The sequence below is a fragment of the Paenibacillus eucommiae genome (assembly GCF_017874215.1).
GTDB lineage: Bacteria > Bacillota > Bacilli > Paenibacillales > NBRC-103111 > Paenibacillus_AI > Paenibacillus_AI eucommiae.
Genome location: NZ_JAGGLB010000016.1, coordinates 1 through 57,671 on the forward strand (window position 1 = coordinate 1; position 57,671 = coordinate 57,671).

The 57,671-nt window shown below is 43.3% G+C and carries 50 protein-coding genes (1 of these 50 running past the window's edge); 35 read left to right on the forward strand and 15 right to left on the reverse strand.

Annotated elements, in window-relative coordinates; all coding sequences use genetic code 11:
- Positions 1-325: 325 nt before the first annotated feature.
- A complete protein-coding gene (locus J2Z66_RS21795) occupies positions 326-1,075 on the reverse strand; it encodes an SDR family NAD(P)-dependent oxidoreductase (protein WP_209974339.1) in 750 nt (249 codons plus the stop codon).
- Positions 1,076-1,758: 683 nt separating this feature from the next.
- Between J2Z66_RS21795 and J2Z66_RS21800 the strand changes: the two genes are divergently transcribed.
- On the forward strand, positions 1,759-2,919 hold the full coding sequence (locus J2Z66_RS21800; RefSeq protein WP_209974635.1) for an ROK family transcriptional regulator: 1,161 nt from the start codon (positions 1,759-1,761) through the stop codon (positions 2,917-2,919).
- Positions 2,920-3,131: 212 nt separating this feature from the next.
- Here the strand turns inward: J2Z66_RS21800 and J2Z66_RS21805 are convergent, their stop codons facing one another.
- The 3 genes from J2Z66_RS21805 to J2Z66_RS21815 form a co-directional block, all read right to left on the reverse strand.
- Entirely contained in the window at positions 3,132-3,929 is a 798-nt protein-coding gene (locus J2Z66_RS21805) for an alpha/beta fold hydrolase (RefSeq protein ID WP_209974341.1), read from the reverse strand.
- A gap of 149 nt (positions 3,930-4,078) precedes the next feature.
- A complete protein-coding gene (locus J2Z66_RS21810; RefSeq protein ID WP_209974343.1) occupies positions 4,079-5,089 on the reverse strand; it encodes a LacI family DNA-binding transcriptional regulator in 1,011 nt (336 codons plus the stop codon).
- Between the two features lie 395 nt (positions 5,090-5,484).
- Positions 5,485-5,673, reverse strand: a complete 189-nt coding sequence (locus tag J2Z66_RS21815) for a hypothetical protein (protein ID WP_209974344.1) — start codon at positions 5,671-5,673, stop codon at positions 5,485-5,487.
- Positions 5,674-5,745: 72 nt separating this feature from the next.
- Between J2Z66_RS21815 and J2Z66_RS21820 the strand changes: the two genes are divergently transcribed.
- Entirely contained in the window at positions 5,746-8,070 is a 2,325-nt protein-coding gene (locus tag J2Z66_RS21820; RefSeq protein ID WP_209974346.1) for an ATP-binding protein, read from the forward strand.
- Between the two features lie 555 nt (positions 8,071-8,625).
- On the opposite strand, the gene J2Z66_RS21825 is transcribed toward J2Z66_RS21820, so the two are convergent.
- Positions 8,626-8,829 (reverse strand): hypothetical protein, encoded by a 204-nt coding sequence (locus J2Z66_RS21825; protein WP_209974348.1) that lies wholly within the window; start codon positions 8,827-8,829, stop codon positions 8,626-8,628.
- 967 nt (positions 8,830-9,796) lie between these two features.
- Between J2Z66_RS21825 and J2Z66_RS21830 the strand changes: the two genes are divergently transcribed.
- The 7 genes from J2Z66_RS21830 to J2Z66_RS21860 all read left to right on the forward strand — a co-directional run bounded on the left by J2Z66_RS21830 (position 9,797) and on the right by J2Z66_RS21860 (position 21,744).
- Entirely contained in the window at positions 9,797-11,224 is a 1,428-nt protein-coding gene (locus tag J2Z66_RS21830) for a sensor histidine kinase (protein WP_209974350.1), read from the forward strand.
- Positions 11,221-11,853: a response regulator transcription factor gene (locus J2Z66_RS21835; protein WP_209974353.1), complete on the forward strand. Its 633-nt coding sequence runs from the start codon at positions 11,221-11,223 to the stop codon at positions 11,851-11,853. The genes J2Z66_RS21830 and J2Z66_RS21835 overlap by 4 nt, the downstream gene beginning before the upstream one ends.
- A gap of 60 nt (positions 11,854-11,913) precedes the next feature.
- Entirely contained in the window at positions 11,914-12,876 is a 963-nt protein-coding gene (locus tag J2Z66_RS21840; RefSeq protein WP_209974355.1) for a polyprenyl synthetase family protein, read from the forward strand.
- 171 nt (positions 12,877-13,047) lie between these two features.
- Complete coding sequence (locus J2Z66_RS21845; protein ID WP_209974357.1) at positions 13,048-16,161, forward strand: S8 family peptidase; 3,114 nt, start codon at positions 13,048-13,050, stop codon at positions 16,159-16,161.
- 13 nt (positions 16,162-16,174) lie between these two features.
- Complete coding sequence (locus tag J2Z66_RS21850) at positions 16,175-21,013, forward strand: RHS repeat-associated core domain-containing protein (protein ID WP_209974359.1); 4,839 nt, start codon at positions 16,175-16,177, stop codon at positions 21,011-21,013.
- Positions 21,010-21,375 carry a hypothetical protein gene (locus J2Z66_RS21855; protein ID WP_209974361.1) on the forward strand — a complete coding sequence of 122 codons (366 nt, stop codon included), beginning with the start codon at positions 21,010-21,012 and terminating at the stop codon, positions 21,373-21,375. The genes J2Z66_RS21850 and J2Z66_RS21855 overlap by 4 nt, the downstream gene beginning before the upstream one ends.
- A gap of 183 nt (positions 21,376-21,558) precedes the next feature.
- A complete protein-coding gene (locus J2Z66_RS21860; protein ID WP_209974363.1) occupies positions 21,559-21,744 on the forward strand; it encodes a hypothetical protein in 186 nt (61 codons plus the stop codon).
- Between the two features lie 215 nt (positions 21,745-21,959).
- On the opposite strand, the gene J2Z66_RS21865 is transcribed toward J2Z66_RS21860, so the two are convergent.
- Positions 21,960-22,514, reverse strand: coding sequence for a GbsR/MarR family transcriptional regulator (locus J2Z66_RS21865; RefSeq protein ID WP_209974365.1), 555 nt, complete (start codon positions 22,512-22,514; stop codon positions 21,960-21,962).
- 237 nt (positions 22,515-22,751) lie between these two features.
- Between J2Z66_RS21865 and J2Z66_RS21870 the strand changes: the two genes are divergently transcribed.
- From J2Z66_RS21870 to J2Z66_RS21910, 9 genes are all read left to right on the forward strand, one after another.
- Entirely contained in the window at positions 22,752-23,840 is a 1,089-nt protein-coding gene (locus J2Z66_RS21870; protein ID WP_209974366.1) for an ABC transporter ATP-binding protein, read from the forward strand.
- Positions 23,837-25,132 (forward strand): alkaline phosphatase family protein, encoded by a 1,296-nt coding sequence (locus tag J2Z66_RS21875; protein WP_209974368.1) that lies wholly within the window; start codon positions 23,837-23,839, stop codon positions 25,130-25,132. The genes J2Z66_RS21870 and J2Z66_RS21875 overlap by 4 nt, the downstream gene beginning before the upstream one ends.
- Entirely contained in the window at positions 25,133-26,020 is an 888-nt protein-coding gene (locus J2Z66_RS21880) for a carbohydrate ABC transporter permease (RefSeq protein WP_209974370.1), read from the forward strand.
- Position 26,021: 1 nt separating this feature from the next.
- Entirely contained in the window at positions 26,022-26,858 is an 837-nt protein-coding gene (locus J2Z66_RS21885; protein WP_312894715.1) for a carbohydrate ABC transporter permease, read from the forward strand.
- 103 nt (positions 26,859-26,961) lie between these two features.
- Positions 26,962-28,293, forward strand: a complete 1,332-nt coding sequence (locus J2Z66_RS21890; protein WP_312894698.1) for an ABC transporter substrate-binding protein — start codon at positions 26,962-26,964, stop codon at positions 28,291-28,293.
- Between the two features lie 56 nt (positions 28,294-28,349).
- On the forward strand, positions 28,350-29,084 hold the full coding sequence (locus J2Z66_RS21895; protein ID WP_209974374.1) for an HAD hydrolase-like protein: 735 nt from the start codon (positions 28,350-28,352) through the stop codon (positions 29,082-29,084).
- Positions 29,081-30,013, forward strand: a complete 933-nt coding sequence (locus J2Z66_RS21900) for a sugar phosphate isomerase/epimerase family protein (RefSeq protein ID WP_209974376.1) — start codon at positions 29,081-29,083, stop codon at positions 30,011-30,013. The genes J2Z66_RS21895 and J2Z66_RS21900 overlap by 4 nt, the downstream gene beginning before the upstream one ends.
- A 60-nt stretch (positions 30,014-30,073) precedes the next feature.
- Entirely contained in the window at positions 30,074-31,123 is a 1,050-nt protein-coding gene (locus tag J2Z66_RS21905) for an NAD(P)-dependent oxidoreductase (RefSeq protein ID WP_209974378.1), read from the forward strand.
- A 519-nt stretch (positions 31,124-31,642) separates the two neighbouring features.
- Positions 31,643-32,122 carry a hypothetical protein gene (locus tag J2Z66_RS21910; RefSeq protein ID WP_209974380.1) on the forward strand — a complete coding sequence of 160 codons (480 nt, stop codon included), beginning with the start codon at positions 31,643-31,645 and terminating at the stop codon, positions 32,120-32,122.
- A 625-nt stretch (positions 32,123-32,747) separates the two neighbouring features.
- On the opposite strand, the gene J2Z66_RS21915 is transcribed toward J2Z66_RS21910, so the two are convergent.
- Both J2Z66_RS21915 and J2Z66_RS21920 read right to left on the reverse strand, forming a co-directional pair.
- Positions 32,748-34,412, reverse strand: coding sequence for an AraC family transcriptional regulator (locus tag J2Z66_RS21915; protein WP_209974382.1), 1,665 nt, complete (start codon positions 34,410-34,412; stop codon positions 32,748-32,750).
- Positions 34,413-34,564: 152 nt separating this feature from the next.
- A complete protein-coding gene (locus J2Z66_RS21920) occupies positions 34,565-35,515 on the reverse strand; it encodes an ABC transporter substrate-binding protein (protein WP_312894702.1) in 951 nt (316 codons plus the stop codon).
- Positions 35,516-36,116: 601 nt separating this feature from the next.
- Here J2Z66_RS21920 and J2Z66_RS21925 point away from each other — a divergent pair.
- Positions 36,117-36,743: a DUF6630 family protein gene (locus J2Z66_RS21925; protein ID WP_209974386.1), complete on the forward strand. Its 627-nt coding sequence runs from the start codon at positions 36,117-36,119 to the stop codon at positions 36,741-36,743.
- A gap of 12 nt (positions 36,744-36,755) precedes the next feature.
- Here J2Z66_RS21925 and J2Z66_RS21930 read toward each other — a convergent pair whose 3' ends face one another.
- On the reverse strand, positions 36,756-37,478 hold the full coding sequence (locus J2Z66_RS21930) for a DUF421 domain-containing protein (protein WP_209974388.1): 723 nt from the start codon (positions 37,476-37,478) through the stop codon (positions 36,756-36,758).
- A gap of 142 nt (positions 37,479-37,620) precedes the next feature.
- Here J2Z66_RS21930 and J2Z66_RS21935 point away from each other — a divergent pair, with 142 nt between their 5' ends.
- Positions 37,621-39,216: an alkaline phosphatase family protein gene (locus J2Z66_RS21935; RefSeq protein WP_209974390.1), complete on the forward strand. Its 1,596-nt coding sequence runs from the start codon at positions 37,621-37,623 to the stop codon at positions 39,214-39,216.
- 34 nt (positions 39,217-39,250) lie between these two features.
- On the opposite strand, the gene J2Z66_RS21940 is transcribed toward J2Z66_RS21935, so the two are convergent.
- From J2Z66_RS21940 to J2Z66_RS21960, 5 genes are all read right to left on the reverse strand, one after another.
- On the reverse strand, positions 39,251-40,153 hold the full coding sequence (locus tag J2Z66_RS21940) for a hypothetical protein (protein ID WP_209974392.1): 903 nt from the start codon (positions 40,151-40,153) through the stop codon (positions 39,251-39,253).
- A 135-nt stretch (positions 40,154-40,288) separates the two neighbouring features.
- Positions 40,289-41,500 carry a CynX/NimT family MFS transporter gene (locus J2Z66_RS21945; RefSeq protein WP_209974394.1) on the reverse strand — a complete coding sequence of 404 codons (1,212 nt, stop codon included), beginning with the start codon at positions 41,498-41,500 and terminating at the stop codon, positions 40,289-40,291.
- The gene (locus tag J2Z66_RS21950) at positions 41,501-42,187 is read right to left on the reverse strand and encodes a FadR/GntR family transcriptional regulator (RefSeq protein WP_209974396.1); all 687 of its coding nucleotides are present in this window, start codon (positions 42,185-42,187) and stop codon (positions 41,501-41,503) included.
- Positions 42,188-42,320: 133 nt separating this feature from the next.
- Positions 42,321-42,656, reverse strand: coding sequence for a PIN domain-containing protein (locus J2Z66_RS42850; protein ID WP_312894703.1), 336 nt, complete (start codon positions 42,654-42,656; stop codon positions 42,321-42,323).
- Between the two features lie 61 nt (positions 42,657-42,717).
- On the reverse strand, positions 42,718-42,885 hold the full coding sequence (locus J2Z66_RS21960; RefSeq protein ID WP_209974398.1) for a hypothetical protein: 168 nt from the start codon (positions 42,883-42,885) through the stop codon (positions 42,718-42,720).
- Between the two features lie 395 nt (positions 42,886-43,280).
- Here J2Z66_RS21960 and J2Z66_RS21965 point away from each other — a divergent pair, with 395 nt between their 5' ends.
- Positions 43,281-43,433, forward strand: coding sequence for a DUF1540 domain-containing protein (locus J2Z66_RS21965; protein WP_209974400.1), 153 nt, complete (start codon positions 43,281-43,283; stop codon positions 43,431-43,433).
- Between the two features lie 494 nt (positions 43,434-43,927).
- On the forward strand, positions 43,928-44,305 hold the full coding sequence (locus J2Z66_RS21970) for a hypothetical protein (RefSeq protein ID WP_209974402.1): 378 nt from the start codon (positions 43,928-43,930) through the stop codon (positions 44,303-44,305).
- 105 nt (positions 44,306-44,410) lie between these two features.
- On the opposite strand, the gene J2Z66_RS21975 is transcribed toward J2Z66_RS21970, so the two are convergent.
- Positions 44,411-45,862, reverse strand: coding sequence for a SulP family inorganic anion transporter (locus J2Z66_RS21975; protein ID WP_209974405.1), 1,452 nt, complete (start codon positions 45,860-45,862; stop codon positions 44,411-44,413).
- Positions 45,863-46,155: 293 nt separating this feature from the next.
- Between J2Z66_RS21975 and J2Z66_RS21980 the strand changes: the two genes are divergently transcribed.
- From J2Z66_RS21980 to J2Z66_RS22040, 13 genes are all read left to right on the forward strand, one after another.
- Entirely contained in the window at positions 46,156-47,565 is a 1,410-nt protein-coding gene (locus J2Z66_RS21980; RefSeq protein ID WP_209974407.1) for a molybdopterin-dependent oxidoreductase, read from the forward strand.
- Between the two features lie 60 nt (positions 47,566-47,625).
- Positions 47,626-48,282, forward strand: a complete 657-nt coding sequence (locus J2Z66_RS21985) for an MOSC domain-containing protein (protein ID WP_245375738.1) — start codon at positions 47,626-47,628, stop codon at positions 48,280-48,282.
- Positions 48,279-49,115 (forward strand): molybdenum cofactor guanylyltransferase, encoded by an 837-nt coding sequence (locus J2Z66_RS21990; protein ID WP_209974409.1) that lies wholly within the window; start codon positions 48,279-48,281, stop codon positions 49,113-49,115. Before J2Z66_RS21985 ends, J2Z66_RS21990 begins: the two co-directional genes overlap by 4 nt.
- Positions 49,116-49,193: 78 nt before the next feature.
- The gene (gene moaA, locus J2Z66_RS21995) at positions 49,194-50,198 is read left to right on the forward strand and encodes a GTP 3',8-cyclase MoaA (RefSeq protein WP_209974411.1); all 1,005 of its coding nucleotides are present in this window, start codon (positions 49,194-49,196) and stop codon (positions 50,196-50,198) included.
- 16 nt (positions 50,199-50,214) lie between these two features.
- Complete coding sequence (locus J2Z66_RS22000) at positions 50,215-51,510, forward strand: molybdopterin molybdotransferase MoeA (RefSeq protein ID WP_312894704.1); 1,296 nt, start codon at positions 50,215-50,217, stop codon at positions 51,508-51,510.
- A 108-nt stretch (positions 51,511-51,618) separates the two neighbouring features.
- Entirely contained in the window at positions 51,619-52,197 is a 579-nt protein-coding gene (locus J2Z66_RS22005) for an RNA polymerase sigma factor (RefSeq protein WP_209974414.1), read from the forward strand.
- Positions 52,194-52,982: an anti-sigma factor gene (locus tag J2Z66_RS22010; RefSeq protein WP_209974416.1), complete on the forward strand. Its 789-nt coding sequence runs from the start codon at positions 52,194-52,196 to the stop codon at positions 52,980-52,982. Before J2Z66_RS22005 ends, J2Z66_RS22010 begins: the two co-directional genes overlap by 4 nt.
- 46 nt (positions 52,983-53,028) lie before the next feature.
- Complete coding sequence (locus tag J2Z66_RS22015; RefSeq protein WP_209974418.1) at positions 53,029-54,309, forward strand: GNAT family N-acetyltransferase; 1,281 nt, start codon at positions 53,029-53,031, stop codon at positions 54,307-54,309.
- Positions 54,310-54,439: 130 nt separating this feature from the next.
- Complete coding sequence (locus J2Z66_RS22020; RefSeq protein ID WP_209974420.1) at positions 54,440-54,745, forward strand: LiaF transmembrane domain-containing protein; 306 nt, start codon at positions 54,440-54,442, stop codon at positions 54,743-54,745.
- 40 nt (positions 54,746-54,785) lie between these two features.
- Positions 54,786-55,433: a PspA/IM30 family protein gene (locus tag J2Z66_RS22025; RefSeq protein WP_209974422.1), complete on the forward strand. Its 648-nt coding sequence runs from the start codon at positions 54,786-54,788 to the stop codon at positions 55,431-55,433.
- Between the two features lie 183 nt (positions 55,434-55,616).
- Positions 55,617-56,279, forward strand: coding sequence for a cell wall-active antibiotics response protein LiaF (gene liaF, locus J2Z66_RS22030; protein ID WP_209974424.1), 663 nt, complete (start codon positions 55,617-55,619; stop codon positions 56,277-56,279).
- Positions 56,280-56,303: 24 nt separating this feature from the next.
- Positions 56,304-57,377 (forward strand): sensor histidine kinase, encoded by a 1,074-nt coding sequence (locus J2Z66_RS22035; protein ID WP_209974426.1) that lies wholly within the window; start codon positions 56,304-56,306, stop codon positions 57,375-57,377.
- Positions 57,358-57,671 carry the 5' end (the start) of a response regulator transcription factor gene (locus J2Z66_RS22040; RefSeq protein WP_209974428.1) on the forward strand. The gene runs 334 nt beyond the window's last position, so only the first 314 of its 648 coding nucleotides appear in the window; it begins with the start codon at positions 57,358-57,360; its stop codon lies off the right edge, out of view. The genes J2Z66_RS22035 and J2Z66_RS22040 overlap by 20 nt, the downstream gene beginning before the upstream one ends.

The window sequence follows — 57,671 nt, forward strand, 5'->3', positions numbered from 1 at the left end:
TTTTCCGCTCTTGAACAACGCTCATATGGAGCTAATATGAAATCCCATTTTTCTGGAAGCGTTGTGGGTCAAGTTTAGGCAACCATGTCCGTTAGGAATCCGTCCGCTCTCCGCGTGCCGTTGCTCGGGCTGCTCGGCGTATCGTCTGAGAAGTTGCTTAACCTGACAACATTGGCCCACATCTCTTTCCTCCCCCCAACGAACCCACATCACGAACAAGCTCCTCAAAGGACGCCCAAGAAGGGCATCTTTCTTATTAACACGTGCTAACTTTCGGCTTCCGCTTACCTTTTGCCCATGCACTGAGTTTTAATAGTAATAAGTCTTACTCCTCGTAAATCATCCTGCGCGTCATTCCGCCATCAACTACCAAATTCGTTCCTGTTACGAAATCGTTATCCGCATCGGTTAAATAGAAGCAGGCCTTCACAATATCGCTCACTCTACCCACCCTTCCAGCAGGATGCTGTTCATGGTCAACCACACGAAGCGCTTCATAGTCTCCTGTCTCGATCCAACCTGGACTTATACAGTTCACCCGAATCGAATCACTGCCCAAGGAAACTGCAAGCGCATGAGTGAGCGCCACGATTCCACCTTTAGCGGCTGCGTAAGCTTCCGAGTTTGGTTCCGACATGATTGCACGGGTGGAAGCTATGTTAATGATACTGCCGCCATGCTTGTGTGCCTTCATAACCTTGGCTGCTTCACGGGCACAGAGGAAGGTTCCTGTCAGATTTGTAGCGATAACGTCGGACCAATCCTCCATAGAAAGCTCATAAGGGGATTTCCAGCGCCCGATTCCTGCATTGTTGATCATAATATCAACTGTGCCGAACGCTTCGGTTGCTTGTTGAATCAAATTTTCGATAGCCTGAATTTGTCTAACATCGGTTGCTACGGATACAGCTTGTCCGCCGTCTCTGCATATAGCATCAGCGACCACCTCGCAGGCTTCTATGTGAAGATCCGCCACTACAACTCGGGCTTCCTGCTCTCCATAAGCTAGAGCCAGCGCTTTACCTATACCTTGAGCTGCTCCTGTAACTATGACTACTTTATTTTTCCATTTCATAATCGCACCAGCTTTCTTTTTTACTTTTTTTCAACAAATTTGACAGATAAAGCACCTCATTGGGTGCGTGTTTGAGGGGGTGGGTTACTTTAAGAATGAAAAACATCGTTAAAGTGCCAGGTTTCTGAGGATTCCATCACCAAACGATGAAAAACATCGTTAAAAAGGGGGGAATAAGCTTCGGTCACGGTTCAAAGGGGCATTTAGTGATGAAAATATCGTTAAAGTCCATATTGTTGGGAATTGCATCAACTTAACGATGAAAAACATCGTTAAATCCTCATCGTTAAATCCTCATTTTTTATAGCAACATGGAATAGTTTGCAACATTCTAGATTTGCTAACATTTGAGTAGATTAGTTTGCTTTAGTTTGCTTTAGTTTGCTTTAGTTTGCTTTAGTTTGCTTTAGTTTGCTTTTAGTTTACATTAGATCGCTTTGGCTAACTTTGGTTAGCTTTGCTTTCCTTTGGGTTGCATTAGATTGCATCATTTTGTACCAAATTATATCATGATAAAGGAATTGGTACCCGCGGCGGCGAAAAAGAAATGATAATCGCTCTCATGTGGTGGGATAGGGTCAGCATTTATTGTTCATTATTCAAGCTTGAGAAGCTTGTGGAGGTTGCTTGATTTGGATTTTTCTAGTGTTACGGAACGAATAACGAATCGCAGAGCTAAGGAAATGTATGAATTTATCCGCAGGAACGGAACTGTGTCCAAAATCGATTTGCTCGACCATAGCGGAATGACGGTTAGTACGCTAACTCGTCTGGTGGAAGAGCTCACGGCTCAAGGGCTTATCCTGGAATCGGGATTTGGAGTTTCTACAGGCGGACGGAGACCGACCCTTTATGAAATGAATAGCACCTATGCTTACGTGTTCGGGCTGGAAATATCACGTACGATGTCGAGGTTGGTGCTGGTTGATCTTAGCTTGAACAAGCTGGAGGACTGCAGCTGGAAGATGAGCAGCGAGATGACTCCGCAGCGGTTGACGGCTTTGATCGTGGAAGAAGCACGGCTGATGATGAACAGGCATGCGCTAGATAGCTCCAAGATACTTGGAATGGGCATAGGGGCTGTTGGTCCATTGGACCGATTATCCGGCGTCATTCTTGAGCCGCTTTACTTTCCGGCGCCGGGTTGGCGTGATGTAGACATTTGCAGCCTTATAGGGGAGCCGCTTGGCATTCCCGTTCTGCTCGATAATGGTGCCAACACTGCCATTCTTGCGGAATCCTGGATGGACCGGGCGCGAAGCTACCGGCATCTGCTTTACATCCATGCGGGCATTGGTCTGCGTTCCGCTATTGTCTCCGAAGGCAAGGTGATTTATGGAGCCGTCGATATGGAGGGCTCAGTCGGGCAAATGATTATACAGACTGATGGAATTCCTTATCGCAATAAAAGCGGTAATTATGGCGCACTGGAATCCTATGCATCCTTATATGCCATAGAAAGAGCTGCGCAATCCGCGGTGAAGAAAGGAAGAAGCACCTTTCTTACTCAGCTTGTGTCGGATCCGGAGACTATTGAGTTCCATCATATCCGGGAAGCATTGGAAAAGAACGATCCCCTGGCTGTGGAGATCGTTACGGAAGCTGCAACTTATTTTGGTATTGGTCTTGCTAATTTACTGAACATTTTACATCCTGAGAAGGTGATACTCGGAGGTCCGTTAATTGCCGGAGATAAGCATTTCTTCCGCATAGCTACTCAAGTTGCGGTTCAGAAGGCTTACTACTATCCCACCTATCAGGTTGTTTTCAGCAGGGGGAGCCTGGGTGAAGAAGCGCTCGCCATCGGGGCAGCTGTTATGGTAATGGGTTATTTAACCTCTTAGCCCATTACTCTTTCAGCTTTCAGAGAAATCTGCCATATGCTGTTAGCCCTTGCCCTTCAGCCCTCAGCACATGGCCCCTCAGCTCCCAGCCTTTCGGCTCATTAGTCCTTCCGCTCACAGCACTCTGCCATCAGCTATTAGGCCTCGCTCTTCAGCCCTCAGCCCTCATCCCATCAGATCTCAGTCCCATCAGCTCTCAGTCCCATCAGCTCTCAGTCCCCCAGCCCCTGTAAAAACTCCAGCAGCGCTTTATTAAAGGCTTCGGGGTTTTCCATGGGGGTAAGATGGGCCGATTCTGGGATTTTCACAAACTGTGACTGATAAATCTGATCGGCCATTTGCTTCATTACCTCTATTGGAGTAACTTGATCCTCCTCACCGACAATAACAAGCGTAGGCACTGTGATTTGCGTTAACAATGCGGTGGCATCTTGTCGGAAGGCCATAGCTATACTGGCATGCACCAAGCTTAGCGGATTGGTTGATTCAATGATGGAATGAAGCTTGACCTCCAGGTGTGGGTTTTCATTTCGAGTTTTTTCTGTAAGCATTTTGGGAATCATGGCATCGCTAGCTGCTATGGAGCCCTTTTCGAATAGCGCTGCTGCCAGGTTCATTCTGTTCTTCTGGGCTTCCGGAGAGTCAGCTTCCGGCTTTGTATCAGCCAGTACCAGAGCTGTGAAGCGGTCCGGTGCTTTGCGCAGCATGGAGAAGGCGATATAGCCGCCCATGGAAAATCCGCCCAGAACGGCTTTGGGAATATCCAGGTGATCCAGCAGCGCCAGCACATCGTCGGCATAATTTTCCAATGAGATCGTATCTGTCGGTACCTCGGATCCACCCATTCCCCGCATATCCGGAGTTATGACGCGAAAGCCGCCTTCTTTCAGAGCGGTAGTCTGATGCTTCCACATATGATGATCCAGTGGGAAACCGTGCAGCAAAATAACTGGCAAGCCTTGACCTTCATCCTCGTAAGCGATTGTCACACCATGAACAGAAGCTTTCATTCGAATCTCCTCCTTAGGTAATGCTTATCCCCTTTATTACACTGTATCGAGCTTTCTGACTCTTTTCATCTTTTCATACTACACCACACGCAAGGCTCATTCCAATTTTGCCCGGTTTCCCTGTGTAACTATGCAATGTAAGTATACAATTATCGAACCGGGGGAGCTGATGAGCTGCGGACCCGAATGTCGGAAGGAAATATGAGGGTGCGCGGATTAGTCCCGGCATTGCCCTGGATTCGCTCCACAAGCAGCTGCATTCCCATCGATCCGAATTGATAAGCAGGCTGGGCCGCAACAGTGAGGAACGGATTCATCTCTGAGGCAAAGCCCAAATCATCATAGCAAACAAGCGAAATATCCTCAGGAACACTAAGACCAATACCTCTCAAAATCTTAATGATACCAAGAGCAAGAAGATTATTAGCGGCAAAAATAGCGGTAGGCGGATTTGGCAAAGTAAGCAGGGTGGACAAGACGGCTTCGTCCTCAAGGCCACGATAAGTAACTTCTTGCACTAATGCTTCATCAAAAGGAAGATCGCGCAGCTTCAAAGCTTCCCTGTACCCGAGATAACGGTAGCGGGCCGTTGAGGTGTCGCTGGAGCCATTGATTAATGCGATACGTGTATGCCCTAGATCAATTAAATGATCGATCAGCTTGCGCGCCCCTTCCTTGCTGTCGCCTTGAACTATATCGCTTTTAATGCCTGGGACTTCACGGTCCAAAAGAACAAAGGGGATGCCGCGCTTCTCCAAAAGCCGCAGGTGCTCCAAGGAAGTATCCCCGGTAGGTGCGAATAACACCCCATCAACCCTGGTGGAGAGGATCATGTCGACATAATCCTTTTCCTTAGCCATGCTTTCATCACTGTTGCCAAACAACAGCTTGTAGCCTAAGCGCTTGGCGGCATCCTCGGCACCTCTGGCTAGAGTTGTATAGAATGGATTCGTTATATCTGCGATAAGAAGAGACAGCATGTGGGTTTGCTGCAGCACAAGGCTTCTGGCCACCGTGTTAGGCACATAGCCAAGCTCCTCCATGACCTTACGAACCTTAATGCGGGTTGCCTCACTAATTCGTCCTTTGTTATTGATAACTCTAGAAACCGTCATCGCAGAGACATTAGCTTCTTTGGCAATATCATAGATAGTAACCAATGTCTACACACCCTTTTCTCTCATATATGAAGTTCATTGTATAGAAAAATACAAGGGACAGCAAGCAGAGAAGCGGCTAATTTCGTTCAATTAGAGTTTTCGATAACTCAGCATTTTATATGGTCAGGGAAATTGAAAAAAAGGAATAAAATGGATAATTATATGATGAGGAGGAAAAATGGTTCATTGTACCTAAATTTGTATGTCAATACCTGTGTCGAGCTTCTTCATAGATGAGGGACTAAATTCCGCTTTAATAGGGGTGAAATTACTTACCAGTAAAAAAAGCTATTATTATATAGGGAAAAAGCGGTATAATAAAAGAGATTGTATAATTAGCGACTGCTAAATATACAATCTCTTAATTATGGTGAGAGATTGGAATATTGCTTTGGTTAATCCCATGCGGTGGGCGGAGCTTTTGAAGTAGATTGCTGACTGTTAAAAGTTTTCGTAATCACTTCCGACTCCATATCCGATAAAGTGGGATGATAAATGAAGGGTTCTGCTGATTTTTGCTGTTTCGCACTTTTCATGCTTCTAATGATATTTTTTAGTTGCGGGGACAGTTCAATAGTGTGCATATAGTCTCACCTCCCTTTGCTTCGAAAGTACTATTAGCATATCAAATAAACTTCGCTTTGGGGAGTCTAATTATGAAAAAAAAAGTCGCAATATCGATCTTTGTGTCCATATTAATTTTTGTTCAAATATGGTGTTTTTTTATCTCATTTAAATATCCATACATAGGTTTGTATTTGGAAACAAATCCAAATCAGGAATGGATTGTTAGGGAGATTGACAAGAAAAGCTTAAGCTCAGAATTGGATATCAAATTAGGTGATAGGATTACAGAAATTGATGGCGGAGCTCCAGAGGATTTTTGGACTGTAGCCAAGTGGAGAGCTATTGAACAAGCTCATTCGGTGACGGTTTCCCGCGATGGGCAGGAGCCCAAGCTGCTGCTTACCAATCATGCTTCAACTAATTATGGCATATTCTCTCTTTTTTCGGGACTCGTTACGTTGTTTCTGGCCCTGCTTCTGTATCTGAAAATACCTAATTCACCTTCTGCGCGGCTGCTAGCCTTTGTTTTTCTAGCTATTGGTTTGACATGGACTGGCATAGGCGCATCATCAAGAGGCGATATTATTGGTAAAATTCTGGTCACTTCTTTAATGATGGCCATCCCTTTTATCTTTTATCATTTTCTGGTCATCTTTTTTCAGGAAAAGGGGAAAATATCCCTTCCTAAAAAAGCGCTGAAATATGTATATGTGCTCATAGGGTTAGGCTTCGGCATACGACTGCTTTACTTTATTCCCGCACTGGCTTACCCTATTTATCTTTACAATGGGAAAATAAGCTTGCTGTTCTTCATCATTGGTTTTTTGCTTAATATTTATATGCTTACCTATATTTACTTTAAGCACCGTAAGCCGAAGTCCTATTTATCTTCTATTATTAAAAGTGTCTGGATTTCTTTAATTATCTCTTTTTTACCTTCTATTATCCTATCATTCATTCCTCGTCTAAAGACAGGAAGCTTTTTCTTGGATGAGGAATTTACCAGCTTATTTATTCTGTTTCTTCCGATTTCATTCACCTATCTGATTGCTGCCGACCGGCTGTATGACATCGGTCTTGTCGTGAGGCGGTTCGTGTCTGCCGGAATGATTTCCTTATTGCCAAGCGCAATGCTTACAGGAGCGTATGTGGTGCTTTTTTCTGAGGATGTAGAAGTGAAGCATTTACTTTTTATTTTTTTCGCGCCATTGATTCTGATTTCACTGATTCTTTATTCTATGGAATATGTGACAACCAAATTTGAAAGCTTTTTGTTCCCTAGGAAATCTATGCTGCATACGACTCTAAAGAAAATATCCAAAAATCTTGGTGCGATTTCAAGCTTCAGGGAGTTAAAGGACATTGTGCTCGTTGATATAGTCAAGACGCTGGATGTAATTGGCGGGGCTATCGTAATTCAGTACAAGGATGAGATTGAGACTGTTCATGAAGGTGTGATTAATCTGGAGGAGATCAAGCAGCTCTTGTCCTCTTCGTCCTTACAGCAGCATCCCTTCTATTCTTGCATAGAGATTAATCATCACGAGGATTATACCGGTTACCTGGTAATGACCGGGAAGAAAACGAACACGATGCTTGGCAAAGAAGAGCTTCAGTGGCTCAATTTAATCATCTCCTATTTGGCTGTCAGCATGGAGAATGTTCATTTAATCCGCAAGCTGACATCCAAGCTCCAGCAATTGGCCGCGCAGCTGCCTAACGAACAGTCGGCACAGGATATACAGTGGTTCCGCAAGCTGATGTTCGAATTACAGGAGGAAGAGAGAATCCGGATTGCGAATGATTTGCACGATACGACGATGCAGGATCTGTTCTTCCTGAAAAGAAGGTTTATTGAGCTGTTGGAAGGGCAATTGCTGAATAAAGATGATAAAGAGCAGTTGAACAACATTATTAATTTTATAGAGCTTATCAACACGGGCCTCAGACAAAGCTGCTTCGAGCTTCATCCACATTTATTGCAGGAAATCGGTCTGATTCTTACGGTCCAGAGGCTGCTTGATAAAGAGACCTATAATTGTCCGTTTACCATTCAGTTTACCGGGGTGTCAGCTTACGCTATCGAGAATAGAGATTTGGTGTCCAAAAAGCATATATTCAGAATCGTCCAGGAACTGCTCAGCAACGCCAAAAAGCATTCGCACGCAACCGAGGTTACGTTCACAATGACTGTCGAAGCGGGGTTATTCTACTTATCTTACGAGGATAACGGAGTGGGGCTAGATGAAGTCCAGGCAGCCAGCACGAGACTGACCGGTCGATCCGGAATAGGAATGGAGCAAATCAAAAGCCGCGTGCTGCATCTGAACGGAGACATTGAGATGAACTCCAAAGCCGAGGGCGGCGTACATTTCCTGATCAGCATACCGATTATTGATGTGGTGGCTGTATAGATTTTTTTATGGAAAAGAACCAAAAGAAAAGAGAATGTACAATTAGCCGAAATGCTAATATACATTCTCTTTTTCTTTTGGTGAGATGATGGATTTGGAAATTAACCCCAAGCGGATCTGGGCTCATCTTGAGCTGGTCTTTTGAACTCTCGCATGAAAGCTTTAAATTCTGTTTTGGTTAAGGATTCTAAAGAAATCATTTTTTTATCGATTTTCATCATGCTAACAATCTTTTGTAACTGTGGGGATAAATGAATGGTTTGTATCTTTATTCACCTCCTTCAGTAATGGATTATGACTGCTATAAATTAATGCTATTTCTGCAATTAAAATCAAATATATGCATCTGATATGTCATTATTACAATATTACTACGGAAATTTTGTTTATTAAGTACTAGCGGGCGAAATACAAGATCCCTTTCCAATTCTTATGAGTGAGTTTTGAAAGCTACAAAGTGCAATCTGCAAATAAAAAGAAAAGAGAATGTAAAATTAGCAAATGCTAATATACATTCTCTTTTTCTTTTGGTAAAATAATGTAATAATATAGAAATTATCCCCAAATAGAAACAGGTTCTTTCGGTAATTTCGCTTTAGAATTTGAAGGAAGATTGAACGTTTTCATAAGTGCTTTGGATTCTTCATTAGAAACGGCAAATGCCGAGATCATTTTTTCTTTCATAGACGAAGATCCTGCAGAAGTTTTAAATAAATTTACGGCATTATGTAATTCTGGAGATAATTGGATGGTATGCATGTGTGTTCACCTCCTTTGTATCTAAAGTACTATAAGCATACCAAAAAAAAGTCGATTTGGGGAGTGTTTAATGAAAAAAAAGTATATAAAGTCGATATTTGTAATTTTAATATTTAGTCTTCAAGCATGGTTTTTTTTCATAACCTTTCATTATCCGCTTGTTGGAATTTACGTAGAGTCGAATCAACAGCACGAATGGGTCATTAGGGATGTAGATAAGAATAGTTTGAATCCATTACTTGATATACAAATAGGTGATATCGTAAAGCAGGTTGATAATGAAAAACCAGAGCTTTTCTGGGCGATTCAAAGATGGAGAACAATCGAGCAGGCGCATCAACTTGTATTATCTCGAGATGGCTATGATCGTGAAATATTTTTAGCAGACAATGATGTTATGAAGTATGGGATATTCTCTCTTTTTTCAGGATTGTTGACGATGATTTTGTCTGCTTTGCTATATATAAAAATGAATAATTCTCCCTCAGCTCGATTGCTTTCTCTTGTTTTTTTATCAATTGGGCTTATATGGATTTCTTTAGGGGCTTCAGCAAGAGGAGACGCTGTAGGGAAAATATTGATAACAAGCTTAATGTCGGCACTTCCATTTATTTTTTATCATTTTCTAGTAGTTTTCTTTAAAGAAAAGGGAAATATAATACTTCCCACAAAAGTCCTAAAATATTTGTACCTCATTTCAATATTAGGGTTTAGTATAAGATTATTAAGTTTCATACCTTCTTTATCTTATTCTATCTATCGTTATAATGAGGTTGTAACGCTATCCATTTTTATTGTCGGCTTTCTACTTAATATTTGTATATTATCGTTTCTGTATTTCAAATATGGGAAGGAAAAGTCGTCATTATCCTCGATCATAAAGAGCGTATGGTTTTCATTATTTGTATCTTTTTCACCTGTGATTCTTTTGTCTTTTATTCCTCGTTTAATGACGGGTAACTTTTTCATGGATGACGAGTACACCAGCTTGTTCATTTTATTCCTTCCGATCTCTTTTGCTTACTTGATTGCTTCCAATCAGCTCTACGATATTGGCCTTGTTGTTAGACGATTTGTCTACGCTGGAATGATTGCTGTCGTTCCCTGTGGTATTTTTGCCGCCGCTAATGCGGTTGCTTTTCCAAATGATACGGATCTAAAGCATCTCATGTTTACTTTCCTGCTCCCCGTGATTCTTCTTTCCGTTGTCCTTTATTCGATGGAGTATATGACGACTAAATTTGAAGGCTTTCTTTTTCCAAGAAAGTTTATACTGAACTCCGCACTCAAAAAAATATCCAAAAGTCTGGGCGCAATCTCAAGCTTTCGGGATTTAAAGGACATTGTACTTGTCGATATTGTAAATACTCTGGAAGTGATGGGTGGCGCGATAGTCATTAAATTTCAGGATGAGATGGAGACGATTCTTGAAGGTGATATGAATAAGAAGGAAGTCGAGCAGCTTGTGGCCTCTGGAGCTTTTGAGGAACATGCCTTCTATACTTGCATAGAGATTAATCATCATGAAGAATACACCGCATACCTGATTATGACCAGGAAGAAGACAAATACCCTGCTCGGTAAAGAAGAGCTTCAATGGCTCAATTTAATTATTTCTTATTTGGCAGTCAGTATGGAGAATGTTCATTTGATACGCAAAATGACCTCCAAGCTGCAGCAGTTAGCTTCCCAGCTCCCCGACGAGCAGGCGGCGCAGGATATTCAGTGGTTCCGCAAGCTGATGTTCGAATTACAGGAGGAAGAAAGGATTCGAATTGCTACCGATTTGCATGATACAACGATGCAGGATCTGTTTTTTCTCAAAAGAAGGTTTGTTGATTTACTGGAAAAGTATATAATGAATCAAGAAGATAAAGATCATTTAAACAATATTATCAATTTCATTGAGCTTATCAATACAGGCCTTCGGCAAAGCTGCTTCGAGCTTCACCCGCATTTGCTGCAGGAGGTCGGTTTAATCCTTACGGTGCAGAGGCTGCTGGAAAAAGAGAGCTATCATTGTCCGTTTACGATCGAGTTCACGGGAGATAAAGCGTTTGCCATCGAGAATAGAGATTTGGTTACCAAAAAGCATATTTTCAGAATCGTGCAAGAACTGCTTAATAATGCCAAGAAGCATTCACAGGCAACCGAGGTTCAGTTCAGAATGACCGTTGAGACGGGCTTCTTCTGTTTATCTTATGAGGATGATGGGGTGGGATTCGCCGAAAGCTCCACACCTCCGAGCAAGCCGTTCAAGCTGACTGGAATCGGCATGGAACAGGTCAAAAGCCGTGTGTTGTTCCTTGGCGGAGACATCGAGCTTCATTCTAAACTAACAGGTGGCGTGCATTTCCGGATCACAATACCGATGAAAGAGGTACAAGCTTTATGAGCGAATCTTTGAAAGCTCTTGTCGTTGACGATCACCCTCTAGTCGCACAAGCTACGAAAGAGCTGCTGGATAAAATAGAAGGCATCGAAGTCGTCGGCATTGCCGGCAGCGGAGAACAATGTATGTCTTATATAGCCAAGCATCAGCCGAAGCTTATTTTTCTTGATTATTCACTGCCTGATCAGACTGGCACACAAGTCGCCAAGCAAATTAAGAAGAACTATCCGGACATCCATATCGTTATTTTTACCGGATTTGATATGACGGAATTGCTTAATAATCTGATTGATCTGAAGGTTAGCGGTATTCTATCCAAGGAGTCGAGCGTGAGAACCATTAATAACATGGTGAATTGTATTATGGATAATCATACGATGCTGCCGCTGGATATTTTTCATCAGAGCCAGTTTAATGGCGAAACTGCAGACGAGGGCTATAGCCTCGAGAAGGAAGAAATCCGCATCATGTCCATGGTGGTAAAGGGCGCGACGATTGAGCAAATTGCCGACCAGATTCATATGAGCAGACGAACAGTCGATAATTATTTGAAGAAAATTTACAGTAAATTAGGCGTCAAATCAAGGATTGGGGCCGTCGAGAAGTTCGTCCAGAGCAGATATTATGTATAAAAAGTCTGGGGAAATATGAAGAGAGAAAGAGTAGATTATTAAAATAGGGGGCAGCTTGTATTGAGGCAGGATGTGCTGGAGCAAATGTACGCCATCATAGATGAGCATATTGATGTGGAAGAATTAAATGCGCTGCTAAAAATATTTATCCAGGAAAAGGAAAAAGAAAACAGCGTCTGGTCATCCATGACAGAATACACCCATTTGATGCTGGGAGGCACCTCCGAACAACTTGTCCGGGCTGCCGCGGCAACGGAGCTGGTCATTCTCTCCTTGGATATTGTAGATGATTTACAGGACCGGGACCAAGAAAGCAAGCCATGGATGCAATGTGCTGAAAGCTATACGCTGAATGCGATTCTGGCACTGCTGATGGGCTTTACTGGAGAGCTTGAGAAATTGCAGGCCAGGCACGGACAGGTTACTCCTGGCGGACAGCCTGCGCTTGATGGCAATCCTAAGCTAGAGATTCAGCAGGAAATTAGCAGGATTGTATCCAGATCCATCAATGGGCAGCATAAGGATATTAATCAAAGCGTGGTAACGGCTGACGATTATTTTGCCATGGTGCAGGAAAAATCCGGTTCCCTGATCAGGCTTGCATGCTGCATGGGCTGCTTCTCAACCGAATACACACAAGAAACGCTGGAGAAGCTGCACGCACTCGCTGACTACATAGGCCTGATCCACCAAATCCAGAATGACATCAAAGACATGCTCAATTTCGACCAGAAAAGTGATCTGATCCATAAGAAAAGAACACTCCCCGTCATCTACATCCTTGAATCACAGACTCCTTATCAGCCCATTAAAGATTATTATGAAGGAACCATCCAACTAGAAGAATTTTTAACAAAAAAGCAGGCATGCCTCCAGTACATCGAGGACAGCGGCTGTATCGAATACTCCAAAATCGTCCAATCCATTTGCATCACAAAAGCAGAAGAGATCTATGAAACCCTCGAAGCGATTTCTCCCTGGAAAGAGAAGTTTCGGGAGGCAACTTATGGGGGCTTTGTTTGAGGTTTAATGGGAATTTTCTACATATAAGTGTGAAAAAAGGATGCATGTTTTGTGTGTCTTTTTTTGTTGTGCTCGATATACATTATTCGACAAAAATTCCTAATGCAGGAATGCGTAAATTGTCGTATAGTTGATAATGTTTCCATATTATAGCGAAAGGAGTCTATATATATGCATAGACTTGGAAGAGTTGAGGGGAAAAGAAAGAGTAAGGTTTTGATAGTTTTGTGGAGTTTGTTTTTGATTTTGAGTGTAATTCCGCTTGGAGGAGTTGAGGCAGCGGCACCAATTAGTCCAAGCAAGGAGGTAGAGAATTCTACTATTCAAGGCACATTGACGGATCCAGAACAAAGAGTTGTTGTTGTTTTCAAAGATAAGGTAGACAAGTCAGTTATTCAAAAGGCAAAAGGTAAAGTGAAAAAGGATCTAAAAAAGCTAAAGGCTGTATCGAGTATTTCTATTCCGGCATCGGAAATCGAAAAGCTAAGAAGCAATCCGCTAGTGGCCTCGGTTGAACCGGACATTCAATTGCAAATCACTGCACAGACGATGGATTGGGGTGTTACTGTAGTTAATGCAACTTATGCTTGGAACAATGGGTATACAGGAAAAGGTATAAAGGTGGCAGTTTTAGATTCTGGGATTGAGATGCATCATGAAGATATAATGATAGCGGGCGGAGTTTCATTTGTTGACTACACACAATCTTATGACGATGATTTTGGACATGGTACACATGTAGCTGGAATCATAGGAGCGAAGAATAATAATATTGGTGTAGTTGGTGTAGCGCCTGATGCAGACTTGTATTCTGTTAAGGTTCTGGATTCTCATGGTGTAGGTTACTTGTCAGATGTTATTGCTGGCATAGATTGGGCAGTAGATAACAAAATGGATATTATTAATATGAGTATGGCAACAAGCGTTGATTCACCTGCACTTCATAACGTTGTTGATCAGGCTTATGCAAGTAATGTGTTGATTGTAGCATCTGCAGGAAATGCAGGGAATGCAGAGGGAACCGGGGAGACAATTCAATACCCAGCGAAATATAGTTCAGTTATCTCTGTTGGGGCAGTGGATCAGAACGGCCAACGTGCGACGTTTTCATCAACAGGTAGTGAGTTGGAGATTGTTGCGCCCGGAGTAGGAATTAATAGCACTTATTTGAGCAGTAGATATAAAGTGCTAAGCGGGACATCTATGGCATCAGCTTTTGTAACTGGCAAGTTAGCATTGTTAAAACAAATTTACGTAGATAGTACTTCAGAAGAGATGCGGTTAAAACTCCTTCATGAAGTTATGGGCATAGATAATAATGGGAAAGTCCCCTCTTCAAATTCTGTAACTGTATCGACATATCAAGATCTTTCTTTATCTCAGCTAATTTATGCGTCAAGTGCTTTAAATGGGAATTTCATTAAATCATTTAAAACCTTCGATTGGTCTATGTGCAATTGTGCAGTGGATGCATCGGGTTACACATATAAATATAGCGTGGACGGAGTAAACGTAGTAAATAATTCGACAATAGTCCCAGCAAATGCAAAGTGGGCAACATTAGATGGTTTTAAAACTTTCGATTGGTCTATGTGCAGTTGTGCAGTAAGCGCATCGGGTTACACATTCAAATATAGCGTTGACGGAGTAAACGTAATAAATAACTCGCCAACAGTCCCAGCAAATGCAAAGTGGGCAACATTAGATAATTTTAAAACGTCCGATTGGTCTATGTGCAATTGTGCAGTGGATGCATCGGGTTACACATATAAATATAGTGTTGACGGAGTAAACATAGTTAATAACTCGCCAACAGTCCCAGCAAATGCAAAATGGGCAACATTAGATAATTTTAAAACATTCGATTGGTCTATGTGCAATTGTGCTGTTAGTGCATCTGCTTACACATTTGGAAATTATGCAGTGAATTCAAGCCCAACTATTACTATAAATAACTCTTCTTCAAATCAATATGTTTATAATCAATTAGGAAATGCGATCATTACAATAACTGGTATCGTTAATGATGTAGATAATGATCCCATTTCTATTAGTGCAACTATAGGTGGAGTTACAAAATCAGTGATTATATCGAATACAAAAAACTCTTCAAATTGGTCATTACAATGGAATATCACTTCAGATCCTGTTTCTTACGGAATTTATTCTAATATAAGCATTTCGGCAAATGATAATTGGTTTATATCTACTGCTTCTTATAATGGATCAATCGTAGTTGATCAAGTTCCTAATGCTCCATCCGCACTTACACCAGGATCAACATCGTCCTCGACACCAACAATTGTCGCAGGAACAACACCTAATCTAGGCTGGACCTTTACCGACCCTGATATTGGAGATACACAGTCAGCCTACGATGTGCAAATTTACAATGCAGCAGGCAATACTTTAATCTATGACTCTGGTTGGGTTAATTCAACTACTTCATTATACACAGTCCCATTAGGTAAAATTACCCGAGGAACATCGTATAGTTGGAAGGTAGCGGTTAAAGACAGTAAAGGCGGTATATCAGCTTTTTCACCACTTCGTTACATCAAAGCTAATTCCTTACCTACCTTATCATTAACTTCTTATGCGAATGGACAGCAATTATCAGATAACGTGCTTACATTCACATGGACCTATGCTGATACTAACGGACAAACGCAAACGAGTTATAGAGTCCAAGGTTCTAAAGATAACTGGGCTACGATTGGCTATGATTCTGACGTTAAGACTGGCGCAGCAACAACTTTACAAACTACCGCATTGCCAGACGGAACGTGGAGTTTTAAAGTAACTGTTAATGACGGCATGGAATGGTCCTCGCCAGCTACAAGGAATAATTTAATCATTCCCAATACCTATGAACCCAATGATACATCAGCACAAGCTTTTGGTATCAATTACAACACAAGCTATACTTCGTCTATTAGTTCTGCAACAGATGTAGATTTCTTTAAATATATAGCACCTGTGACAGGCATTGATCGTATTACAATGACTGTACCTAATGGACTGAACTATGATGTCTATATTTATGATTCTAACAATAATCAAATTGCGTCAAGTACACGTGGAACAGGAATTGCTGAGAATGTACTATTTGAGGTGAACGCTGGAAATACTTACTACATCAAAGTTGTTGGTGGAAGTGGTAGCTTCAGTACAACAAACCCTTACGCATTAATTGTCAATAAGTTATCCATGCAGTTCCAAACTAACTATCAATTTGATTCAAATGGTAACATCATAGAAAAAACGACTACTAAAACAAACTAAGGAGGGCTACTCATTGAATAAACTATTTAATAGAGTACTCGCCATTGTGGTACTTTGTACTCTGCTGATCTCTTATTTACCAATAGCAGGTAATACTTCTTTTGCCGCTACTAGTGAAAAACAATTTAAACTGGAGAAGAATGGCGTTGCAGTGGAGAAGCGAAAAAAAATGCTGGAAGATGTCTACTCCATGTCTGATAATGAGTTACAAGATATTTTAGATCAAGGCTATACGTTAGAAGAAGCCGAGAATGCCTTGAAGGATCAAAAGACGACTAATGGGGCATTGAAGGCAAGCTTGGATAAAGTTAAACCACGCCCTGTAAATAAGTCTAAAGAAATCAAGAGTATTATAAACAGTGAGCTGGGAAATAATGATTTTTCGAGTGCATCTTTGTTTCAATCCTTAAATACAACGACACCTCCTCCTGTCCCAGATTACAGTTATGTGAACACGAAGGGCGATGAAGCTCCCTATTCAGTAAATTTAGGTCAAGAAACTGTTTCTACGTTATCTGGCAGCCTTTCCCTGCAAGCAGCCGATTTGAGTCTTCCAGGCAGGAATGGGCTTTCCTTCACGCTAGCAAGAAGCTATGACAGTGGATCTTCTCAGTTTGGCCAGATGGTCACCTACAATGGGACTACAAATGGCATCCTTCCTGCAAATGATGAAATGCTCTTTCCTATAGGAAAGGGCTGGAGTTGGAATCTCTCCTATATTGAATACAGTGGTAATAATAAATTCTTGCATTTAGGTGGATCAGGCACTTATAAAATTGATTCTAATAACGCATTAGTGGGATATCCCTGGAAGGATCTTACTTTTACTACAGGTACAACAGTTGTAAACGGCCAAACAGCCGCGTTTGTTCTCACATCGATTCAAAAAATCAGTCAGCACTTCAACGTAAATGGCCAATTGCTGCAAATTTCTGATGCTTATAATAATACTATTAACTTTGGCTATACCGTAGTGCAACCCTATGGATCAGTACTTACTTCCATAACGGACGCAATCGGAAACACCATAAACATTACCTACACCGATACTTCTGTTGTCCTAACAAAAGGTATTCAAACGGTAACTTATCTCAAAACCATGCGACAAGGTAAAGAGCTTCTTACCCAAGTTATTGACCCTATCGGCCGGACAACAACCTACGACTATGACATCAAAGATGCAAAGTTCAATGCGCTGGGGACAACGCCTGAAACCAGTAATCCTTACGTCTTGTTGACCGGGGTAACGCATCCAACTGGGGCTAAAAGCATATATACCTATGAGGACACAGCTATCACCCGCTACATAGGGACCAATTCTGTCAATCAGGTATACCGAGTGAAAGCACGAAAAGATCAGATTACCTTGTCCGATAATTCTTTTGAAATCAGTAATCTTAAGGACATATCCTATCCTTTAAGCGATATCGGCAGCTCATATAATACCAATTTTACATTCTCCGTGACTGTCGATGATGGACTGACGAAATCTACTTTTAACAACAAAAAAAATTATATCGATGAGGACACACCGCCAGTTTTCTATAACACAAGCATCGTATCTAGTGCTACTTATGGAGGAAACACTTATACGAATACGGCAGATTATATCTATGATGAAGTAAAAAAGTGGCCAGCACCAATTACAACGACGGAGACAAGGGCTGTATCCGGAAATCCTAACACTTTTGTCTCGGTCTCTTCAAAAGCCTATGATGACTACGGTAATGTCACCACTGATACTGATCCCATGGGTGTCGCTACAACGTACACGTACGATGTCAACTCTCATTTGCTCATTGGTGTTTCCCAGTCCGTATCTTCAGGACAAACGAGATATACGGAGTATGTCCGTGATCAAGTGCATAAGAATGTCACCACTGTCCGCGTTCGAGACGGGAGCGTGACAGGATCCATTTTGCAGGAAGTTATCAACAGCAGTTTTGACAGCTACGGTAATGTCACACAAACGAAAATTCTCAAAGGTACGGGAAATTACACGTTGGTAAATACAGAATATAATCCATCTGCTCCTTATCTCGGCGCATTTCCCACCAAGCAAACGGTAAACGTACACGATGCTGACAACACAGCAACTAATATTATCAAACAATTTGATTACATGACTACAAATGGAGCACTAACCAATTACATCGATGGTAACAACAATACCACAACCTACCAATATGACTTACTAGGGCGTGCCACGAAGGCGGTTCATCCGGATGATAGCTTTATTGCCATCCATTATCTGGATTACACCAATGAAATTCGACAGACGGATGAGACAGGTAGTCAGTCATTCACTAAATGGAATCCGCTAGGCTGGAAAACAGAGTCTGGCATCAACGAAGGGGGAATCTACAAAACTAAAGGCAAATATGGTTACGATGCTCATGGTCGAATGACTTGGTCAGAGGATGCCATTGGCAACCGTATGAGCTATGGCTATGATCAATGGAGCCGACAGAACCTGGTCACCTATCCAGACGCGGCAACTGCCAGTCTTCAATATGATGATATCGCCAACACCAAAACTAGTACCGATGCCGAAGGTTACATCCTTAAGCAATTTTTTGATAAAATGGGCAGATTGTTAACTCAAGAGGAAACGAAGAAGATAGGTAGTGGGGCGACAACCCAAACTAATCTGCTAGCAGCTTTTACCTATAATCACACAGGCCAGGTCATCACAGCCAAAGACAGTTTGACTCCGCAAAATACGACCACATATGGCTACGATGTCTTGGGCCAATTGACGAGTGTAAACAATGCGAAGAATGAGCTTACCTCATACCAGTACGACATACTGGGCAACCTGACCCAAGTCACGTATCCAGATACGAATGTTACCTCGAAGAAATATGATGAAATTGGAAGATTGATTCAAACGACTAATTCTGACAGCCAAATAGAGAAGTTCTACTATGACGATAATGGCAATCAGACGCGCTTATTGGATCGCAAGGGAAATCGTTTCAAGTATACATTTAACAATCGAAATTTTCAGATGAAAAAAGAAATTGTAGACGCAAGCTGGAATCCAATTGCAGGTGAAGAAACCATCTCTTACAACTATGATTTGGCAGGTCGCCGAACTCAGATGGTTGATGTCACGGGAACCACAGCTTATGATTTTAGTCCAGCAACAGGAGCGCTTAGTAAAGTAACATTTCCTGATCTCAAAACGATTAAGTACGACTATGACGCGGCGGGAAACCGTTTTGTGATGAACGATCCTTTTGGGCGCAATACGTACTATCATTATGATTCAAGGAACCGCTTGGATACTGTAGCAGCTTCAATTGATTTTACCGATGATTATGAGGCTAAGTATCAGTATTTCAAGAATGATCTGTTAAAACAAACCAAACAACGAAACGGAGTTACATCTGACTTTATTTACGATGGACATAGCCTAGGCTCTTTGACGCAAAAGAAGTCTGATGGGAGCCAGCTTAATGCATTCACCTATACTTATGACAAAAACGGCAACCAAAAAACCAAGATTGAGAACGGGGTCTCCAATTCGTTCGACTATGATCAACTGAATCGGATCTTGAATTCTACGGAGTTTAATGAGACCTATGGATATGATAACCGCGGGAATCGTACCAGTATGACGACCACCAATCCATTCGACCGACCCGATGCTGCTACAACCTACGATAAAAGGGACAGACTGACCCAAGTAGCTTTAACCAGCGGCGGTAGTGTGACTTACAAGTATAATGGAGATGGTCTGCTGTGGGAGCGCACCGAAAATGGTCAGACTACACGCTACTACTGGGATGGCGATCAGATTATTGCTGAAGCCCAGGTGACTGCCGGCAGCGCCGCGCTCAAAGCCCGCTATATCCGAGGGCAGGGACTGATTGCTCGAGAAGATGGACAGGGCAAAGCATTTTATCTTCAAAATGGACACGGTGATGTGATAGAATTAAGAGACAGTACTGGAAATACAAGGTTAAATCAGTACACTTACGATATCTTTGGCAACATCTCATCTCAGACGGAGAATATCCCTCAACCGTTCAAATACAGTGGCGAAATGATGGATGGTTCAACGGATCTACAGTATCTGCGAGCTAGATGGTATGATCCTAGCATAGGGCGGTTTATTAATGAGGATACGTATGAGGGGCAGATAAATAATCCTTTGAGTTTGAACCTTTATACGTATGTGCATAACAATCCGCTTACGAATATTGATCCGACGGGAAATTGGTGTACATCTCAGGATTTAAAGTGGTCAAAACCGGGTGGTTGTAATGGTGGTATTAATGGGCAGGAGGATGTTAATCGCAATGTTGGTACATCAAAATGGACACCGGATAGTGAACATAATGGTAATGGAATATTTCATGGTGGCGTTTTTCAAAAAGTGTATTACCACTCAATTCCTAGTGAAAGCAATAACAGTACGAATAATTCTTCAAGTCCATTTGTTTCGCAAGATGTTCTTGTTTATTTAACTGCTATCCACTATAATCGGAATGTTCTTAACAAAGCTCCATCGACGGAACAAGAAGCAATAGGTGCAGGCTGGAGAAAGCTAAAGGACTCAGAATCTATATACCATCGCATTGGTTTTGGAAATGAAAATAATGCTAAGTATGTTTCTCCTAGTGGCAATATGGAAGGAGTTTATGACCAAAAAGGTAATTTTGTTACCGACCCAGTTAATATGGGTACATATAATTTTAAAGGTCCAGATGATGCTGGAGGGCATACAAAATATGATGTTATACCATACTTTATCCTTGGAAATAGTCCAAATGACCCAACAACTTTTTGGGATAAGGTTTGGCTTACAATTAAAGCAGCTGCGATGAAGATTGGTGGCAAATGAATGAAAGATGGGAGGATGCCATGCTAAAAATTTTTCGGAGCAAATCTATTAAGATTGGGATAATATGTTGGACATTTATGATAATAACACTAATGATTCTTTGCATCAATTTTAACAGTATTGCTACGAATCAGATAGCGACTAATCTGCAAGTTATTATTACTATTCTAGTGCTGCTATCATTTTTTTTAGGTTTGCTTTCTCTTATAGGGGCTATATTAGCTGTTTATGAATATAAGAAGAGCAGAGAAAAAGATAAGCTCATTTTGGGTGTGTCCTTAAATGTAGTATATCTTTTTACAGTTGTTGTTCTTATTGTGATATTTTTATTTACGGCATTTGATGCACTTATGGGTATATAGTAGGTTGAATAACTAGAACCACCTTGTGCGAAACCTCGCTTGGTGGTTCTTTTTTGTGGACCGCGGCTTATCTAAAAAACAAATATCAGAGTTGTGAATATTATTATTTTGATGGGTATGAAAACAGGTTGAGTGAAGATGAAGTGGCAGAATTAGTTTTTAATGGAAGGAGGAACAGAACAATTGCTTGCAAGTAGTGGAGAGATCATCATTCCCAAACAGAGCTTTAGATCAGAGTGGAAAAAGGTACTACAAAATGTTGTTTTAGGTCTTCAATTCTCAGGCTATACTCCGAAAAAGTTAATAGGAATGGAAAGATTAATTAAAGAATATGAGTTACTAGAAAGAGAAGGAATTCTGTATTCATAAATAGGTGCCGCCGCGGCTACGGAAATTATCGCTTTAATGAAAGTAAAAAATCAAAAAAGGCTGTTCCAACGTCACTTTTTAGCGACCAACGGGACAGCCTTATTTGTTACGTATTGTTTTTGTTACAGATTGTTTTTGCTGTGAATTGTCACAGGTCACGGCTATTTGTCACAGGTCACGGCTATTTGTCACGGCTGTTCATCATCGCTATGTGTTTATGTGTTCTCTGGATCCAGAAACTCGCCGTCCTTCAGCCGGTTCACAAACTGTTGAAGCCAAGTATAATAGGTGACGCCGTGGCGCAGCTTGTGCAGATCACGAAGGCATTCTTGTCTTTCAGCATCTGTGGTTTCTTCGGCAAGTACGATTTCCGAAAGCTGGGGAATGACTTCATTGATTGCGGTGAGCATGACGTCGGTCTCCCGCTGCAGCTTCATGGTGAAGAAGTTGCGGAACGTCAGGAAGAAGTCGGTCTCCGCCACATACTGGTCCTTCCGATCTTTCTTTTCCTCCAGTTTGGTGACCATTCTGGCATCCAGCAAGGAGCGGACCGCGTAGCTCATATTGCTTTTGCTCATGTTCATGTAGTCCTTCATGTCTTCCAGTGTCATCGGTTTTTCCTCGAAAAACATAATTCCATACAGCTTGCCGAAGGAATGATTGGCTCCATATAGATCCATGGTTTGTGCGATGGCTTCGATAATTTGGGCACGCAATTCACTTCGGCGAGGAACTTCTAACTCCTCGGCATTCGATACGATTGGTTTCATGTAGCCACTCCTTCTATTTACATCCTGGATCTCGTTCGATTTACAAGAAATTAAAATGGGGTTAATCATGCGTTAACAGTTGAGGATTACATTTAATGTACAATATTTTTTGTACGAATGGTGATTTCGAGTTCTTATACGCTAATATTATCAAACTTTCAAAAAAAATTGAACAAAAAAATGGAAACTTAACAATTGAAGCTTAACTTTGAAGATAGCAGGGATGGAGGGTTCACGATGTCGAGTATTTCGTTGAGGTCATTATCAAAACAATATACGAATGAAAAACACACTTTAGAAAATATCAGCTTGGACATCAAAGACAAAGAGTTTCTCGTGCTGCTCGGACCTTCGGGATGTGGAAAGTCTACCTTGCTGAGGATGATTGCTGGCATCGAGGATATTACGCAGGGGGAAGTATACATCGGAGATGTGTGTGTAAATGAGCTTGAGCCGAAGGATCGGGAAGTAGCTATGGTTTTTCAAAATTATGCGCTATATCCTCATATGACGGTATATGAGAATATGGCTTATGGCCTGAAAATAAAAAAGGTAAAGAAGATTGAACGAGAGAAGCGGATTCAAGCGGCAGCCGATATTTTGCAAATCAACCCGTTATTAAAAAGGCTCCCAAGTCAATTGTCAGGCGGACAAAAGCAGCGGGTTGCGATCGGCAGAGCCATTGTGAAAGAGCCGAAGGTTTTCCTGATGGACGAGCCATTATCCAATCTCGATGCAAAGCTGAGAAATGAAATGAGAATAGAAATTAAAAAACTGCACGAACGCTTAGATTCTACCTTTATTTATGTCACCCACGATCAAGTGGAGGCCGTTACGCTTGGGGATCGAATCGCCATTATGGCGGAAGGAAGGTTCAGGCAGATCGGAACACCGATGGAGATTATTGAAAGTCCCGTGGATATGTTTGTAGCTAATTTCATCAGCTCCCCTCCCATTAATTATTTGGACGCTGCTCTGGTTGAGCGTGATGGGCGAGTTTATGTGGATATAGATGGGGTGCTGCTGGAAGCGAATTTGCCTGTAGAAATGATGGAGCATCCTCCTCAGATCGTAGCTGGAATTAGACCCGAGCATTGCTCCATTACAGAGGACTCTACCGATGCACTATCAATGAACGTTCTATTTACTGAAATCATCGGTACCGATGTGCTGCTGCATTTATCTTATAAGGAGCTCCATTTTATCGTTAAAAAAAGCTTTGATCAAACGTACGCAAAAGGGCAGAGGTTGAACGTAGCACTTACATCGAAGCATGTCATTTTATTTGACCAACATACACAAAGAAATCTAAGGAGCCCGCAATGAATGTTCTCATCTCGTTAGACGGTTTAAGTTATAAGAGCTTTGAACGCTGGTCGCAGTCTTTCATTGATCTTGGTTTTTCGTATTGCAAAAAAATGATCACAACATTTCCATCAGTTACATTCAATGCTCATGCGACAGCGATAACAGGCAACAGTCATGATCAGCATCTCATCTTTGATAATGTGGTGGCCGATGTGGCAAATGCTGCAACGATAGAAAGGATAGCCCTATATGGCGATCATGAGTTGCTTTGCAATGAAGCGTTGCATAGACAGACCTTGTTCTACTCGCTGGCTATGCACGATTTGAAGAGCAGCTGCATTCACTGGCCGTTAACGACGGGCAATCCCTATATTCATTATCTGGTTGCGGAATCAAGCAGTAAAAAGAAGATTGAGCAAGCCGGCTCTGCAGCCGATCTGGACACTGTAGCACTACATGAGACGATTCAAGCCATAGAGAGCGGGTCATATGATTTTATTGCTGCAAGGTTCGTAGGATATGATGCTCTGTCGCATCAATATGGCAAGGATTCGATGGAGGCGATCCATTGCGCGGAAAGCTTGATCGGACATATTCATCACATCTATGACACGCTAAGCAAATCGCAGCAGGCGTTTAATTTGTTTATTTTTTCCGATCATGGTCAGAGCGATGTGCAGTCGTTTTTTTATCCAAATGAGATTTTGGCGCAGAGCCGCTGGCGCGAACATTTACTTAACAAGCAAATTCGATTCATCGGTGACGGGAGCGGATCCCTATTATTCTACAGCAGGCTGACGCAGCAGGAGAACCAGGAAATTATGAGTTATTTCAATCGTTGGGAGCAAGTGAATCATTTCTATGAATTAGGGAGCGGGAGCGGGGCTGAGTCTGGGCTTGGATTTGGGTCTGAGCCTGGATTTGGATCTGAGTCTGGGTCTGGGTCTGGGCTTGAATCTGGATCAGGATCAGGATCTGGGTTTGGAACTTGGCCTGGATCTGGATCAGCATTCAGACCAGTTGGTATCCTGGATTTGAAGCATACGATATGCGGTGAAGATATCCTGGCTCCGGAGCAGCCGCAATACGAGGCGATGAAAAGCTTGCACGGTTACCATCCTGACCAGGTCGAAGAAATGAATGGATTTATGCTAGGCATTGGGGACCGGATCAAGCAAGGTCAAATTATTGAGCAGTCCCATCTGGTGAACATTGCGCCTACGATAGCCAAGGTGTTTCAGATCCCACACCACTGCAAAGGCAGGGAGATTCAAAGCTTGATTAGCGACACGATTAAGGAGCACGAGTAAATGAACAGGTTAATGAGCAGAAATGTAAAAGACAACCTGTGGGCGCTGGGACTGCTGCTGCCGACACTTATCCCGCTGCTTATTTTTTGGATTTATCCGATGGTCAGGACTTTGCATATTAGCTTTACGGACTGGAACTATATTTCACCCACGTATCAATATGTGAATTTGGAGAACTATCAGAACTTTTTGGACGATTCATTTTTTAGGAAAGTATTGATAAATACGCTGGTATTCACCTTCTTCACAGTGGTTCCGCCGATTGTTATAGGGCTGTTTATAGCTGCTTTGCTTAACAAAATTAAAGTGCTGCGCAATTTCTTTGTTGCCGCGATCTTCTCCTCATGGATTACGCCAACGATTGTGGTGTCTATGGTATGGGTGAGCATATTTGATGGAGATTCCGGCATTGTAAATACCTTGCTGCGGGGAATCGGGCTTGAGCCAGTTGCATGGCTGGGCGGACAAACGACCTCTATGATCGTTGTCATTATTGTCACCACATGGCAATACATGGGGCTGGCTGTACTGCTGCTTGCCTCTGCTTTAGCCAAATTAGATCCGGAAGTGGAGAAAGCGAATGATTTGGATGGCGGCAAAGGGTTAAGGAAGCTGCTGAAAATAACGCTGCCGGCGATCTCGCCCATGCTTGTATTCTTATTTATTTTGTTCACGCTGGATTCGCTCAAAGCCTATGATCAGATTTATATTTTGACGCAAGGCGGTCCTTCGGGTGCAACTTCAACCATTTTGTATTATTTTTACGTGATGGCTTTTGAATGGTATGAGACTGGACCGGCATCGGCGCTTGCGGTGATCTTTCTTGTGATTTGCCTTTTGATTAGTGGACTCAATTACGTTGTATCGAAATATTTGTTTCAAAAATGAGGTGGAGGCTTTGTACTGGGCAAGATTGAAAACAGGCATCCATTATGCGGCTTTAACGTTGTTAAGCGTAATGATGGTGTTCCCTTATATTTGGATGTTCATGACTTCTGTTAAAGCAAAAGACAAGCTGTATAGCGGGAGTATATTTCCCTCCACATTTCATTTTGAGAACTATTTTAGAGTTTTTACAGAAACTAAAATGCTTTTGTATTTGTGGAACAGTATTTATGTCAGTGTGATCATCATTGTATTTCAAATTGTTTCCGCGATTTTAGCGGCTTATGTATTCGCAGCAATTAAGAAGAAATGGGTGCAATTTTGCTTCGTGCTTATATTGGCAACGTATATGCTGCCTGCAGCGATCACCTACATTCCCTCTTTTATTGTATTATCTAAAGCGGATCTGCTGGATACGCACTTAGGCTATATTTTTAGTGAAGCGATCAGCATTTTTGCGATATTTTTCTTACGGCAAGCGTTCGTACAAATGCCCAAAGAAGTGGTGCATGCGGCCAAATTGGATGGAGCAGGACACTTAAGGCTTATTTTCACGGTCTATATTCCCTATTCCAAAAACGCAATTGCTTCCTTGGTATTAATTACTTTTATCTATAGCTACAACAATTATATGTGGCCTTCCTTGCTAATCAAATCGGAAGAGAATATGTTCGTCACGATTGGCTTACGCAGATTGTTCATGAGTCAGGCCGGCTATGGAATGGACTTTCCACTGGCAATGGCTGCTTGTGCGGTGTCACTGCTGCCCATGTTTATTCTACTGGCAGTTTCCAGTAAAAAGATTATCCATTCGATGGCTAATCTCTATGTCAACAAATAAGGTGGTGATGTGCATTTAGCTGTATGCCAGAGATTAAACCTAGCAGCAGAACTGCAGTACTGAAGGTACAACCAAAATAGCTAATTATCGGGAGGAAACAAAGGTGAGAAATCAAAGTTTGAATATGAAGAAAGCAATGTTGTTGGTCATGTGTCTGGTATTTATTTGTATAGCAGCCGGCTGTTCCAGCAGCAGTTCCGCGGAGAAGGAAACGGGCTCAAAGCCAACAGCGGATAACAAAGATAAGGTGAAGCTCGAATTCTATTATGGATTGGGCGGCAAGCTTGGAGATACGATGAGTAAAATTATTCAAGATTTCAACAGCAGCAGTACAAAGTATGAAGTTGTACCGGTTATTCAAGGAAACTACAGCGAGACGCTACAGAAGCTGCAGGCCTCACTTGCGGCAAATAAACCGCCAGCTTTAGCGATCAATGGCTACCCTGAGTTTACGAAGCTGGCCAAAAATGAGGTGCTGCTGCCCCTGGATGCATATATCAACCAGCCAGAGTATAACAAAGACGATATTCTTTTGCTGGATCAGGGCAATTACAATAACGCAGTTTTAGGTGTTCCGTCATTTGTATCGACACAGATGATGTACTATCGGAAAGATATTTTTGATAAATACAATATTGATTACAATGCGCTGGAAAGCTTCGAGCAATTAGCTGATGCGGCCAAGACTATTAAAGAAAAAGAAGGCATTAACGGCTGGAGCATTATGTGGTATGCGGAGCATATGATCGATTACGCCCGTTCTGCTGGTGGAGATATTGCCAGTGAAGATGGCAAGACGATTACGATTGACTCGGAGGAATGGATCTATGCTTGGGACAGTATTCGCAAATGGATTCATGAGGACAAGACCATGAATACCGTATATGGCGGGAATGGCTGGGAATGGTGGTACAAAACGATCGATGGCGTGATGAATGGGAAGTCGGCTGGTTACACAGGCTCTTCTGGCGATGGCGGGGATTTGGATTTCACCAAAGTAGCAACCGGGATGCAGAAAGGACTTCATGGAAGCAAACCAAGACCTGTAGCCGTTTCTGTTATGTTCAACCTGTTCAAGGATTCTCCGAAAGAGCAGCAGGAGGGTGCATGGGAATTTGTGAAGTACTTCTCTGAAGCCGAGCAAACGGCTTACTGGGCTGTGGAAACAGGCTATATTCCGATTCGGGACAGTGCTGTGAATACCGAAATCTATCAAAACAAATTGAAAGAAAACCCTTATTTATCGGTTCCCCTGGAGCAAGCAAAAACGAATGGCATTGCACCCTATGTCGATCCGACAGGCGGCAAAATCTATGCTGAGATCGAACTAGCGAAGGACGAAGTGCTCATTGGCAACAAACCTGCAGCAGAAGTGCTGAAAGAAGCTAAGAAAAAAGCGCAGAATGAGCTGGATAAAGTTCTGAATCAAAAATAACGAGTTGAGTATAGATAAAGAGTATAAATAACGAGTATAGAAGGAGAGTTTTTTCGATGAACCATAACATACAATTAGCAGTTTTTGATTTGGCGGGAACACTGGTAGAGGATAATAACGGAGTCAGAGATTGCCTTTATCAAGCGGCTGCTGAGTACGGGTTAGATGTGACGAGAGATGAGATCAGCACGCATATGGGCACGAACAAAATTCATTTATATCAATTCTTGATAGCCAAAACAAGAGGGAATATCATTGACTTTAAAAATTTTGAGATTGAGATTGATGATTCCACGCATAGTGAGGCCGTCCAACTATATGAGAAGTACACGGAGTATATGATTGCTTACTATAAAGAGAACTGCCGTGAAATCGAAGGCGCTACTGAAACCTTGAGATGGTGCAAGGACAATGGAATTAAGGTAGCTACGGGCACAGGATTTCATAAAGAAATCAACAGCGTCATTATGGAATCGTTAGGCTGGCTGAAAAATGGTCTGATTGATTATGCGGTAGATCTGGACATGGTTCCGGAGGGAAAAGGGCGCCCGGCACCGTTCATGCTTTTCAAAGCGATGGAGTACTTGAATGTTCAAAACGTAAGACAGGTGATCAAAATTGGGGATACGCCTGCGGATATGCTGGAGGGCTACAATGCGGGCTGCCGCGCGGTAATTGGTGTAACCCAAGGCTCTACTCCCATTCAAGTGTGGGGCAAGTACTGGCATACACATGTAATTGATACCGTGAAAGAGCTGCCGGAGCTTATTATGACTGGCAAAATTGTATGATGCAGCAGCTTGAAAAAACAGCGGGCATAGGGATTGTACTGCCTAAGCTGTTTCCTTTTCCGCAAAGTAAGCCGGAGCAGATGATCACAAGTTTGCTATCGATTCTGGAGGATCCTTTCTTTACGGCTGTAGAAGTCTCCTATATTGCTGATCAGGCAACAAGAGCACTAGCCAAGAAGTATATGCAGTATAGCTGTGTGGAAATCCTTTTCAACGGTGGAGATGCTTTTCGGGAGCTAGACATTAATTTGAGTTCGTTGGATCCGGATGTAAGGCGAAAGTCCGTGCAGCAGTGCTTGATGCTGATTGACCATTGCTATGAAATGGATGCCAAAATCATGCACATCGTCACCGGCAAATTCGAAGGGGAAGAAAACAAGCGGCGCAGCTTAGAAGCTTTTATAGCTTCAACAATGGAGCTTTGCAAGTATGCGAAAACTAAAGCCGAATCTTATGAGCTTTGTATCAGCTTGGAAATCGGAGATCGCCATCTGGATCGCCACTATTTGCTGGGCCCTACCCGTGAGGCGGTTCAAGCAGCAAGAACGATTCAAAGTGAGTACAGTAATTTCGGGCTGCTGCTCGACCAAAGCCACCTTCCTCTTATGGAAGAGGATCCGCGCAAGTCACTATGGCTGGCCAAAGATTATTTAACTCATATTCATGTCGGCAATTGTTATATGAAAGATAGACAAGCTCCTTATTTTGGCGATAAGCATATCCCGTTCGGAGTGAAGGATTCGGAGGTTGGCGTTGCAGAGCTTACAGCATTCATTACTACTTTGAAGGAAATCGGATTTTTTACGAGTCCGAAGCCGACTAGAAAGCCTGTCATTACCTTTGAAGTAGGCTGTCTGGAGCAAGAATCTCCTAAGCTGGTTATTGCTAATCTTAAACGGACGTTTTTTGAAGCTTGGGCCAACGCATAAACAGTTAAGAGACTTATGAAACTTATGAAAGTTAAGAGTTAAGAGGGGAATGTGCTATACATGAATGTATTAATTACAGGTTATTTTAACGATCATTCCAAGCAGCAAGTTATACAGTCGTTTCCAAATGATTGGCCTATTCATATTGTTGAGCCGCATCGGATTGAAGCCTACATTGGGGATGCGGAAGTGTTGATCCCGGAGCATATCGAAGTTAACGATACGTTATTGGATCAAGCCCGGAGTTTGAAATTCGTTCAAACCGGAGCGGGTTTTGACAATGTGGATATCGAGGCATGTACGCGAAGAGGCATCTGGGTAAGCAACGCGGCTGGCGTTAATGCGAACGCAGTAGCCGAGCACATTATGGCGTTCATATTGAGCTATTATAAGAACATTTCGTATTTGGACCGTTTTATGAAGAATAAAGGGGATGAAACCAGGCTGTCGTACACGGGTGGCGAGCTGTCTGGGCGAACCATTGGGACCATAGGTTATGGTGCGATTGGATCCAGAGTTGGTGAGCTGGCTCAGGCTTTTAAGATGAAAGTGCTGGCGTATGACAAAAAAATGGCTCAAAATCTGGATCAAACTCCCGGTAAAAGCCTAGCTCAAAGCCTAGCTGAAAACCCAGCTTTAGACCCAGCTTTAGACGCAGCTCAAACATCCGTTCAACCCCCAGCTCTCCCAAGGGATAGTGTTGAATGGGTAAATCTGGACACGCTTCTGGCGAATTCCGATGTTGTGACTATTAATATTTTTCTTGATGAGTCTACTAGAAATTTAGTGGACCGGACATTTTTGAGTAAAATGAAAACCAATGCCCTGCTGGTAAATACGGCAAGAGGACCTATCGTATGTGAAGAGGATTTGATTGAGGCTTTGAAGCATAATATCATCGGCGGAGCTTGTCTTGATGTGTTCACAGAGGAGCCATTAAGCCTGAACAGTGAGCTAAGGTCGCTGGATAATGTGATCCTGACGCCTCATACAGCCGGAATGCCTGATGGAATGAAGTTTCATGAAACGAGGTATCGTTTCTTTGTAGACAACATTGTAAGAGTCAAAAATAATGAAACGCCAAAGAACAATTTGAATCAATTGAACTAAAATAGGTACACAAAAGTGGATGGTCTTATAGATCGTCTTCTTTTTGTGCTTTTCATTGAGATTGTTAAACCAAAATAGTGTTATGGAAGCAATCGGGATGATATAATTGGTGGTAATTGGGAAATCGAGGAACTGGATGTCCAGATTATGTAATCATAAAATGAAACACAGGTAGTGATTAAAATAACAAGACATCATGATATCGTGAAGACTTCGTATATGATTTCTACTACGCTGAGATAGAGAAATACCTTTCTGTAATACATGAAATAGTTGAAGAAATTCTTCAATTATTGAAAAAGCGCCAAAATGATAAGGTCTATCGTCTTGTCGATATCCACAACTTCCCTTTGAATTTACTGAATAATAAGCAATGGAACTCGAAGCGATTCTGGAAACATGAAGTTTCAAACTATAGAAAAGAATTTAATAGAACATCTTTTTTACTTGAAAGTCAGAAAAATTACTAACGCATAGTTTTTTTGATAAATTGTTATTTTGGAGATGATTATTGAGCAAATGGGAATGGAAAGTTATTTTGTGAGATTGCGTCCAAAAGAGGATGAGCATTTCCCGACAAATAAAGCTGATCTAATTCAGAAGTTTATTGAAGCTGGACTTTATGTCAAAATGAAAAAGCGAGACTACCTGCTTGAAGAATTATTCATAATGAGGATAGAGGAGAATAGTGAATCCATAGGAGAAATCACTATTGAGGGATGTTTTTCTTGGTTTGAAAAAGGTTTGGAACAATGCTTTACTAAGATTCAGGTTATCAATGATCAAGTGGGTTCAATCCAACCGTTAAAACCGGACAACACAGCGTTACAACTTTCTAAAGATGAATGTATCCTACAAATTAAACAATTCTACCATGATAACTATAAACATTTTTTGTTGAGATACGGAAACGTTGAGATCAGGAGCCTCCCTGGTAAGGCGTTTTATGACTTAAGAAAGATTAAGTCTTTTTTTATAAGATTATTTGGCTCAACCTAATCATCAGAGCTTGACAGTCAAGCTAACATCGATGGCGGTTAAAAGCTACGAAAATACCAGCTTTATAGCTGCCCGGTATTTATCACAGCTATTTTCATATCGGCGAGGGTAACACGACGTGCGCTAATGGTCACTTCAGTCCGTTAGAAGCGGAAATGCAGCGAAATGAGATTGTAACGGTCACGGATGACCCTTACAGGCTGAAAAGGGGGCGATTGGGGGGGAAACCGCCTGCTAATGGCCGCGGATGTCCATTAGCATCGTGAATATGGAAAAATCAGCCTTTAAAGGTCAGCGGTGACCGTTAGATTGAGGAATGCGAATCTATGAAAAAAGATAGGCGATTTTGCACGAAGACCAACTTGATCGGCATACCACAAGCAGTGCGTACGATAACAAAACCAAGGACATCCTCTTTTTTGGATTTTGGTAAGGTTGCGTACAATTTCTTTAGTGACAGACGTTTGTCACCGAGAATATAGCGCTGCTTCATATCGGTGATCATACCGATCACGGATAGTCCCTTAGACATTGCGCGTGTAACCATGGGAATGACTAGAGTGATGATGTTCATCTCACAGAAACGGTTTACTAATTTTGCTGAACTATACATCACAAACTCTAATCACATAGTTTTCCTCTTAAAAATATACGGCAGCATCTCTAACAACCGTCCACGTGTGATGGGATCTTCATAATTCCATGTAGCATCCATATAATGAATTTTACCGGGAGTTAACTCGGCTATAGCCGCGATCTGTGGACAGTGAGCAACTGTTTGTAATTCTAGGGGAGGAGCCAAGATAAAGTTGCGATCTCCAGCATAGTGATTTAATTGATGCTGCTGAATTTCTATCCATTCTTTCCTTTGCTCGATTAGGTTCATCACTCTGGCAGAGGGACGAAAGCCAAGTGTTTCATACAAGGTGGCTGCAAGCCCACTTTGGCCCATAATATAAACTTTAGCACCTAGCTTGAGATAAACAGTAGCCGTCTCCCCAGCAACATAAGCATGTTCTAATTGCCTACGCACCAGTCTAACTTTGTCCTCATATCTAGTAATCCACTTCTCCGCCGCTTTACTACGTTCAAATAGTTTAGCGAAATAGCGTAACCGCTCAAATAGATTAAGCTTATTGTTTAGTACAACAGCGGGAGCGATCGCATCCAATTCTGGCAAATCTTGTGAACGATAATTACCAAGTAATAATAACTCAGGCTGCAGTTGTGCTATTTTATCCGGCTCTGCACAGTAACCGATATTATGAATATTCCGCAGCTTATTACGATAAATCACTTGTTCCTTCATTATAGAGATGGCCGCTCCTATAGGGGATATGCCTAAAACTAGTAATTCTCCAAGTGTGTTTGTGCCAGCAGCGACAATACGTGATGTATCTTTAGGAACATGAACCTTTCGGCCAAGCGAATCGATAACAGTTCTTTTCTGAGTATGTAGATGGATATTGGCATATTCACGCGGAGTGTTTCCAGTTAATTTACGAAAGCACCTGCTGAAATAGTATTCATCCTTGAACCCAATTTGTCGAGATATTTTGCTCAATGGCTCGATGGAATTGCAAAGAAGTTTCTTTGCATGTTTTATACGTAAATGCATCAAATAATCAGTTGGCTTTCTGCCGGTCAATGTTTTAAACTGCTGACTATATTGCCATCTGACCATTCCGACCATGTTAGCTAGATGCTCTACTGTCAAGTCCTCATAATAATGCTGTTCCATATAATGTACAGTATGTTGTATCATTTTTATCTTTTCTTCGTTCTGCAAATGGGACGCTTGCTCATCTAACTGGGCCATCATACCTAGAATATGCTGAAGTCTACCTTGCATAATAGCCATTTCTGATGCGGAAAGAGAGAAGCAAAACTGTTTTCTCATCTCTGCTTCATTTCCTAATACTTGCTTGACTCGAGAAAATAACAGATTATAGGGACAACCACTAAGCAAGGGGGGATGAGCAACCGGATTCATGGACATTCCTTCTACGTCAAAGGTTTCAAAGGTAAAACGCGCAAGCTGTACTTCCCCGTTGCTTGCTTCCACGTTGTACCGTTGTACAGGTAAAACTATAATGCAGCTCCCTTGTCGCAGATCGATTGCAATTTTGTCTATATACAGCCGTATGCCATGACTGAGAGCTATTAATAATGTACATAAATTCGTTTCATTGTAATTCATTCCCTCATTATCGCTGATCGCTGGCGTCATCTGGTCAATTTGAAACCTATCATAGTGTTGTAGCCTAATATACAGGGAAGCTAGATTCATAAGCAACTCTCCAACTAATAAAAATGATTATCATTATCATTAATATAACATATAATGACATGCTATCAAACATAGCTCAGCTTTAATAGTTCGAGTAGGCATCTTTTTTGGAAAAGTAACAGTTTAAAGAACTTATGAGCAGATACAATTTCTTATGGCCGTTGCATCCATTGAGGCAGCTCTTTAAGCAATTGATCCAAAGCTAACAAGCCATCTGTATTCCACTTGGCAGAGGCGATGTAAACATTTCCCTTTTTAACGGCATGCAGAGTCCCCCATAGTGGGCTTTGTAGTACTCGATCAGCTTCTGTTTGACTTTCATCATTATCGAGTATAAGTACAAACAAATGATCACCAGCATACTCAGGAAGCAGTTCTTCTGAAACCGTAGCGAAAGTGAGCCCTTCATCAATAATATTCTTCTTTACAGCGGGTGGGATGGCAAAGCCTTGCTCTTGATAAATAATGGCACCAAGTGAACGATTGCCCATAACATATAACGTTTTACCTAACTGTAAGAAAACTGTTGCTGTTTCCCCTTCTGCCAATTGAAGCTTATCCCACATTTCTTGCGACTGTGCTTCAAATTTAGCAATCCATTGAGCTGCCTCTTCCTGTTTGCCAAAGATATTTCCAATCTCAGTTACACGTTCTCTATAAGGAAGCGCTGAGTTGAAGGGAACAGTAGGAGCAATTTTCGACAATGCCTCATTTCGGTTTGTATCCTGACTGTAAGTATTAATAATCAAATCGGGTTCTAAGTTCATAATCAACTCTAAGTCACCAGGATTTCCAACATCAACTATTCCTTCCGTTTTACCCTCATAGAATCTACCAGAAGCATGGACAAGGTTATTGCCAATAACCGGAATATCCATCGCCAAGAAATCGCCAAGCTTATCACCCAAATAAACGACATGTTGTGGATGTGCAGGTATTTCAATCTGTTCACCTGTGATCGTTGTATATTGAATTGTTTTCTTACTTTCCTCTACCTGCACATCAGATGCGTTGTCTCCAGAATTACTGCATGCCGATAATAGTAACAACAGGAGGAAAATCCCTCCCCATAGCATAATTCGCTTTCCGTGATGTCTCTTCACACTTGTTACCCCTTTCCTTCTCGCTTTTAAATGAAAATGATTATCATTCATTGCATTATTATAGCTTGTGCGAAAAGGGGAAACAATGAAAAAAAAACGCAATGATTATTTGGATAAATGTCAATAGCCAGGATATGATGTTCTTATGGCAATACTCAGTTAATGCATTGTTTTCAATGATTTTCACCAGAGATATAGAATTGGAAGGTTCAAGTGCATTTGATTGGAAGTAATTACCTAACCCAAATGAACTAGCAATTCTCCTTAAGAGCTTTTTTTGTCCCACGCGGCACCATATCTTTGTGAATAGCCGCTAATAAATAATTATGGAGGAAAATATATTGTCTGAACAACCACCCCAAATATTAGGGCTCCTAGAAATCGAATCTGAAGGTGAAGAAGACTCAGGAGATAATGAAATTATCAATCATTATTAGAACATTGTATACTATATAGTATGGCATGAAATAAATAAGAATCGTTAGGTTTGAAAATTGGAACGTTTTTTTTGGGCTGCAGTTTGGAGGTTGTTAGATAATTGACATGTAAGTAAGCTGGAAGAAAAGTAATGTTAATTTTAATAGTAATTGGAGGTAAGATGATGAACAATAAAATAATGTTGGAAAAGCTGCTTTCGACACAGGAATTAAGCCTTATGCAGTCCGAATTTGATTATTCTAAAGCTGAGGGTAGTGAACTGTTAACGTATTTGATCAATAAAAGCTTAATATTAATGGTTGACTGGTCGGGTGAAGCTGAAAAGTATAAAATCGGTACGTTCCTGCAGTCCAGATTGGATCAATTAAGCAACAAAAAATTTGTGATGAATCAAGAAGAAGTCTACATAGAGATTGAGAAGCAGGAGGATTTTGAGCGGGGGGATGCTGTAGCTTTTAGTATAAAACACTTTGAAAAGGTATTGAAAAAACAAGGGTTTTCTATCAGTCTGATTCAATTAGGTCACGATGCTTATTACATTGCTTTGTCTACATCGGATAGTGCCAAAAAGCTGAGAAAGCTAAAAAGCGATTTTTGGAATTTCACTTCTTTAGAACATAGTACAGGAGAGGTGCTCTATATAGTAGATTGTCCGGATTGTGGAAGTCAATCGATTTGGCAGCTCCCTATGGGAAGTCCTTCTCCCCAAAATGAACAGTGCGAATGTGGAAAGCCATTGTTCGATGATATGGGCGATGCGCTGGTAAAAGTTACGATAGACCCTATTTAACTCAGCCGCTAATCAAGAGGGAGATCTCTTCTTCTTTGTTTCGGCATAGACCTGCACGTTTTCATTTTCGGTAACGGTCGCTAGGATCACATCACGGATATTCGCAGGAGTAAATGCTATCTTTGCATGAAGCCATTCAAGATCTTTTCCAATTTCCTGAAGAAGTGACAGATCGATTGTGCCATCAATAATGATTGGTCTTGAGATCGTAAATGGTTGGGTCTCTAATTTCATGTCTGCGGGAGTAACCGGTTGGTATGGAGTATCCATGAACACGGATATGGTTCCACCGGGCTCCCAGATTGCAAGGGATACTTTTTGTATATCCTCTACTTTTTCTTTTCTAAGCTCAGAAAATAAAAAATCAATTGAGATTCTTGCTTTCGATAGGTTATGGAATTGAATAAGTCCGTCTTTAACGAGCGTGATTGGCGGTGGATCCAGGTATCTTTTGAGAAATGGCCACTTCAGGCTCAGCCACGTCACTGTAACATATAACAGAATCAGAACAATGGTGGTGATCATAGATCCTTTTAATCCCAATTCTTCATCTGAAAGTGGGTGAGCAATAATATTGCCAAGGGTCAGAGCAATAATGAAATCGAGAAACCTTAATTGAGAAATGGAACGTTGACCCATCAATTTAGCTGTAAGGAGTAAAAAAATAAAACTAACAATCCCTCTTAAGATCCATTCAATAGTTGTCAACGATTCTTTGCTTGCGAAAAAATCCAAAACATTCAGCCCCTCCCCAAAAATCCTGAAGTAATAAAAATAAGCTCCCCTTATTTTCCAATCTCTATACCCAAATACATAAAATCGTATACAATAGGACATCTTTAGGAAAACGATACATATTTCGAGGATGGGGAAGAGCATGCGTCAAAAATGGAGCCGGTTTTTGCTGATGATCCTACTGCTTATCATGACCTTTGCTTGCCAAAATCCAGAAGCTAAACCTGAAGAACAAGATTTAATACAAATTAAATCCATCAGAGGTGAACATACAAAGAAAATTATCTTTTTGATGATTGATTCTTTAATGGCTCAAGCGATTGATAAAGGCATCGATCGAAAAGAGCTTCCTGCTTTTCAATTTTTAATTGAACATGGGCACTATTACAAGGATATGGTCAGTTCTTTTCCTACAATGTCTGTAACGATCGATAGTTCATTGATCACTGGGGCCTATCCGAATGATCATCGTGTGCCAGGTCTCACTTGGTATTCTGCGGATGAAAAGAAAGTCATCAATTATGGAACCGGACCTACCGAAGTGTTTAGACATGGAGTGGGATCTGTATTGGTTGATGCTTTAATCAATTTGAACGGCAGCCATTTAAATCAACAATTACCTACGATTTATGAGGAGCTGGCAAGACTTGGTTTCAAATCGGGTTCTATTAATGGCTTGATGTATAGGGGAGAAACTAACCATAAGCTCTCCATTCCCGCTTGGATTGAAGTTCCTACTTCGCTGCCAAAAGAGATCCAAGTAAAAGGGCCGGATTTATTATCTTTGGGCTCATTGTCCAATCCACTTGCAGACATCAGAAATCTTAATGACGGTCTTACTAGCCGAATGGGGATAAATAATCAGTATTCCACAGAAACGCTCCTATATTTGATAAAAGAAAATAAATTGCCTGATTTTTTATATGTTTATTTGCCTGATTTGGATAAAGAACTTCATAAAAAAGGACCTTCCGATTCAAAGGGAATCAAAAAAATGGACAGGCAGCTTTTATCTATATTGCAATCATTTGGTTCGGCAGAAGAGGCTTTGAACCAAGTGATTTTTGTCATCGCGGGAGATAGTGGAATGGCCCAGATCAAGCCTGCAAATGAGAATCCGGTTATTGACCTGCCGTCTTTATTTAAGGATTACAATGTATTGCAGCCAGATGAAGAGGTAACTCCAGAAACAGAAATTATTCTTGCTGTAAATGAAACTATGGCTTATGTATATAAACATAAAACAGATCTATCCCTAAGAAGTATGGCTAGTTTATTAATAATGGACCCACGTATCGATTTTATATCATGGAAAGAAAAGGAATGGACCTACGTAGTGCAAGGAGAAACAGCCAAAGAGCTAAAATATAAAGCAAACGGAGAGTTAATGGACCCTTATCAACAAAAATGGCTGGTTGAATCGGAAGTTGAGGTGTTGGATTTAAAAGTAAACCGAGCGAATCACACATTGGATTACGGCCAATACCCTGATGCTTTGCAGCGGTTAACCGGAGCCTTGAATTCTCACCCTGGAGAATTTCTGGTAGTCACTGCGAAGCCAGGATATGAATTGACAGATAGAAGCTCTCCGACGCACAAAGGCGGCGGAGGCCACGGATCTCTTCATCAAGCTGAATCGCTAATTCCGCTAATCATTTCCGGCACGGATCTTAAACCGCAATTTTTGCGCATCGTGGATTTAAAATCATTTTTTCTCCAATTATTAATGGGCAAATGAAACAAATGAAACAAATGAACAAATCATGTACTTGTTAAGCGAAAAAAAGAGGGAATTCACTCTTCAAGTGATAAGGATCGCTACTTTTAAAAAATTCAATGCGATCTTTCTTTGCAGTATCCAAATTCAAAGCTTGGCTGTATTCTATGTTGTTTTCAGCAAGAAAATGTCGGGTCCAGTCTTTAGGAGAATCGTAGAACTGTCCGATTTCGTTAAAAGCAAATTCATTGATGAGATCGAGGTTATAAGCCTCTGTGAACAAGGGTCTATCGACAATTAAAGGTGAGATTACGGAAACATTATTTTTGCGTAGATTGTCGATACCTTCTTGACTTCGAACAGCAACAGAAAGCGTTTCAGTGAACGCTACGCCGAGATTTTGCAGCATGGGTATCCATCTTTTTAAATAACTGCTTGCTAGATTAATAATATCGGCCACGTGGAGGGCACTCATGTCTCGCAGCTCAAGTTCTATGGATTTTCCTTCATGATCAGTAATGTGATAATCCCCGGATTTAAATAAGAAGAGATGAGGGACTTGGAGCTTTTTAGCAATGGGTATCGAAAAGAACCAATCTCTTCTTTCGCCGCCAGAAATGATAGTGGGTTTGTAGGTGTTATTTAACTTGTAATAGTCCAAAAGGGCATCGATGGAAGCATTGTACGCTTGATCAGCGTCAACAGCTTGATTGATAATATCGAGAATGGCTCCCGCTTGGTGCTCCCTTGAAAGATTATCCTTTAAAAGATTGGTTATGTTCTCTAAAATCACCTCTGCCGCATGTTCTCCAGCAATGTTCTCAGTGTTTATATAGAACGGACCAGGCTTTCCTGATGTGTACCAATAAGCATCTTTTTCGCTGCTATTTCTAACAGAAAAACCGTTTGTTTCAGTTAATCGCTCCAGTAATACTTGAGTTGCAGCCTTGTTCGACATGAATCTTGCTCCTCTCTTAAATAGGCTACGTTTATTATACACTATTTGGTAGATTTTTTTTAAAAGGAAGTGCTGCTATGTCAATTATTCCTAAATCTTTACATAGGATTCTTTCTGTAATCGTAGGTGGGTACATTATGCTTCGATAATTCGATCCCGGCTCGAAGCTAAACCAAAAATCAGCATCAATATGGATATGATAAGCAGTACAATAAGCGGAACCTTCCATCCGTTCGTAGCATCATGCAAATAACCGAAAAGAGTGGGTCCTAAAGCTGCCAGCAGGTAACCGACAGACTGTGACATTCCGGATAATTCAGCTGCATCGTGAGCATTTGTAGTACGAAGCCCGAAAAACATCATAGCCAGGCTAAACGAACAGCCCGAGCCAACACCGATTAATACAGACCAGAGAAGGACTAGTGTATGATTGCCTGAAAGTAGCCCCCCAATGCCAATAAAGAAAAATGCGGCTGTCAGGAGCATAAGAGCTACCTGATTTTTCATTCTTCCTGCTAGAATGGGTACTAGAAAAGTGATGGGGAGTATTGCCAGCTGCATGAAGGATAGCGTCCAACCTGCTGAATCGGAGCTCATTCCCTGACTTTTCAGAATATCGGGAAGCCAAGAAACGACTACATAAAAAAGCATGGACTGCAAGCCCATGAATAGTGTAACCTGCCAGGCGAGTGAGGACTTCCACAAATTGGTTCGATGCTCGTTCAGAGCTGATGTTTTCGCTTTTTGCTGCTGTGTACGGCTTAATTGAGGGATCCACCAGAATAGTGCCGCTAAGGCTAGCAGGCTCCATATGCCAAGTGCTCCATTCCACCCCAAACCAGCTTGATTTGCCAACGGCACGCTGACTCCGGATGCAACCGCTCCGCATAAATTCATGGCAACCGAGTAAACGCCGATCATCATTCCAATTTTTAAAGGATACTTTTCTTTGATAAAGCTCGGCATTAGTACATTACAAATTGAAATCGCCAGGCCGAGAATGATTGTTCCGATCAGCAGAGTACCGATGCCCCAAGAAGAGCGTATTGCCATTCCTATTAAAAGAAGGACCAACGATCCGAAAAGAACGGATGAAGTACCGAAACGGCGAGCCAATTTAGGTGCTATAGGTGAAAGCAGGGCAAATGCCAGTAACGGCAGCGTGGTCATAAAGCCAGCTAAAGTATTCGAAATACCTAGGTCATCCCGAATGGTTCCAATGAGCGGACCAACTGAAGTTAAAGGAGCACGTAAATTTGCTGCGATCAAAATAATACCTAGCACGAGCAGCCAGCTTTTAGAAGCTGAAGTCGATTTGGTATCCGATTTAAGTTGTGAGGTCTGCACTTAGATTTCCTCCATCTCTATATCTCTTTTTATTTGTTCCATAAACTGCTGCACGATTCTAGCTGCTGCTGCTGCATCTTGGGCGACAATAGCGTCCACGAGTGGATGATGCGCGTTTTGGGGAAGAACTGCAGAAAATTTTTTTCTTAAATAAATCATTATGGATTCCTGGATTGCCTCAGTAATATGCGCATACAGCTCGATGAGCATGGGGTTGCCGGTCGATTCCACGATAGTCTGATGCAGTTTCATATCAGCGGCCGCATACTTCTCGATATCAAGGCTTGCAGCAAAAGAATTACATTCCAGCTGATAAAAGCGGAGTTTCTCCAAATCCTGTTCCGTCCGTCTTTCAGCGGATAGCCTGGCTGCTTCTTGCTCAAGCGCATTTCGGACTTCCAGCGTATCCAGCAAGCTCGATTTTTGAATACGCCGTTGAATGGCTGCGCCCAGCGTGCTGCTGGAGGAGACGTAGGTTCCATCCCCCTGTTTTGTCGTTAATACGCCGGCATGACACAGGGCCTTTACCCCTTCGCGTAACGTATTTCGGCTAACATTTAGTTCTACCACAAGCTCCGGTTCCGCGGGTATCTTTTTGCCTACCGGCCATTGACCGGATTCAATCAAGGCCTCGATTTGTAAAATAACTTGATCAACAAGAGTGAGGCGAGTAGTTTTAGTGAGCATATTTGAAACCTCCAAAGGTAGGATGATTGGTTCTATTTATAAAATACCACATCATTTCATTTATGTACATGAAATTCTACTCCCTGAAAATAAATAAAACGGCCAGATAGGATATCTGGCCGTTTGCCGCGATTTAAGCACTCACTGTGTTTCTTTTTTCGACAGCTTCTTTTGAAGGACGCTTAACAACTGTTGGTTGGTGACATGCTCTTGCTGTTTCTTGGTGTACGACTCGTCTAATCCGTCTAAGCTCCTGGCCAACTCTTTCCATGCTGCTTTGATTTTTTGCTGGATGGCAGAGGGTTTGTTTAATACCGCTTAGTACTTCACACTCCGTGACCGTTGAAAAGAATATCCGTCGTTTCTCTTCTTGGGCCTGTCGTACTAAATTAACAGCGGCATGATCATTGTCCAAAATCGCAATGACGACGTTAGAATCGAATAAGTAGCCGGAGTGGTTGTAGGTCACTTTCCCCAGCCCTCCCGAGACTCTTGTATGTGCTCCAATAATTCTTGAGCTTCTCCAGGTTTCAGATCACTGCAACACTCAAGATATCATCGACTGAGTAATCATCAAAGTCCTCAATGGTTTCTGCCTCGAGATCGATGACCAGCTTTTTGGTGGACATATTGTTTTCAGATAAAAACTCCCTTAAGTCCTTTGCTATATGAGGATGGAGTTTGCGAACCATTGACATGGAGAAGCACTCCTTTTTAAAATAGGATTCTGAATCGTATGATCCCTGCGAATCACTTCGATCTTTACTTACAAGTAATTACACCCGATAATGGAGCCACTGGATACTGGCGTTGAAGCGCCGCACGTTTTTTCATGTTCTGTACTGACCACCACTTGACTACATTTTAGCCACGCATTTATCGGGAGTAATATTTTTATCGGCGCCTAATGTTATGAGCAAATAGAAAAAGTTGCCAAACACTCAAATGTTTGATATGCTAATAGAACGACTAGGGTCGTCCAACACAAAAAACCTCTTTCGTTAGAAGAGGAGACTAATTTGCTTTGACAAGCACCACCTTGTTAAGCAGCTATTCTTTTGTGTTGCAGCCCCCATGAATGGAGGTGACAAATATGGCTAAAGACGTATTGTGCGAAGTTAATTCATGCCGCCACTGGGCTAATGAAAACCAATGTACAGCAAGCTCGATCTACATCGTAAATAATTCCGATAAAGACGCTCACAAATCCGCTGAAACGGATTGCAAAACTTTTGAAGAGAAGTAAGAACTACGATCGGAGGAACTCCCAAGGTTCCTTCTTTCTTTTTGTATTGTAGCAAGAATGATAATTATTATCAAGCCTTTTTTTTTGTAATTATTTTTAACCTCTAATTAACCCCTTTATTGAACTGGCATCTATATCGCCCGCGTGCTTACCTCAACCCATCAAATTCGATGAAACTCAATAAAACTCAAACTGACTCTCAACAAAATACTTACGGACATCACAGACGCTATTTGTGGCAAAATGACATGATTTGAAATGCTTACGGACACAGAAGCCGTTAATGAGGATGTTTTCTCCTGTTTTAGCCCTATGTAGGGCAAATAAGGTCCCTCATGTCCGCCAGGATATTCCGAGTGTTAATCTAATACAAAGCTGATGTTTATCTAATACTTCTCTAACAATTGCTTGGTAGACTTTAGTTATCCCGAATTCATCCAACAAGACGAGGCAAAATAATGGGTGTAAAGAAGAGATGAATGGAGTTGATTCAAGTGACAAAAAAAGCATGGTCAACACAAGAGCTAGATAGACTCATTCGACTATCCAAGGAATGTCCGCCTACCGTAATCGCCCATGAAATGTGCCGGCCTGTAACGTCGGTAAGGAAAAAAATGCGTGAAATTGGTATCAGCTACGTATCCGGAGAAGAGTGGAAGAAACGCCAAATTCAGTATTTGCTTTCGGAAGAAAGCAGTGCTTATAAAAGCAAGCTTCAGGCACAAGCACGTGCCTCTGAAATAGAATCTCCTGTTCTTGATGAGTTTTGGAAGACACTAGTAACGATGGCACGTGTTGCGAAAAAAAGAGGTAAACCCGTCGATGTTCTATCTTTTATAGACACGTATCGGAAAATCAGGCTTGGGGGTTAATTGCATACATGCGTATTTACGCACAAGTATGCAGGCTTATATGCCTACATGCCAAAAAAAAAAGGTGAAGCTCAGGATGTCCTGGTCTTCACCTTTTGGTTTGAATTATTTTGAAGTGTAGGCTACGCCCACTTTTTCAATGATCTTCTGGCTTTCATCGTTCAGGCCGCGAAGCGTAAGCTTTTTCCCCAGACTCTCATACTTCTCAACCACCTTGGCGATAGCGTTAATGCCGGAATGATCCCATACATGGGAGTGCCCAAAGTCAATTACGACATGAGCAGGATCCTTGTGGTAATCGAAAAGATGAATGAAATGAGTCATCGTAGCAAAAAATAGCTGCCCCGATATTACATATACTTTTTGACCGCTGCTTTCGAGACTTGAGGTTCCCTTAATCCGAGCCATCTTCCAACCAAATGACACTGCGCTAAGGATAATCCCAGCTAATACGCCGAGTGCCAGATTGGATGTCGCTACTACGATAGCTACGGTAACAATCAAGACTACCGCATCATCACGAGGAATCTTGTTCAAGGTGCGAAGGGAGCTCCAATCGAAGGTACTGAATGAAACCATAAACATCACACCAACCAAAGCAGCCATCGGAATTTGCTTGACGACACTACCGAGCATTAAAATTAGAAAGAGTAGAAATAAGCCTGCTACTAAGGTGGATAATCGCTTCCGGCCACCCGATTTAACGTTGATGACGGTTTGTCCGATCATGGCACATCCAGCCATACCGCCAAAAAATCCAGTAATCACATTGGCGATTCCTTGTCCGCGGATTTCACGGTTTTTATCGCTTGGGGTCTCTGTCATTTCATCGACAATCGTTGCCGTTAACAGAGATTCCGTCAATCCTACGATAGCAAGCGCTAGTGAAAGCGGCAAAATAATGAGCAAAGTGCTCAAGGACAAAGAGATTTCCGGGAGATGAAAAAAGGGCAGCTTTTGCAAAATCTCGCCCATATCCCCTACAGTGCGAACTCCGCTTCCAGTGACAATCGAGATGATCGTCATAACAACAATAGCTACCAGAGCAGAAGGAACGGCCTTGGTAATCCGCGGCAAGCCATAAATAATCAGCAGGGTCCCAGCTACAATCGTATACATCGGCCAGGATTCACCTTTAAAGTTCGACAGCTGTGCCATAAAAATAATAATAGCCAAAGCATTGACGAAGCCGATGATAACGGAATGAGGAACGAATGTAATAAAACGACCAAACTTGCATACGCCCAGGAGCCATTGAATGATACCCGTTAAAATGGTGGCGGCAAATAAATACTCGATGCCATACTTCACAACGATCGGTCCCATTAACGAAGCCATAGCACCAGTTGCCGCTGAAATCATCCCGGGCCGGCCTCCAAAAAAGGAAATGCTAACAGCAATCGTAAAGGAAGCGTACAAACCAACCATCGGATCCACACCAGCCATGATGGAGAACGCAATAGCTTCTGGAATTAAGGCAAAGGCGACCGTGATCCCAGAGAGGACATCCTTGCGGACATTACCAAAGAAACCTTGTCTAAGTTGCTGAAAAAACAAGAATTAACCACTTCCATTCTATTCAATTAGGGACGCTCCACTCTCAGGATTGTCGGGGCCGATATACACTGTTTACGATTATAACTAATATCCATTGTTTTTTCTAGTAAAAAAGCTGGCAGGTATAATTTCTCGGCCAAGAGCCGATTTTGAGCAATTTTAAGCAATATTTCAAGTACTTATCCAGATTCGTGACTATCGCTAAATTTCTAAGTAAAGTACCTGTACATGTAAGCTTTTTTTAAGGTTTTTGCGTTATGATATATATAGAGGAAATACGAGGAGTTGATGGTATGGAATCGCGCAGAGGCTGGTTAAAGCAATCGTTTGGTAAAAGATTAAATAAACTGCATACATGGAACGCTTGGATCGTGCTGATTTTAGCTGTGACTGGCATTATTTTGAGTATTGGAGCCATTCGTGGTGATTTAGGGAAATTCAGAGTGATGTTGAAGCAGGTGCATATTTGGATAGGGCTGGTATCGATTGTGCTGATTGCGCTTTACGGACCGATGGTTCGTAAGCATTGGAAGCAGCTTCGTGGCCGGATCAATCAGAAAGGCAATCTGCTGCTTGTGATTGCGCTGCTTGTCGGCCTCAGTATTTCGGGGCTTGTGCTGTGGCAGTTCAAAAATCTGCCTACGCATTGGAACAATGCCGCGCTGCTCGTTCATGATCTGCTGACCTGGGTCGGTATCCCGTATGTCATTTACCATTCCATCTCCCGCAGCCGCCTGCTTAAGCGTCAGCAGCAGCAGGAGCGCGCCGCAGCCGCTGCTGCTGCTAAAGCAAGCGCTCATGCTGCGAGTGCTGGAAGTGCAGCAAGTGCAGCAAGCGCAGGTAGTGTAGCAAATGCAGCAAATGCGGCTCCAGCAGCAATTACCGCGTCTGCGCCAGCGTCAGCCGCCGCCACAGCATCGCAGCCTGAGCCTGAGCCAGCTGCAGCGCAGCGGACCAAAGCGCAGGCGGTCATCGCCGTGCTGAAAAATTCGCCGATCACGCGCGCGTCTTTCCTGCGGCTGGCCGCAGGGTTGCTGCTGCTGATCGGCGTAGGGCCCGCCTTTTACCGCTGGCTCAAAGGCGCCTTTGACACTGGCGGCAGCGGGATCGCGCAGCTTAGTGAAACAGACGGCAATCGGATGCTTCCGCCGCCTGAGCCCTTGCCTGATTCCGCCGCGGTCGTCGGCGGAGGCGCCCAAGGGAATTTCCGTGTCTACACGGTTACGTCAATTCCCACATTTTCTTCGGATAACTGGCAATTCGCTTTATCCGGGTTAGTTGCCAATCCCAGGGCCTTCAGCTGGGAGGAGTTCCTGGAGCTTGAACGGACGGTTCAAGTGAGTGATTTTCACTGTGTTACGGGCTGGTCTGTCTACAGCGTTACATGGGAGGGAATTCCGCTCAAAAAATTGCTGGACATGGCTAATGTAAACAAAGAAGCTAAATTTGTGAAATTTTACTCGGGGGACAATGTGTATACTGACGCACTCTCTCTTGAGCAGGCTGATATGGAAGATGTGATGGTAGCTGTCATGATGGATGGCAAGCCGATTCCGCAAAAGCTGGGCGGACCAGTCCGTCTCATCGTTCCGAAAATGTACGCATACAAATCCGTGAAATGGCTGCAGGGTATTGAGCTGATCGAGAAGGAGCACACTGGTTATTGGGAGCTTCGAGGTTACGACAACGATGCTTGGGTTTAGCGGAGGAATTAGCAGTCATCTCGAGTGATATAATCTCATGTAAAAAAGAAGGGAGTTTGCTTGGTGAAGGTTACATCTATTAATGTAGGGAAGCCCCAAGTACTGATTGTAGACGGCAAGGAATTAATCACAGGCATTATGAAATTTCCATCTGACGCGCCTCTGTTTCTATCAAGTATCCAGCTGGAAGGCGATGGGCAGGCTGATTTGGCAGTTCATGGCGGTGTAGACAAAGCGCTGTGCGTTTACTGCCAGGAGCATTATTCCCATTGGGAGCAAGTGCTCGGGGAGAAGCTGGAATATGGCGCCTTCGGGGAAAATGTGACTGTGCTTGGCCTTCTGGAGTCGGATGTATGTATTGGTGACAGGTATGAGCTTGGGGCTGCCTTGGTGGAAGTGACCCAGCCGAGGCAGCCTTGCTTCAAGCTGGCGAAGCGGTATGGCAGGGTTGATTTACCCCTAATGGTGCAGAAAACCGGCTTTACTGGCTTTTATTTTCGCGTAATCCGCGAAGGCATAATTCCTGTTCAGCCGGATGTACGGCTTGTGTCCAGACATCCTGGCGGGGTCACTGTGCAGCTTGCGAATCAGCTTAAGTATCACGATGTGCGTAATATCGAGGGGATAAAGCGGATTTTAGCAGTGGAGGAACTGTCGGCGAGCTGGCGGGCTTCTTTCAGTAAACGTCTGATAGAGCTTGAGGAGGCTAATGTATGATGACTGGCGTCATACTGGCAGGCGGAATGAATAGGAGAATGGGCGGGAAGCTCAAGGCACTGCTGCCGATCGAAGGCATCCCGCTTATTCGCCTACAGCTGCAGGAGATGTCACAGCTCTGCCGCGATATCCTGATCGTGACACAAACGCCACAGCTGCTGAAGGATGCCATTGACGGCTTCGACTCTGCCAGAGTTAGGTATATGGCTGATATATGGCCTGGCAAAGGTCCGCTCAGCGGAATTCATGCTGCGTGCAAGGCATTAGAGTCAGCAAATTCACTAGAGTTAGTAGACGCAGCAGCACCAGCAGACTCACTAGAGTTAGTAGACTCAGTAGCACCAGCAGACTCATTAAAGCTAGTAGACTCAGAAGCGCCAGCGGATTCAATAGAGTTATTAGACTCAGTAGCATCAACCGAGTCAGCAGGGTACTCAGATACAGCAAATGAAAATCTGCTATGGATTGTAGGCTGTGACATGCCCTACATTTCTGCCGCGGCAGCAGAGGCGCTAGGCGGGTTGTGCCTGGATGGTGATGCCGATGCGGCAATTCCCGTTATTGGGGGAAGAATTCAGCCGCTGCATGGGGTGTATCATCGGAGAATAGCAGGCATTGCTGAGGAACTGCTCAGCAAAGAAACATACAGGCTTATGGGGCTTATGGAGCGAATAGAATGGAAGAAGGCGGATGATGAGTTTTTTTTGCAGCGGAAGATCGATCTTCAATTTACAATGAATCTGAATACCCATGAAGAATATAATGAGGCTGTAAATAAGGCAGTAAATAAAATTGTAAATAAGGCGGCAAAAGCAGATTCTGATTTACTCTGATTTACTTGCTGGCCGTGCATAAGTGCTGGGTTTTTATGAGGAATTATGCCATAATGGTAGGGAGAGAAGGTGATTCCCATGCAAAGATTGCTGATCGATCGTTTTGGACGGAAGCATGACTACTTGCGGATTTCCGTGACGGATCGGTGTAATTTACGATGTGTGTACTGTATGCCTGAGGAGGGCATGGAGTTTGAGCCTGAGGAGCGGCTGCTTTCCTTTGAGGAGATTACGGAGGTAGTTCGTGTTCTTGCCGGTTTGGGCGTACGGAAGCTGCGAATTACCGGTGGAGAGCCACTCGTCCGCAAAAATTTGGAGCAGCTTATCGCCATGCTGTCCGCCATTCCAGGCATTGAAGATATAGCATTAACGACGAATGGGATATTCTTCGCTTCCAGAGCTGAGAAGCTGCGCGCCGCGGGCTTGACTAGAGTAAATATTAGTCTCGATTCGCTCAAAGCGGACCGGTTCTCCCTGATTACAAGAGGCGGTAATATAAAACGGGTATTAGAAAGCATCGAAGCCGCTTACAGGATGGGGCTTGCTCCGATCAAGCTGAATGTGGTCTTGATGAAAGGACTTAACGACGACGAGATTGAGGATTTCTTGCAAATGACAGTTGAGCGTGCAATTCAGGTGAGATTTATTGAGTATATGCCGATAGGCCATAATGATGAAGCCTGGAAAGCCAGATATCTTTCGCTGAGTACGGTGCTGGAGCGTTGTGAGCAGCGGGGATGGAAGTTCGCGCCATCGGAGAACGTGTACGGCAACGGCCCCTCTCAAAATTATCGCATTGAAGGGGCGCTAGGCTCATTTGGCTTGATCCATCCGATCAGCGATCATTTCTGTGAGACTTGCAATCGCCTCAGGCTTACAGCCGACGGAAACATCAAGCCCTGCTTGTATTGGTCGCATGAGTTTAATGTACGTACCTATATCGGGGATAAGCAAGCGATGGAAGATTTGTTCTTCCGGGCGCTGGATATTAAGCCGCAAAATCATGAAATGGCTCAGGCACTGATGAATGAGGATCAGTCTCATAATCCGACGGAGCGGCGCATGTCGCAAATCGGAGGCTAGCGAAGGGACGAAGCTTGTGAATAAGGAACGTAATCTTAAGTTTGGACGCGAAACGATTTCGGTACAGCAAGCCAGGGAGAGACTTCTCCCTTACATAAAGCCTATCCAGACGGAGCAGGTTCCGTTAGTCCTCGCTTTCGGCAGGAGGATGGCACAAACGATCTATGCGGCGCATCCAGTGCCGCATTTTCGGCGTTCTGGTGTTGATGGATATGCGGTACGAGCTGTGGATATTGCAGCAGCCTCTGCTATCCATCCGGTGGAGCTGGAGGTTGTGGAGCATATTCCCTGCGGCACAATCCCGCTTAAGCGAGTGGGAGCAGGCGAGGCCTCCAGGATTATGACAGGGGCTCCGGTTCCTGATGGGGCCGATGCGGTTGTCATGCTAGAGATGACGCAAACTCAAGAGGATGGACAGCATGCTGCTGATCCAACAGTACTAAGAGGCAGCGGGAAAAAAGTATGGATTAAGAAAGCACTGCAGTCCGGCAACAATTTAACCCCGGTCGCTGGTGAAATTAGCCAGGGTGAGCTTCTGCTGTCCGAGGGGACTTGGATTGGCGCAGGAGTAGCGGCGATACTCGCTACCTTTGGTTGTGGAGATGTCGCCGTGTACAGGAAGCCGCGGGTTGCTATTTTTTCAACGGGATCTGAGCTATTGGACGTAACTATGGAGCTGGAGCCTGGACGAATACGCAACAGCAACAGCTATATGCTCGCTGCCCAAGTGGAAGCAGCGGGAGGAATTCCCGTTATCATGCCGGCATTATCTGATCATGCGGATCAGGTGCAGGCTGCTCTTATTCAGGCCTTCGAATCCGCCGATTGCGTGATTACTACAGGCGGTGTTTCGGTTGGAGACTATGATGTGCTTGTCGAAGTTTTTGGAAGCTGGCAGGGCACCTTGCTTTTCAATAAAGTAGCTATGCGGCCAGGAAGCCCAACAAGTGCGGCTGTTTGGCAGGATAAGCTGCTGTTCGCTTTGTCCGGCAATCCAGGTGCTTCTTTCGTCGGATTTGAGCTGTTTGTCAGGCCTGCACTGGAGAGTATGCAGGGGCATCAGCAGCCTTGCTGTGAAGCCGCTACTGCTTTTTTAGATGTGGATTATGACAAGGGCTCTGCTTACCCCAGATATGTAAGGGGAACTACACGTATAGAGAATGGCTGTTTGTGGGTAAGACCTGCAGGCGCAGATAAGTCAAGTATTATGGTTTCTATCAAGGATGCGGACTGTCTGATTCAGCTTCCCGCAGGGGGAAGCGGCTTTCGAAGAGGTGAGCTTGTTGCCATCCAGATGCTCGTGAATCGTTAGAAGGTTATCGCAAGTAAGCGCCCCCTCTTTTCAAAAATGAGAACAATCCAATACAAAAGTTTTTGCGAAGTATAGATAGGGGAGGAAAACTCGGAAAGGAGATCCTTCATGAATGGTACACTGACAGATCAGGAACTGATGCAACAGATTGTGAATAAAAATGCGGATTCGCTGAAGTTCCTTTATGAGCGGTATGAGAAACCGATATATGCTTTCGCTTATAGAATGGTCCAGGATCCGATGTTGGCCGAAGAAGTCGTCCAGGAGCTTTTTTTTCGCATCTGGAATGCAGCTGAGCGTTATGATGCTGCCCACGGCAAGCTGACGAGCTGGATGTTTACATTGACCCGCAATATTGCAGTAGATGGCCTACGCAAAAAGCAAAATCGGACCTCACAGCATGTTACTGAGACTGAACAAATGAACAGGGTCGCAGATACAGGGAAAAGCACGGAAGAGGTCGTTGAAGCCAATTTGGTAGGGGAACAGGTAAGGGAGGCTCTGCAGGGATTGAATGCGGAGCAGCAGCAGGTATTGGAGCTTATTTATTTTCGTGGATTCACACAGCAAGAGGTTTCGGATCAGCATGCGATCCCGCTCGGTACCGTTAAAAGCAGGGTCAGGCTTGCGCTAAAACAGTTAAAAAATCGGCTTGCAGGTGTGGGGAAGGAGGAGCTACAAGGATGAATAAGCGGCATGATCAATGCGAACAATTGGAGATGTATGCTGTGGATGGTTTAAATGCGGAAGAAAGAGCAGAATTTGAGCAGCATTTAATTGAATGTCAGAACTGTGTGGATTCGTTAGCGGAGCTTGCTTCCCTTGTTGACCTCCTTCCGCTTTCGTCAGAGCCGGTAGAGGTGCCTTCCGGGATGAAGGAGCGTATTCTGGGACATATTTTACAGCACACAGCAACCGAGGGTTCAAATGTGGAACCTGATGTCCAATCAGTTGGGAACCCTGAATCTGCAACAACGCGTGCCCAATCAGCAGGGCCGGGGAAATTTAGACCGTGGATATACAGTGGTTTAGCGGCTGCAGTTATTGTTCTTGGTATATATAATTTTAATTTGCAAAAGGATGTAAAAGATTTAAAGACGGAGCTTGCCAGCATCAACGAGCCTGTACAAGGTGTCAAAGTGAACAAGGCTGTTACCTTAAGCAGTGCTACGGCGGACATTGTGGCAAAAGGCTTGGCAACTATAGTTATTGATTCTAAGGGAACCCATCTGCTCGTACAAGCGGAGAAGCTGCCTGAGCTTAAAGGAACTGAAGCCTATCAGGTTTGGCTGGTAAAAGACGGTAATGTAGTTAATGCCGGCACATTTATGACCCATAATGGAAGCGGCGGGTTATACTATACGTTCGATCCAAGTGATTATGATCAAATTGCCATCACACTGGAGCCTGATGCCCATGGAGAGACACCTAGAGGAACAGCAGTGCTTGCTGCAAATTTATTAGGAAGCTAAGGCAAATGAGTGCAGTGCTTCTCGAACGATAAAGGAGAGCGGACGAATGGAAGAGATTCGCAGATTAAAGCAAGAAGAGCTGTTGGACAGTCTCACCTTATCCGAATTTGCTTTCCAATATGTTTTAACGGAAGAGGATAAGGCGCGGCGGATCGCCAGGACTGATCCAAAGCAAATATGGGGTTACTTTGTGGATGGCAAAATGGCCGCGAAGCTGACGATTCTGGAGCTCCAGATATGGCTGAATGGCAAGCGATATGCGATGGGTGGAATATCTGGTGTAGCGACCTGGCCTGAATACAGGCGTAAAGGAATGGTTAGCCAACTGCTGGAGCTATCCCTAAGGAAGATGAAAGAGGCGGGACAATCGGTCTCTTTCCTGCATCCTTTCAGTTTTTCTTTTTATCGTAAATTCGGCTGGGAAATGTTCATGGATTATGTGCAGTATGAGATTGAAGCTGGACAGCTGCCTCGTTTCGCCGCTAAGGAAGGCAGCAGAGTGGAGCGGGTTGCCCTGGATGCGGAACTGCTGCACCCCATTTATGAGGCATATGCCAGCCGCTTTAACGGTATGCTGGTGCGGGACCGGGATTGGTGGAATCATCGTGTTTTCAAGACGGGCAGCCATACGGCGGCAGTGTACCGAAATGCGCTGGGCGAGCTGACAGGCTATGTATATTATTCGATTAGCAATCATATTTTCACAGTACACGAGCTTGTTTTTCTGGATGAGGATGCCCGATGTGGATTATGGAAATTTATTTCTGATCATGACTCTATGATGACCACTACGATTGTTAAAGCTCCGGCTCAGGATAAGCTGTCCTTCCTCTTGGCTGATCCCAGGATGAAACAAGAACGGAAACCTTATTTTATGGCTCGCATCGTAGATGTGGAAGCCTTCATTAGTCAATATTCCTTTGTGGCCGCTTCTGTGATAACAGGTAATCCCGAAACTCACGATATTCCCGGAACTCCCGAAACTCTGATGACTTCGATGACTTCGATGTCTCCGAGGGCTTTAAGGGTTTCAAGGCCCTTCTACCTGCAGGTTTCGGATGCTTATGCCGAATGGAATCAAGGCCTTTTCGAGATTATTGTTGACGTCTCTGGTGAAGCGAAGGTCACTCGCCAGCCTGAATTGCAATTGAAGGAAGGCGCTGAGCTCCTTAGCTGTGACATTCAGACTTTGTCCTGTTTGCTGATGGGATATCAGAAAGCGTCCTTTCTTCACACCATTGGCAGAATCCAAGGAAATCAAGCAGAAGTAATGCGGCTAGAGGCTTTGATTCCTGATTGTACGACCTATTTGACGGATTATTTCTAGTCTTGTCGCAGGTCGGAATTGAACCTAGACCAAGGTCCAGGTATAGAAACGGTCGTTAGTCCGTTTTGCCTCGTTCGTTTTTTGTCTACAATAAAGACAATAAGAACAAGAACGAAGGGTGGAACGAACAATGTCAATCAATAAAAAGAGTGGCTTGGCTTTACTGCTAATTTTCTTTGGAACCTTTGTGCTTTTTAGAAGCTTCGGTTTTCATTTTGATTTAATGGGTTATGTGGTTCCTATAGCGATTGCTGGACTTGGTTATGTAGGGATTAAGAATGGTAAGAAAGTCGGCTGGTTTTTCGCCATATTTGGTTTGCTGCTCTTAAGCTTCAAGCTGTCGTGGCTTTTCTCCATCGTGTTTGCCGTGCTGCTCATTGGATTTGGAGTGTCTATGATCAAGAAGCAAAGTCCTTCCAATACGCAGGACTGGTAGGTTCCTATGAGGAGATGTGGGAGAGGCAGGAGAGAAACCGATGAATAGTGTACTTGTACGCATACGTCAATTAGCTGAAGCGGCCTGGCAGGAAGTAACGGAGCGGCCGGTAGACCCGCAGCGTGAAGTCGATAACTTTCTGGACTCACAGCGCAAGCAGCTGGATGAAATACAACGTCTCTGTGAGCTTACTTTAGAGCAGGCTGTTATGCTGCGTCAGCAGTTTACAGATGCTGAGGAGCTGGCTGCCAAGCGGGGAGAGCAAGCAATGTTGGCGATGCGGGTCGGAGAAGAGCAGCTTGCCCGGCTTGCCCTGCAGGAAAAGCTGCTGTCTGAGAAAGCAGCCGAGCAGTACCGCGCTGAGTACGAGCAGTGTCAGACGAGGGCGCTTAAGCTTGCCGAGGATCTGCAGCGGCTGCGTGCCAGCTATGCGGATGCTAGCGAGAAGCGCGAATACTACGCTGCCAAGCTCGAAGCAGAGCGGCTGCAGAAGCGTGTGGATCGGCACGGCGCGGCGGAGAATACTATGCGCGACCTTGGTGCGGCAGGCAGAGAGATCGGCCGCGATGTGAATGAGGCGCTGCGTGATGCAGGGCGAATCTCACGTGAGACGCTGAAGGAAGCAGGCGTAGTCCTTCAACGGGAGCTGGACGAAGCTTTCAATAAGCTGCGGCGTGACAAGAAATAATCAAGAAATAGTCCGTATTACTCTGAAAGTTGCATCTTGGAGACAGCCCTATCTTATGATATGCTAGGAAAGGTGCAAAAAGCCATAGGGCCGTATTGGTGCCGCTATGGCTTTTAGCCTTATCATCATTACTTGCATAATTACTTGCGCTTATAAAAAACGAACAGCCAGAGGAGGTGCGACATGGGAGAAGAAACCAAAAATAACAGGAACCGCAACACGGCGATGGTGCTCATTGGAGCCGGTCTATTTCTACTGCTGGATCATACAGTCGGTTTTTTCCCTATTTTCGCTGTCGGTCTCATTCTGCTTGGTATTTATCAGGTACGCAGCCGTTCTGAGCGCAAGGGCTATATATGGATTATTATCGGAGCGATAATTCTGCTGAGCAATAATTATTCCATCGTGGTAGGCTTCATTCTGATCGCGCTCGGTTACTTCTATTACAAATCCAAGCAAACGCATCGAGACGATTCTTATGTGCAAAAGCAAAAGCTGATAGACAGCATCCGGCTGGGCAAAGAGCCCTGGATTCTTAAGGACAGCAGCATCTGGTACTTGATTGGGGAAACCAACATGGACTTGTCGCTGGCGATCTTGGAGAAGAGGGAGACCACGCTTATTTTGCAGGGAGCGATTGGCGATGTGGATATTATGATTCCTGAGGATATCGGGGTATCCGTGGAAGCTTCCGTGGTTTTCGGTAAAATTGATGTGGCGAGTGACAGGGAGGCTGGAGTTATGAATAAGCTGCTCTGGCATTCACCAAATTATGAAAGCTGTGATCACAGAGTGAAACTAATGATCTCTTATATCGTAGGAGATGTAGATATTAAGTTTTTGTAGATAAGGCAAGGAGGTTCATCGCCTGTGGACGGCTATAAACGCAGACTTACAAATATGATATGGCGCAGCATAAGTGAATCGATCCTCCTAAGCCTGGTTATTTTGGCTGCTATCGCTTATTTCTTGTACTCGCGCAATTTTATAAGACCTTTTGTGGATTGGAAGGAAGGCGTGCAATTCAGCCTTATGATTATGGCTACGGTCGTTGTCATCGGCGCTGCATATGGCTATTGGTACAGCAATCGGATAACAAGAAGGCTGGAGCCTATTATGGAAACGATGCTGCTGCTGGAAAAAGGTAATTTCACCCGCACAGGCCTTCAGCTTGGCGAGGATGAAATTGGACGGCTCGGGGAGCAGCTGGAGCGCGTGACCAAAAAGTGGGAGGAGCAGGTAACCTCCCTGCAGCGGTTATCCAATGATAATGCGAAGCTGGCCGAGAAGGCCAAGTTCTCTGCAGTCATTGAAGAAAGGCAGCGCCTGGCGCGGGAACTGCATGATGCGGTGAGCCAGCAGCTTTTTGCCATTTCGATGACAGCTACTGCGGTAGGAAGAACGCTCGAGAAGGATTTCGATAAAGCCCAGCGGCAAATTAATCTGATTGAAGAGATGGCATCCGTAGCGCAGTCAGAGATGAGGGCGCTGCTGCTTCATCTGCGTCCTGTGCATCTGGAGGGCAAGCGTCTTTCGGAAGGTTTAGTCGGGCTGCTGAATGAGCTGAAAGCTAAGGTTCCCATGGATATTACCTGGGAAATGGATCATGAGATCCGGCTGCCGATGGGGATCGAGGATCATCTCTTCCGGATTGTACAGGAGGCGTTATCGAATGCTTTGCGGCATTCCAAAGCAACGAAGCTGGAGGTAAAGCTGCAACTTCGGCAGGACGGAATCCGTCTATCTATACGTGACAATGGTGTCGGCTTTAATCTGGACGAACAGAAGCATACTTCCTATGGAATTGTTTCCATGAAGGAACGGGTGAACGAAATCGGCGGATCACTTAACATTATTACTGCGCCTGATCGGGGAACCAGAATTGAAATTCGGGTATCCATATTTGTCAAAGGAGGAGAAGCGGATGGAGGAAGTGAGCATTAAGGTGCTGCTGGTTGACGATCATGAAATGGTTCGGATCGGACTAGCGGCTGTTCTTGGAACAGAAGATGGCATTGAGGTGGTCGGTGAAGCAAGCAATGGCCACGAAGGAATTCGTCTGGCACAGGAATATAAACCCGATGTTGTGCTTATGGATCTTGTGATGGAAGGCATGGATGGGATCGAGACGACCCGCAAGCTGCTTCAGCTGTATCCAGAGTGCAAGGTGATCGTATTAACAAGCTTTCTGGACGACGAAAAGATGTACCCCGTTATTGAAGCAGGGGCCTTCAGTTA

Bases quoted from the DNA above. Each gene is read 5' to 3' on its own strand.
- J2Z66_RS21940 (WP_209974392.1), bottom strand. From the start codon at position 40,153: ATGTCGAACAAGGCTGCAACTCAAGTATTACTGGAGCGATTAACTGAA.
- J2Z66_RS21980 (WP_209974407.1), top strand. From the start codon at position 46,156: ATGGAATCGCGCAGAGGCTGGTTAAAGCAATCGTTTGGTAAAAGATTA.
- J2Z66_RS21830 (WP_209974350.1), top strand. From the start codon at position 9,797: ATGGATGACGAGTACACCAGCTTGTTCATTTTATTCCTTCCGATCTCT.
- J2Z66_RS21865 (WP_209974365.1), bottom strand. From the start codon at position 22,514: ATGAAACCAATCGTATCGAATGCCGAGGAGTTAGAAGTTCCTCGCCGA.
- J2Z66_RS22020 (WP_209974420.1), top strand. From the start codon at position 54,440: ATGTCAATCAATAAAAAGAGTGGCTTGGCTTTACTGCTAATTTTCTTT.
- J2Z66_RS21870 (WP_209974366.1), top strand. From the start codon at position 22,752: ATGTCGAGTATTTCGTTGAGGTCATTATCAAAACAATATACGAATGAA.
- J2Z66_RS22010 (WP_209974416.1), top strand. From the start codon at position 52,194: ATGAATAAGCGGCATGATCAATGCGAACAATTGGAGATGTATGCTGTG.
- J2Z66_RS21855 (WP_209974361.1), top strand. From the start codon at position 21,010: ATGAATGAAAGATGGGAGGATGCCATGCTAAAAATTTTTCGGAGCAAA.
- J2Z66_RS21795 (WP_209974339.1), bottom strand. From the start codon at position 1,075: ATGAAATGGAAAAATAAAGTAGTCATAGTTACAGGAGCAGCTCAAGGT.
- J2Z66_RS21915 (WP_209974382.1), bottom strand. From the start codon at position 34,412: ATGAATCTAGCTTCCCTGTATATTAGGCTACAACACTATGATAGGTTT.
- J2Z66_RS21910 (WP_209974380.1), top strand. From the start codon at position 31,643: ATGGGAATGGAAAGTTATTTTGTGAGATTGCGTCCAAAAGAGGATGAG.
- J2Z66_RS21800 (WP_209974635.1), top strand. From the start codon at position 1,759: ATGTATGAATTTATCCGCAGGAACGGAACTGTGTCCAAAATCGATTTG.
- J2Z66_RS21950 (WP_209974396.1), bottom strand. From the start codon at position 42,187: ATGCTCACTAAAACTACTCGCCTCACTCTTGTTGATCAAGTTATTTTA.
- J2Z66_RS21845 (WP_209974357.1), top strand. From the start codon at position 13,048: ATGCATAGACTTGGAAGAGTTGAGGGGAAAAGAAAGAGTAAGGTTTTG.
- J2Z66_RS21875 (WP_209974368.1), top strand. From the start codon at position 23,837: ATGAATGTTCTCATCTCGTTAGACGGTTTAAGTTATAAGAGCTTTGAA.
- J2Z66_RS22005 (WP_209974414.1), top strand. From the start codon at position 51,619: ATGAATGGTACACTGACAGATCAGGAACTGATGCAACAGATTGTGAAT.
- J2Z66_RS21895 (WP_209974374.1), top strand. From the start codon at position 28,350: ATGAACCATAACATACAATTAGCAGTTTTTGATTTGGCGGGAACACTG.
- J2Z66_RS21905 (WP_209974378.1), top strand. From the start codon at position 30,074: ATGAATGTATTAATTACAGGTTATTTTAACGATCATTCCAAGCAGCAA.
- liaF (WP_209974424.1), top strand. From the start codon at position 55,617: ATGGGAGAAGAAACCAAAAATAACAGGAACCGCAACACGGCGATGGTG.
- J2Z66_RS21925 (WP_209974386.1), top strand. From the start codon at position 36,117: ATGAACAATAAAATAATGTTGGAAAAGCTGCTTTCGACACAGGAATTA.
- J2Z66_RS21835 (WP_209974353.1), top strand. From the start codon at position 11,221: ATGAGCGAATCTTTGAAAGCTCTTGTCGTTGACGATCACCCTCTAGTC.
- J2Z66_RS21960 (WP_209974398.1), bottom strand. From the start codon at position 42,885: ATGTCAATGGTTCGCAAACTCCATCCTCATATAGCAAAGGACTTAAGG.
- J2Z66_RS21805 (WP_209974341.1), bottom strand. From the start codon at position 3,929: ATGAAAGCTTCTGTTCATGGTGTGACAATCGCTTACGAGGATGAAGGT.
- J2Z66_RS21815 (WP_209974344.1), bottom strand. From the start codon at position 5,673: ATGCACACTATTGAACTGTCCCCGCAACTAAAAAATATCATTAGAAGC.
- moaA (WP_209974411.1), top strand. From the start codon at position 49,194: ATGCAAAGATTGCTGATCGATCGTTTTGGACGGAAGCATGACTACTTG.
- J2Z66_RS22015 (WP_209974418.1), top strand. From the start codon at position 53,029: ATGGAAGAGATTCGCAGATTAAAGCAAGAAGAGCTGTTGGACAGTCTC.
- J2Z66_RS21990 (WP_209974409.1), top strand. From the start codon at position 48,279: ATGATGACTGGCGTCATACTGGCAGGCGGAATGAATAGGAGAATGGGC.
- J2Z66_RS21820 (WP_209974346.1), top strand. From the start codon at position 5,746: ATGAAAAAAAAAGTCGCAATATCGATCTTTGTGTCCATATTAATTTTT.
- J2Z66_RS21880 (WP_209974370.1), top strand. From the start codon at position 25,133: ATGAACAGGTTAATGAGCAGAAATGTAAAAGACAACCTGTGGGCGCTG.
- J2Z66_RS22025 (WP_209974422.1), top strand. From the start codon at position 54,786: ATGAATAGTGTACTTGTACGCATACGTCAATTAGCTGAAGCGGCCTGG.
- J2Z66_RS21825 (WP_209974348.1), bottom strand. From the start codon at position 8,829: ATGCATACCATCCAATTATCTCCAGAATTACATAATGCCGTAAATTTA.
- J2Z66_RS21935 (WP_209974390.1), top strand. From the start codon at position 37,621: ATGCGTCAAAAATGGAGCCGGTTTTTGCTGATGATCCTACTGCTTATC.
- J2Z66_RS21900 (WP_209974376.1), top strand. From the start codon at position 29,081: ATGATGCAGCAGCTTGAAAAAACAGCGGGCATAGGGATTGTACTGCCT.
- J2Z66_RS21965 (WP_209974400.1), top strand. From the start codon at position 43,281: ATGGCTAAAGACGTATTGTGCGAAGTTAATTCATGCCGCCACTGGGCT.